Genomic DNA, 56,620 nt, shown 5'->3' with positions numbered 1-56,620 from the left:
TTAAGCCGCCAACGGAGGTATAGATAACAGCAATAGCTCCCATAATGATCAATGCCCATTGCAGATCCAACCCTTCAATTGTAGCAGAAGCCAATTTGGCTCCGGCTAAAACCTGTGAACTGGTAAAACCAACATAGCCGATAGCGGAAATAATGCCGGCTAACAAGCCTACTCTGGCATTGTAAAAATGGCTGAAGATTTGAGGGAATGTAAAAAATTTATGCAAATGTCCTAGTCGGCTGACTTTAGGAATGAGTAAAACGGCACTTAGCCAAGCGCCTATAAGTCCGGTGAAAAGCATCCAGGATCCGGAAAGACCCATTGTGAAACCCAATCCGCCTAACCCTATTGAAAAACCGCCACCTACGTCTGTAGCGACAACGGATAGACCTATGTGCCAGCTACTCATACTGCGACCGCTTACATAAAAGTCTTCTGAGGATGTATTTTTTCTGTAAAAGTAAAAGCCAACGCCGAGCATAGCCAGCATGTAAATAACAAAGATTAAATAATCTATTGCGTGCATTTCAATATAATTTCAAATTTTGTCGACCTGAACTGAGATTTTCTCAAGGTCCGGACGCAGTTGACTGCAAATCGAATGATTTAGAAAGAAAGCAGCCATTAAAAATGTTGCTTAAAAGACTTTTGTCTGTGACAAAAACAAAACTACGAGCGGCAAATGTACAAAATATATGAAAAATATCAAAAATCCCCCTTTTTTGAAGGAATATTTAATGAAAAATTAAAATTAAAACGGTTTTTTGATTAAAAATGCTAACTTTATTAAGTTAGTCGTTCTCTTCCAATTCAAAAATTTCTTCTACCGGCTTGGCAAAGTAGCGGGCTAATTTTAAGGCTAGTAGGGTAGAAGGTACATATTTTCCTTTTTCCATAGCATTGATGGTTTGGCGACTCACTCCGATCTGATTGGCTAACTCTTCCTGCGAAATGTTTTTTATAGCTCGTAAAACTTTTAGATTATTCCTCATGATTAGTTTTATTAAGTTTATAGATCATATAATGAAAGCGAATGATAAAGAAGAATAACAAGGTAAAAGTGTTGTAAAAAAGTACATTCAGAAAGGAGATACCATACATGAAAGCTGTAAACAAAAGGATTAGTCCGTAGTTAACATAAGTTGCCCAAACTAAACTTTCATATCTGATCTTGGCAATGTATTCATCTTCATTTTTCAGTTTGGAAAAGCCAACCAGTAATCCGCCGATGATCAGGCAAAAAGTTAAAATTTCATCAGTTATACTGTTTTTAATGATCTGGAAAAAGTGATGGGAATCCTGATCAAAAATTTCATCATTGTAAATAGCAAAAACACTGACATTAAGGTATTCATCTATTTTCCATTCAAAAACAGAACTTAGAATAGCAAAAATAAAACCGGGTACAAATAAAATCCAGCCTAAGGTTTTGAACCGATTCGGAAAAAGGAAATATGTTTTCATAATAGCGAAAGATTAAAATTAATATATCAAATGTAAAGTTTATTTTACATATAGACAAATAAATTTTACATAAAGTAATTTTTGTTTTACTTATTTAATTTCTTCAATTTGATTATCTCTTAAATCAATTAAGTAAATTCAAAAACCGGCTTTCTATCTATTATATTTGACTTAACTAAATCAGTAAAAAATTTAAATTGAATTTCATTTATTAGAATAGCAAACTTAGTTTTTGAAACGTGAAAATATCTTATTTTTCAATATTGAGTCTAAATGCTGATTAAGTAGCTGTTATAGAATAGGTGTTTCAGGTGTTTCAGCAACTTTAATTTGTGTAAGTGTGTGCAAATTAATATTAGCGATAAAAAAGAAAGAATCGTTTTTGGGATTATTGTCTATATTGATGGTTGGAATAATAGTGACCTATAAATGGTTCTTATACGTGGGGATATTTAGGAATAAAAAAAGCGGTTCATAAGGAACCGCCGGTAAGTGGGAAGCGATGTTTATTTTTTAAAGAAGCCTGCAATCAATAAAATAATAACAGCTCCAATAAATCCTGTTAAAACATCTCCAATGATACCACTGGATAAAGAAATTCCTAAGATTCCAAAGGCCCAGTTTCCTACAAAACCTCCAATAATACCAAGAATAATATTGAACAGAGCTCCAAATCCGCCCCTTTCATAAGTTTTCCAGCTAGCCAACCAGCAATAGCTCCTATTAATAATGCATAAAGTAAACTCATAATTAAAAATATTTTAAAGGTAATAAGTTTAAAGGTAATTAATTTATAATTGAAGTGAAGCGATTTAATCTTTTATTGTTGTTGTTTTTTTAAATTTTTTAAGAGTAATTACATAGAGAGTCAGATAATTAACCCCTTCCTGCTTTCTATAGTCGTTGTTAAACCGTTTAACAATGATCGAAAGCTATTCATCTCATCAATGCATTGTTGCGTTCCTGTATACATAATAGGTCGTTTTAAAATATTTACACTTTGTATGCAAATATCGATACCTTTTTTTATTTAATTTAAAAGTTCACATCACTTCAATAATATAAATAGTTGTTTGAAAATAGATTTTTATAAAATAGTATTTTTCTTAAATAATTATATATATTTGTATCATTATAAGCCATTTAAAAAAGTATTCGCCATGTTAGTAAAAGTATTCGGAAGCGCCGTTTTCGGCGTTGATGCCACAACCATTACCGTTGAGGTAAACATTGATAAAGGAATCGGCTACCACTTGGTAGGTTTACCGGATTCCGCTATAAAAGAAAGTAGTTATCGCATTGCTGCCGCTTTAAAAAACAACAACTATCATTTTCCTGGAAAAAAGATCATCATCAATATGGCTCCTGCCGATCTGCGCAAAGAAGGTTCTGCCTATGATTTGACTATTGCTGTGGGTATTTTAGCGGCTTCTTCCCAAATTAATTCTGATGAAATAGGAAATTATATCATTATGGGCGAATTATCGCTTGACGGTAGTTTGCAACCTATAAAGGGAGCTTTGTCTATTGCGATAAAAGCTAAAGAAGAAGGTTTTAAAGGGGTCTTGTTGCCTATTCAGAATGTTAAAGAAGCTGCTATTGTAGAAGAGATAGAGGTTTATGGTATACAAAATGTAACGGATGTTATTGATTTTTTTGAAGGTAACGGGGAATTACAACCCACTGTGATTGATTCGCAGGAAGAATTTTCTAAAACCTTGGATTTTCCGGAGTTTGATTTTGCAGATGTTAAAGGACAAGAATCCATTAAAAGATGTATGGAGATTGCCGCTGCCGGAGGGCATAATATCATTTTAATAGGTCCGCCCGGAGCCGGAAAAACAATGTTAGCGAAAAGATTGCCGAGTATATTACCTCCGATGACCGTACAGGAAGCGTTAGAAACAACAAAGATACATTCGGTAGCCGGGAAGATCAAAGAAGCCGGACTACTTACTCAGCGTCCCTTCCGGAATCCACACCACACATCAAGTTCGGTTTCCTTAGTCGGTGGCGGAAGTTATCCGCAGCCCGGAGAAATTTCTTTGGCTCATAACGGTGTTTTGTTTTTGGATGAATTACCCGAATTTAAACGGGAAGTATTAGAAGTGATGCGTCAGCCTTTGGAAGATAGAGAAGTTACCATTTCGAGAGCTAAATTTACGATTACTTATCCATCGAGTTTTATGTTAGTTGCCAGTATGAATCCTAGCCCGGGTGGATATTTTAATAATCCGGATTCACCGGGAAATACTTCGTCACAGGAAATGCAACGCTATATGAATAAGATATCAGGACCTTTATTAGATCGGATAGACATTCATATTGAAGTGACACCTGTTCCTTTTGAAAAATTGTCAGACACCCGAAAAGCAGAAGGCAGTACCGTAATTCGGGAAAGAGTAACCAGAGCAAGACTTATTCAGTCGAAGCGTTTTGAATGTATGAGAAATGTACATTATAATGCACAAATGAGTAGCAAGTTAATTCGGGAATATTGTGTTTTAGACGAGGTTTCTTTGGGATTAATTAAAACAGCTATGGAACGTTTGAATTTATCAGCCAGAGCGTATGACCGTATTTTGAAAGTTTCCAGAACTATTGCAGATTTAGAAGCGTCTGATTCTATTGAATCACATCATATTGCAGAGGCGATACAATACAGAAGTCTGGACAGAGAAGGTTGGTTACGTTAAAAAAGAAAAAGCTGGTTGTGTAACCAGCTTTAACTAAACCAAAAACTAAATAAAACTGTGAACATTACTTCCTTAAGTAATATCGTGCTCCTAATAAATTAGGATTTTCTTTTTCTATATAATCGATCGAAAATTCATTTGAAGCTTCGACCACTGAACTTTTTAATTCTTTTTTGTGTAACTTTTCATAGGTATCAAAATCAATGGCTATACGTTGTTCCAAAACCTCAAACAGATTTGTTTTGGCTACTTCTGCTTGCCATTGCGGAGCGATCTCTGCTTCCATAACTTTTGATTTAGAACCGCTTCCATAAGCGATAAAACCTACTTTTTTTCCTTCAAGTGCTTTGTTTTCCTTAGCACTGAAATATAAGGCTGATAGTAAACCTAAGAAAATAGAACCTGTATAAATGTTTCCTACTTTCCCGGAGGCAATTTCAGCCGGATATAATTTTTCGTTTACCAAAGCTAAATATTCAGGTGATTTGGTTAACGCTTTTGTTTTTTCTTTTACGGTTTCTCCTTCTTGTTTTGCCAATAATTCAGGATTTTCAGCCGCAAATATATCGATGAACGTTCTCCTGCCTTGAAAACAATAGGGAAGATGCATTAGGATCAAATCCCAGCTTTCATAAATCTTACCTTTTTTTCCGGTTTCCGATTTGAAATTTTCATAGGCCTCAGAAACTCGGTTGATGTAACATTCATTAGAATATTGTCCGTCAAAAACGGGTTGTTCTTTCGCGATACTTACTTCTGTTTCTGAAACTCCGAACCAATTTTCATTGGAATCATCTCCGAAAATAGCCGCTTTACTAACTGTTCTTTTGGGCTTAAAGAAGTCAAAGACTCCCTCTGTAGCTACTCCCACAGCACTTTCAAATGAAAGAATTCTAGGATTAGCTGTTATTAACATTGCGATAGCACCGGCACCTTGTGTATATTCACCGGTAGAATCCAGATCATATTTGGCATTATCGGTAGTAATCACAATTGCTTTCTTGTTCGGATTCAGTCTTACAAAATCCAGACAATTTTGTAAAGCATCCACTCCGCCTATACAAGCAAAAGTTAAATCAACTACATCGCAGTTTTTTAAAGCTCTTTCACCTAATTCTTTTTCAATGAGCTGAACTAAGTAAGAGCCAATGGGCTTTGAATTGTCTACAGCACTTTCAGTACCTACATATATTCGGGAAATACTGCTTAGAGCAATATTTTCCTGTCGGATCAGTTTGTAAAGAGCGTTTGCAGCTAAGGTTACAGTATCCTGATGTACATCCAGAAAACTCATTTGTTGTAACCCGAGACCTTTTATTAATTTTGCCGGTTCGATATTTCTCTTTTCGGCTAGTATTTCAATTGGTAAAAATATTTTAGGAATATCAAACTGTATAGCGTCAATACCTACTTTCATTTTGGTTTGTTTTACACAAAAATAAAAAGCATACTCAATTTTTACGTGAATATGCTTTAAAATATTAGGCTTAGAAAAACGATTTACGAATATGGTAAATAAAAACCCTTATTTTTTTGGTATGTAAATTTTTTGAATCAAATTCTGAGGAAATAACAACTACAATTCCTCAGCAAATGTATCTCCATTTCTGATTTCACCGGTTTTATATCCTTTCATGAACCATTTCATACGTTGTTCAGAGGTTCCGTGTGTGAATGAGTCGGGTACAACACTACCTTGCATTTTCTTTTGAATTTCATCATCACCAACGGCATGAGCAGCACTTAAGGCTTCTTCAATATCACCTTCTTCTAAGTACTTTTGATTGTAGTGAGCCCAAAGACCTGCGTAGAAATCGGCCTGAAGCTCTAAACAAACGCTTAATTTATTTGCTTCTGCCTGGCTTTTGCCTTGCTGTAGCTGGCGAACTTTGCCTGATGTTCCTAAAAGGGTTTGTATATGGTGACCGACCTCATGAGCAATTACATAAGCAGTAGCAAAATCTCCTCCTTTAGCGCCGAAACGCGTGCGGAGTTCTTCAAAAAAAGTCAGATCCATATATACTTTATGGTCGCCAGGACAATAAAACGGACCGGAAGCTGAACTGGCTCCTCCGCATGCGGTTTCAACACTTCCGGAGAAAAGAACCATTTTTGGTTTTTCATATTCTCCTAAATTATTTTCAGCAAAGATTTGAGACCAAATATCTTCTGTATCAGCTAAAACAGTGGCTGCAAATTCGCCCATTTCTTTTTCTTCAGCAGTAAGTTCTTTGCTCTGAACTTGCTCTGTTGAGGCTCCTTGGTTTAATTGTTCCAGAACAGGAGCTATAGCTTGTCCTGTTTCACCGCCGAACAATTGGAGTAATAGTACGATTATTCCGATTACACCACCACCCACGATTGCTTTACCACCGCCGGACATTCCTCTGCGATCTTCAACGTTGCCACTTTGTCTTCTACCTTGCCATTTCATGTTTTATAATTTTATAGTTTTGAAAATATTAAAATCCGAATCGAACTCCTAAATATAGATCTGCTTGTTTACCACTATTTGTTAAAGCTGTTATAACACTGTTGGAACCTATAAAAAAAGCAGATAGTCTAAAGCCCATACCAGTTGTAAAACCGGAAATTTCATTTGAACCGATCGGAACATAAGCTTCAAACCATTTATAGGAATAACGTGGAATCAGAGTGTAAGAATTTTGAGTCGTTACAATGTCATTATCAGAGTCATCATTTATTTTTTGATTCATACTGGCTGTAACATACCATTTTTTTGCTAATTGATAATCTACGTAAGCATTTAATGTTGTAGGCAGTTTAATAGTATAATTGTCTGTAGAGGTTGTTGCCTGAAAGTAATTAGCGTTTGCCGGATCTGCTATAATTTGATTCAATTCTTCTAAGCTTTCAACATTTTCAAACTGATTTAGGTTCAGACTTTCAAGGTTGTCAACATTTAAAACGTAATTCTGACTTAAGTTTTGATCTGATTTAAAGGTCATGCTTCCTAAATTGCGGACAGAGATTCCGGCCTTTAATTTGTAGTTTTCATTGTCTGTTTCATCTTTCCAAATATAATTAAAACCAAGATCAACAGCCAAACCGTTAATTCCCTGAGAAAAAAAATCGTTGTAATTACCTTGGTCATTGTAGGCACCAGCCAGACTTCCGGCGTATGCCAGATTGATTTCTGCAGAGGCATTGACTAATTCTACATCTCCTAAAGTGTTTACAATAGTTCCGTTTAAGTTGGTCGCAGAGAAGTTTCCATAAGCTCCGGGAAAGAGAAAACGGATTGAAGCTCCTGCATTTAAAGCATGCTTAGGCAGGTCAATGATATTGCGTCCGACAATCAGGTCGATCTCACCCCAAGTTACTCCATTAATCCTCTGGTTGTCACTGGAAGATAAGGTGGTTTGTGAAATAAGATCACTAAATCGTCCGTTTTGAATAGCATCACCTAATTTGGCATCTACATTTATGACATTAGCTTTAATGTGTGCCATTGAAGTTAATCCGAACCCCCATTGTTTTATTTTGAAAGCAAAGGCAGGTCCGAGAATCAATCCGTCTAAACGGAGGTTGACATTCTCATTTCCTTCAAAGATCTTGTCTTCAAGGTCAGTACCTTTGATCAGGTCATTAAAAGTTAATTTGTTATTGGAGAGTCCTAATGACGCATTAAATACATTTACTTCATACTTGGTTGAAAGGTTGACAATCTCAGACGGATTGTATACTGTATTGACGATTCCCACACGTTTTGAAGTTGAGATTCCTGTAAAGTGCTCTTGAGCGATTCCGCTTATCAAACAAAAGCCTAAAAAAGTTAAAGAGAGAATTTTTTTTAGCATATTGTTTTATTTTATAGTTTATTCTGTTCCGATTTCTTCAATCTCTGATTTCTCTTCAAAACCTATTGCCTGCTCGTAAATACTGTAATATGTACTGTATAAAAAAGGAATTGTAAAAATGATCCCTATACAAAAAGCGATAAAGCCTAGCATTGAAAAGAAAAAGGCAACCAATAATGCTACAAAAATATAAAGAGGTTGCTTGCCGAATAGTGTAATACTTTTAGAAAGTGCTTCAGAGTAACTGATGTCATCATAAATAATTAAAGGTATGGTAAAAATGGTAACCATAGAGATCAGTCCTTGTGTGATGAAGCTTAAAAAATTTAATCCTACAAAAGCCAGCATCACATTTGTTATGGACATGGTAAAACCGATGATTGCATAAGCAGTCATAAGAGGTATTACATATTTTCCTTTGTAAAATTCAAAATAGGTGCTTAAACTGAATTCACGGTTTCTTTTGGCTAAATAATTGACATGAATGAATCCGGCTGTTACCGGAGCCATAATAGCGCTTGCAATAGTAGAAAAAACACCTGTACTAATGAGATAAGTAGGTTTTCTGGACATAATGCTAATTTGACTTATTAGTTCTGAAAAGTTGCCTAATCCGTAGAAAGCAGCGATTAGTCCTAAATAGAGTATAATGAAAACGATGCTTAAAAGTATTAATGCAAGCCCGCTGATTAAAAAAGTTTTTTTATAAACAGCAAAACCTTCTTCGATTACGACTCCTAAATCAAGAGAGTACCCATACATTAATTTGTCTTCAATTTTTTTTTTCATTTTGGTCAGAATTATTAAGAAATAGTATTCCAGATTACATCATCGGGAGTGGGTGCTGTAAATGTAATAATTTCTTTTGTAACAGGATGTTGCAGGTTTAATTTTCGGGCATGTAAATGAATTCCTCCGTCAGGATTGCTACGGTCAAATCCGTATTTCAAGTCTCCTTTGATCGGACATCCTATAGCTGCCAACTGGCAACGGATCTGATGATGTCGACCGGTATGTAAATCAATTTCTAAAGCATAATAATTGTTTAGTTTTTGAAAAACAGAGTAGGAGAGACTAGCTTTTTTACTGTCTTTGACTTCTTTCAGATGTGCTTTAGAAGTATTGTTTTTCGGGTTTCGGGTTAGAAAATGAATTAAAGTATCTTTTTCTTTCGGAGGTTGTTTTTTTACTATTGCCCAATAGGTCTTTTGAGTTTCCCTATTTTTAAAGGTTTCGTTTAATCGGGATAAAGCTTTAGATGTTCTGGCAAATACAACAATCCCGGAAGTAGGTCGGTCTAAACGATGAATTACACCTAAAAAGACTTCGCCGGGTTTGTTGTATTTCTCTTTTATATATTCTTTTACGACATCCGATAACGGTTTGTCTCCTGTTTTATCGCCCTGAACAATATCGCCTACACGTTTGTTGACTACAATAATATGATTGTCTTCGTGTAGTACTTGCAGATTATCCTTGGTAGAGAGAATTTTCATTTCTGAATCGGTCAAATGATCGAATTAATAAAACAATGAATACGAATTAGTATTGCTCATTTTCATTAGGAAAATCTACACTCTTTACATCATCTACATATTGACTGATGGCTGTGCTCATCTCTTCGTATAAATTCATATAGCGACGTAAAAACCTTGGGTTGAACTCATGTGTCATTCCTAACATATCATGAACAACTAAAACCTGACCGTCAACACCGTTTCCGGCACCAATGCCAATAACCGGAATGCTGATGCTTTCAGCAACTTTTTTTGCTAATTTGGCAGGGATTTTTTCCAAGACAACGGCAAAACAACCTAATTTCTCAAGAGTTTTAGCATCTTCAATTAGTTTTTCTGCTTCTTCTTCCTCTTTGGCTCTAACGGTATAAGTTCCGAATTTATAAATAGACTGAGGAGTTAGTCCTAAGTGTCCCATAACCGGAATACCTGCTTGAAGGATTCTTTTAATGGATTCTTTGATCTCTTTACCTCCTTCTAATTTTACGGCATGCCCGCCACTTTCTTTCATTACACGTATTGCTGAGCGTAAAGCTTCTTTAGGGTCTGATTGGTAAGTACCAAAAGGCAGATCAACCACCACCAGCGCACGTTCTGCTGCTCTTACTACAGAGGAAGCGTGATATATCATTTGATCCAGAGTGATCGGAAGAGTTGTTTCGTGTCCGGCCATTACATTACTGGCTGAGTCACCGACTAAAATAACATCGATACCTGCAGCATCAACAATTTTAGCCATAGTATAATCATAAGCAGTTAACATGGAGATTTTTTCTCCGTGTTGTTTCATTTCCACTAATGATTTTGTTGTAATTCTTTTATAATCTTTTTTTGCAACTGACATTTTTTGGTTTTTTAATTGTGTAAAAGTAGTAAAATCATTTTTTTTACTTTGAATTGTAACAATTTTTCTTTTCTCCAACTAATGAGTAAAAAGGATAATATGAATAAAGTCAGATGTTTAATAGGTTTCTTGTTTTTTAATCTGGTGGCAATAGCCCAAAATGAGCCTAAAGAGGTTGTTGAGGATTTTTTTAAAGCCTTTCATGCTCAGGATACGACAGGCTTACAGCAAGTGTGTCATGACAATATTAGTATGCAGACTGTAACAAATGCAGTAGAAGGAACTCGCCTAAAAGTAGAAACAGCTGAAGAGTTCTACAAGTCGATAGCAAACATACCGGATACGGTTTCATTTTTAGAAAAGATTATCGATTATAAAGTTAAAACAGATGGTAATATGGCTCACGTTTGGACGCCTTACGAATTCTATGTCAATAATCAGTTAAGCCATGTCGGAGTTAATTCTTTTACCATGATAAAGGAACCGGATGGCACGTGGAAAATCGTTCACATCATTGATACCAGAAGAAAGAATTAATTTTTATTCCTAAGGTAGTGATCCGAAAAGAGAGCAAAAAAGGTTCCGAATAAATAACACATCAAATCAGTCCAAAGAAAACCTTGTCCCAGTATGTAATGGCCTAAGGTTGTTTTTCGGATAACGATTAGCCATTCCCATTGAATTAATTGAAATGTTTCAATGGAGAAACAGAATAACAGACTCAGTATGAACGTGATTTTTGGTTTCAAAAAGAATATTGCTCTAAAACCAAAATAAATCATTACGGCATATAAGATATCGCCTGTATAAAGCGGAACAAAACTGATCTTACGGGATAGAATACCTAAAAAAATGACCAGTAAGGTTAGTACGGAATAAAAAAGCCGGTTTTTCTTTATGGTTCCCACTAACAATCGGTTAGGTTAACACCAACGGCTAATCCGCCTTCACTGGTTTCTTTGTATTTAGAGTTCATGTCTTTGGCAGTTTCCCACATGGTGTTCACGACTTTGTCTAACGGAACTTTAGCATTCTTAGCATCGGTTTCCAAAGCGAGTTCGGCTGCATTGATCGCTTTAATGGCTCCCATAGTGTTTCGCTCAATACATGGTACCTGAACTAATCCTCCGATCGGATCACAAGTTAATCCTAAGTGATGTTCCATGGCAATTTCAGCGGCCACTAAAACCTGCTCAGGAGTTCCGCCCATTACTTCACAAAGTGCTCCGGCAGCCATAGCGCTTGAAACTCCGATTTCAGCTTGACAACCTCCCATAGCAGCAGAAATGGTAGCTCCTTTTTTAAAGATAGAACCGATCTCTCCGGCTACAAGCAAGAATTGTTTGATTTGCTCTTCATTTGCTTCGTGATTTTCAATGACCATATAGTACATTAAAACAGCGGGAATAACACCTGCACTTCCGTTGGTAGGAGCGGTAACAACACGTCCTAAAGAAGCATTAACCTCGTTAACGGCTAAGGCAAAGCAACTTACCCATTTCAGGATTTGTCTGAACTTTACTTCCGTTTGACGAATAATCTGTAACCAAGAATACGGGTTATCATAAGGTAAAACTCCGATTAAATTTTTGTGCATATCGTAAGCTCTTCGCCTTACGTTTAACCCTCCGGGTAAAATACCTTCAGTATGACAACCAATGTACATACATTCCAGCATTGTATCCCAAATTCGAAGCAGTTCACTATGAATAAATGCTTCATTTCTCATAGACTTTTCATTAGCATAAACCACTTCAGATATTTTCATGTTTTCTTGCTGGCAGTAAGCCAAAAGTTCACTGGCTTTATCTATAGGAAATGGAAAAGCACATTTTATTTCTTCATTTCTGTTATTTTCATCTTCGGTTACCACAAATCCACCGCCTATGGAATAGTAGGTTTCACTATATTCTTCATTTTCAAAATAGGCTGTAAAGGTTAAACCGTTAGCATGAAAAGGTAAAAAGTTACGGTTAAATATAATATCTGTTTCCGGATTAAACGGGATGATAATTTCGTTAGCTAAGAAAATTTCATGCTTATTTTTAATCGCTGAAATAATGACATCTATACTCTCAACAGGAATATATTCCGGATCAGCGCCACTTAAACCGAGCATTATTGACAGGTCAGTAGCATGCCCTTTTCCGGTTAAAGAAAGTGAGCCGTATAGATCAACCTGAACTCTGTTGATAAAATCAATGTTCTTTTTTTGACGTAATTCTTGTAGAAAACGTTCGGCAGCTCTCCAGGGACCGAGAGTATGAGAACTAGACGGACCAATACCGATCTTAAGCATATCAAAAACAGAAATACACTCCATATCTTATTCAAAAAATAGTTTCTGTAGCAAAGATAATCAAATGCAAATCATATAAAATAGAGTATTATTTTTTAACAAATAAATAATTAATACCAGCGTTTTTTGTTTTTCTTTGAATTATCTGATTTTCTGGAATTTGATTTCTTGGATTTGTTTTTATTGGCTTGAGATTTATTGTTGTTTCTGAAATCCTTTTTGGGAGGAGCAGAAGTGTTTGTGTCTGAACTTTCTTTCCATGGGAAAGGATGATCAGTTATTTCTTTTATTTTGGCTTGCGTCAGTTTTACAATATCCTGCCAGTAGGTTTTCTCATCTTTACCACAAAAAGAAATGGATCTACCTTCATTTTCTGCCCTTCCTGTTCTTCCGATTCTATGGATATAGGTTTCCGGAATATTTGGCAGATCATAATTGATTACAATAGGCAATTGTTCAATATCCAGACCTCGAGCGGCAATGTCTGTCGCTATTAAAAAGTTAACTTCTTTGTTTTTAAATCGTTCTAAAGCTTTGATACGAGCCGATTGCGATTTGTCACCGTGTATGGCTACTGCAGAAATGTTTTGTTTTTCTAAGGATTTAACAACATTGTCAGCTCCGTGTTTCGTTCGAACAAAAACAATAGCTTGTTCAATAGCATCTTCCTTTATAATATGTGCCAGTAACTTTTTCTTGTCTTCTTTTTCAACAAAATAAATAGATTGCTTGATGTTTTTTGAAGTACTAGAAACCGGGTCTACAATAATATATTTGGGATTCTTTAAAAGAGAATCGGCTAGCACACGAATTTCAAATGGCATGGTAGCTGAAAACAAAAGTGTTTGCCTGTTTTCGGGTGATAGCTTAACGATTTTCTTCACATCATTAATAAAACCCATATCCAGCATCAGGTCGGCTTCATCAATCACCAGATGGTGCATTTGATCCAGACTGATGAATTCTTGTTTGTACAGGTCTAAAAAGCGTCCCGGAGTTGTAATAACAATATCTACTCCTTCTTTTAAAGCTTGAACCTGCGGGTTTTGATTAACACCGCCATATAATACTAAAGTACGGGTATTCATGTACTTTCCATATTCATCGAAATTAGCCTGAATTTGCATAGCCAATTCCCGGGTAGGTGTAACGACCACAGTACGGATGAATTTTCTTTTTTTAGCAGAACCTACAATAGGATGTAGTATCTCTAAAATAGGAATAGCAAAAGCAGCCGTTTTACCGGTACCGGTTTGTGCGCATCCTACAATGTCGTTTCCGTTTAATATTTCCGGAATGGCCTGTTGCTGGATCAGTGTCGGAGCAGTATACCCTTTGTCTTTAATAGCTTCAAGTAAACTTCTGTGTAGGTTTAAATCTGAAAATTGCATCTTAAGTGTTTTCTTAAGGCAAAGATAATGATATATTCAGAATGACATTCAATAGAAAAGAATTGTCAGCAAAAATGTCATGTTGTCATATAAAAAATGGTATTTCTGACAAAATGAGAACCAAAACATAACATTTTTGTATTGGCACAAAACTTGACTAATAGAAAGCGTGTTTATCACTGTTCACTCGTAGAGGAACAATCAAATTGAACTAAAAAGGAGAATATATTATGAGTAAAATTATTGGTATCGATTTAGGTACAACCAACTCTTGTGTGGCAGTTATGGAAGGTGGAGAACCAGTAGTAATTGCTAATGCAGAGGGGAAAAGAACAACGCCTTCAGTAATCGCTTTTGTTGAAGGAGGAGAAATTAAAGTAGGGGATCCGGCTAAACGTCAGGCGGTAACAAACCCGACTAAGACCATTGCTTCTATTAAGCGTTTTATGGGGAACAAATTTACCGAAAGCCAAAAAGAAGCAGGAAATGTAGCGTATAAAGTGGTAAAAGGAGATAACGATACGCCAAGAGTTGATATTGACGGTCGTTTGTATACACCACAAGAATTATCGGCTATGATTCTTCAAAAAATGAAAAAAACAGCCGAAGATTATTTAGGTACAACTGTAGATAAAGCAGTTATTACCGTTCCGGCTTATTTTAATGATGCACAACGTCAGGCTACTAAAGAAGCAGGTCAGATTGCAGGTTTAGAAGTGATGCGTATCATTAATGAACCGACAGCTGCTGCCTTAGCGTATGGTTTGGATAAAGCAGGAAAAGATCAAAAAATTGCAGTATATGACTTAGGTGGGGGTACATTTGATATTTCTATCCTTGAATTAGGAGACGGAGTTTTTGAAGTATTGTCAACTAACGGGGATACTCACTTAGGAGGGGATGACTTTGACCAAGTAATCATCGATTGGCTGGCAAATGAATTCAACGCTGCCGAAGGAGTTGATTTACGTAAAGATCCAATGGCTTTACAACGTTTAAAAGAAGCTGCTGAAAAAGCTAAAATCGAATTGTCGTCTTCTGCTCAAACAGAGATCAATTTGCCTTATGTTACTGCAACAGCTTCAGGACCTAAACACTTGGTGCAAACTTTAACACGTTCTAAATTTGAGCAATTGGCTCACGATTTGGTAAAACGTTCTATGTTGCCATGTGAAAAAGCATTAAAAGATGCAGGATTGTCAAAATCTGATATTGATGAGGTAATCTTAGTTGGTGGTTCTACACGTATCCCTGTGATTCAGGAAGAAGTAGAGAAATTCTTCGGTAAAAAACCATCAAAAGGAGTTAATCCGGATGAGGTTGTAGCCATTGGTGCAGCTATTCAAGGTGGTGTATTAACAGGAGATGTAAAAGATGTATTATTGTTAGATGTTACTCCGCTTTCATTAGGTATTGAAACTATGGGAGGAGTAATGACTAAATTGATCGAAGCCAATACAACTATCCCGACAAAAAAATCGCAAGTGTTCTCTACAGCGGCAGATAATCAGCCATCGGTAGAAATCCACGTGTTGCAAGGGGAAAGACCTATGGCAACAGATAATAAAACAATCGGACGTTTCCATTTAGACGGAATTCCGCCTGCACCAAGAGGAGTACCTCAAATTGAAGTAACTTTTGATATTGATGCTAATGGTATCATTAAAGTTTCTGCAACAGATAAAGGAACAGGTAAATCTCACGATATTCGTATCGAAGCTTCTTCCGGATTGACTCAGGAAGAGATCGAAAAAATGAAAAAAGAAGCAGAGATGAATGCCGAAGCAGATAAAGCAGCTATGGAAAAAGTAGCAAAATTAAATGAAGCTGATAGCATGATTTTCCAAACAGAGAAACAATTGAGTGACTTTGGTGATAAATTATCAGAAGGAAATAAAACAGCTATTAATGCCGCTTTAGAAGATTTGAAAAAAGCTTACGAGACTAAAGATGTAGATACTATTCAACCTGCTTTAGATAAGATCAACGAGGCTTGGAAAAATGCTTCTGAAGAAATGTACAAAGCTCAGGCTGAACAAGGCGGAGCTCAGGAAGCACAACCACAAGGAGGTGATACTGATTCAGGAGATCAAACGCAAGATGTTGATTTTGAAGAGGTGAAATAGTTTACATAAAAATAGATTGAATAAAAAGCTGTCATTTTTGACGGCTTTTTGTTTTTTTACGCAACCTTTTCTTAATTTTATTATCTTATTTAATAAAAAAACGTCTTATGAAAAAAATTACATTAAGTTTCCTTATGGTTTTTAGTTTCGCGTATTCATTTTCACAAATTGTCAGTTGTTTTAATGCAACACCTATTTGTGGTAATAATGTTGTGATTTCAAATTCAACCAACATTGCTTCTCCCGGAGCGGTTTCTTGTTTAAGTACAACACCGAATCCAACTTGGTTTATTTTTAAAACAGGTACAGCCGGAGATTATGAATTTCAATTGAGTCAAGGGGATAATGCACCTACGTACAATAATCAAGATCTCGATTATGCTTTGTGGGAACCCTTCACCGATTTACCTGATTGTTCCGTTGAATTGTATGATTATCCTACAGGTAATACAGCTATCAATAATAATTTAATTTCATGTAGTTATTCGGCATCGCCAACCGAAAATTTCAGCTTAAGTAATGCCCAAGCGGGTAAGTTTTATGTTGTTTTGTCAACAAATTATTCTAATATGGCTGGAAGTATTCTTTTGCAACAGACAAATTTAGGGACAACAGGGGCAGGTACTTTAATATGTGATTATGTGATTGTAAATCTTCAACCGGAGAATTCTACTTTCACAACTAATGGAAATGTAAGTTTTTCTGTAGCTTCAACAAACGCCTTAACTTATAAATGGGAGATGAGTACAGATTTAACAGATTGGACAATCTTAAATGACGGGGAACAATTCCTCAAATTTCAGGATCAGACACAAATACGTTAAGCTTAAATAATATTCCTTCAAGTTTTTCAGGTAATTATTTTAGAGTATTGATTTCTAATACTAATGATAATATTTATTCAAAAGTAGCCCAGTTGTCCCAGACACTTTCAAACAGTAATTTTTCATTAGATTTTGCAGATGCTTTTTATGATAGAAACGGAAGTATTATTATTGAGAAAAATGCAACTGCTGGAGATATTAAATTTCGTTTGATAGATATAAACGGAAGAGTTTTAAAAAGTTCTCAATTCTCTAATGATAAATTTATTGTATCAGTTGGAAGTTTAGATAATGGAGTTTATTTTTTAGAATTAAAATCTGAAGACAAAAGTGGAATTAAAAAGCTTTTAATTGATTAAAAGAGTTTTTTAATAAGTGAAGAATAATAAAAAATCCAACTAATAAGTTGGATTTTTTATTATCCAAGCTTTTCTAAGCAACGAAATCAATATTTTAAGAAGACTTCTTTATATTTTTTAAAGCTTCTGAAACGTTAATTAATATGCGTGCATACTATTTTTTTATATATTTGGGTAAAATAAATAAAAAATGAGCAAACAATCACTAACCGATATTTTAAACATTAAACATCCGGTCTTAATGGCACCTATGTTTTTGGTATCCAATACTAAAATGGTCATTGAAGGGATGAAATGTGGCATTGCAGGTTGTATACCGGCATTAAATTACAGGACTTTGGAGGAGCTTAAAACAGCAATTCAAGAGTTGAAAGCCGCAAAAACAGAAGGAGGAAGTTTTGGCTTTAACCTAATTGTCAATAAATCAAATGTAAAGTATAAAGAACAACTCCGAATGCTATGTGATGAAAAAGTTGATTTCATTGTTACGTCATTAGGAAGTCCAGAAGAAACGATCAGAGAAGCACATAAAGCTGGGGTGAAAGTGTTTTGCGATGTAACGGACTTGGCTTATGCCAAAAAAGTAGAAAGCTTAGGAGCAGACGCTATTATTGCGGTAAATAATCAAGCCGGAGGACATCGCGGAAATATTGATCCGGAGGCATTGATTAAGTTACTGAATGATAATACAGCGATCCCGGTTATTTCAGCAGGAGGAGTGTCTACGAAAGCGGATCTTGATAAAATGCTAAGTTACGGAGCAGTAGGCGTTTCTGTTGGAAGTCCGTTTATTGCTTCTGAAGAATCAGGAGTATCTCAGGAATATAAACAAGCTTGTGTGGATTACGGAGCCGGAGATATTGTGATGACTGAAAGGATATCAGGAACACCTTGTACCGTGATCAATACACCTTATGTTCAAAAAGTAGGAACAAAACAGCCTTGGATCGAGCGTATATTGAACAAGAATAAAAAGCTAAAAAAATGGGTGAAGATGTTCCGTTTTTATATCGGAATGAAAGCAACCGAAAAAGCAGCTAAAGAAGTAACCTATAAAACCGTTTGGGTAGCGGGACCAAGTATTGAAGAAACAAGAGCGATACTTCCGGTACAGCAAATTGTTCAAAAGCTCATTCAGTAAAATGTACGATTCAATTTTTGGCGTATTAAAGAAATACGTTAAACTGGCTACTCTGTTTCGGGTAATGTTTAACGTATCTCCTATGTACAGAAGAAGTTGCGGAAAGTTATATTTTGTATCGGAAGATCTGCATTTGGTAAAAATCAGAATTCCGTTAACCTATCGCAATAAGAATTATGTTGGATCTATGTTTGGTGGCAGCTTGTTTTCGGCAACAGATCCAATTTATATGATCCAACTCATGCAGATTTTAGGGAAAGATTATGTGGTTTGGGATAAAGCCACTCAAATACGCTTCAGAAAACCTGCTTATTCAAATGCTTTTGTGGATTTTGAATTTTCCATTGACGAAATTAATGAGATAAAGAGACAGGTTCAGGAAAATAAAGAGATAGATTTTGTAAAAAAACTGAACATAACTGACGGTAAAGAGACTGTTTTTACGGAGTTAGAAAAAACATTATATATCAGTTCAAAAGAGCATTACAGACAGAAAAGAGCAAAGGTTAGTTCTAAATAAAAAAAGCGGTTTTTAAACCGCTTTTTTTATTCTTCAATCAATAGTTCAAAGGTTTTATCCCAATTTTTTCCGGTGACAAAAATAGTTTTTGTTTTCGGGTTATAAGCAATACCATTTAAAACATCAATGTCGGGATGCTGGGTAACTTTATTACGAAGGTCTCCTAAATTTAAAATAGCTTCTACTTCACCATCAGTATTGATAACGCCAATAGCATCTTTTCCGTAAATATTAGCCCAAATTTTGCCGTCAATCCATTCCAGTTCATTCAAAGATTCAATTTTTGCATGTTGGGTATAAACATTAATATAATCTACTTCTTGCATGGTTTCCGGATCTAAAACATAAATTTTCTCAGAACCGTCACTCATGTACAATTTTTTCCCGTCATTAGTCAATCCCCAGCCTTCAATATCCTTAAAGTATTTAAAAGTCTTTATTTTTTTAAAAGTGTCGGCATCGTATACATATCCTTCTTTATTAAGCCAGGTAAGTTGGTATACTTTATTGTTCAAAACGGTAATTCCTTCACCGAAATATTGATCTTCTAATGTTATTTTTTTAAATACTTCACCGGTTCTGTAGTCGGTTTTACGCAAACTGGAAACATCCCTTGTTCCTGTTCCGGATCCTCTTCCGTTACCGGTTCCTTCAAATAAAGTATCGCGGTAAAATTCAAAACCTTGTGTATAAGCTTTAATATCGTGAGGATAAGTATTTACAATTTTATAGTTTAATAATTTAGGCTGAATGCTCGATGCCAATGTAATTTTAGTCTCTTCATCAACAGTCGTACCTTCAGTATAAACTGTGGCTTTAATTGTATGACTCCCTAATTTGGTTTCTCTTAAAGCAAAAGGGAAAAGGGAATTTCCGGTAGCGGATCCTATTTTTGTATCTCCCAGGAAATATTGAATCGAGTCTACAGGTAGATTTTTAGCGTTTTTAACCTGTAAATTGATGCTTTCATTAAGGCTGTAAACCTGTTTTAAGTGGGAAGTATCTATAGAAAAATTATTTTTTAGCTCATTTTTGTCTTTTTCGCAACTCAGAACTGCAACACTTAATGCAGTGAAAGCGAATAGCTTAAAGTGTATCATGATTGTAATTTTTTGTCATGACAATATACAACGAAATTTTAAAGAAACAATCGCCTTGTAAAAATACAAAAAGATTGTATATTTGCACCGGCAAGTCCTACACGACCAGCTCCTGCAGAATCCCCCAGGGTGGGAACGCAGCAAGGGTATGCGGTTGTAGCGGTGCGATGTAGGTCGCTTGCCGTTTTTTAGAGCTCCTTAAGGGAGTTTTTCTTTTTTATATCCCTCTCTTTTTTACTTATTCCAATATGTTTACCTTTGTGGGCAAACAACAAAACTAACCTATAGATTAAGATGGACTTTATAAACTCAAGAGAATTTGCAAAGCAATTAGATTCTCAGGACGAATTGAATCAATACCGTGACGAATTTATTTTTCCTAAAGTAAATGGAAAAGAAGTTATTTACTTTACGGGAAACTCATTAGGCTTGCAGCCTAAAAGTGCTAAGATTTATGTAGATGAAGTAATGGACGATTGGGCAAATTTAGCCGTAGAAGGACATTTTTATTCAGAAAAGCCTTGGTGGGATTATCATGAACGTTTTTGCCAGCCGTTAAGTGAAATTGTAGGGGCTAAACCAACAGAAGTAGGGGTAATGAATACCTTAACGGTAAACTTGCATTTGCTAATGGTTTCATTTTATCAGCCTACAGCTAAGAAATATAAGATCATTTGTGAGGAAAAAGCATTTCCGAGCGATCAGTATATGTTTCAGAGCCAAGTGCATTTTCATGCGAAATCAGTCGGTTTTAACCCTGAAGAAGCTATTGTAGAAGTTAAGAAAAGAGAAGGGGAGAACACGCTGCGTTTGGACGATATTCTTCAGAAAATAGAAGAGGTCGGAGACGAATTAGCTTTAGTACTTTTCGGAGGGGTCAATTATTATACCGGGCAAGTATTAGATATGAAAGCAATTACTGAAGCCGGACAAAAACAAGGTGCGTATGTAGGTTGGGATTTAGCTCATGCTGCAGGAAATATAGCCCTTAAATTACACGAATGGAATGTCGATTTTGCTGCCTGGTGTAGTTATAAGTACATGAATTCAGGTCCGGGAAATGTGTCAGGTTACTTTGTTCATGAAAAGCATCATAATGATAATGATCTTCCAAGATTCGCCGGCTGGTATGGACACAATAAAGAACGCCGCTTTTTAATGGAACCGAAGTTTGACCCGGTTCACGGAGCAAATGGTTGGCAGATTAGTAATTTGCCTATTTTGTCAATGGCACCGTATTTAGCATCTGTAGAGATGTTTGCAAAAGTAGGGATGGAAAAATTGATCAAAAAGAGAAACCTTCTGACAGCCTATCTGGAATTTATTCTTAGCGAGATAGATGCGGAAGTGGAAGGGACAACATTCGAGATTCTTACACCTGAAAATCAGACTGAAAGAGGTTGCCAACTTTCAGTCTACTTACACGGACAAGGAAGAGAATTGTTTAATTATTTAATGGAGAATGGAGTAATAACCGATTGGCGAGAACCGAATGTTATCCGATTGGCTCCGGTACCTTTTTATTCTTCTTTCGAGGATATGTACGATTTCGGACAGATTTTAAGAAAAGGGATTCTGAAATAAAATAAAGTCGGAAAAATATTTAGAAAAATAATTTAAAAAGAGATAATAAAAGTAAAAAATTCGTACATTAGCTAATACAATTTGCTATTAACCAAACATATAAATGTATGAATCACTTTATTGTAGAAGAGTGGAAAGAATTTGTACCCGATTTTGAACTTAAAAAACGTTACTTAGTATCAAATTTAGGTAGAATCAAAAGTTGCGATAAAGATCTTGGAAATTGCTTGCTATTAAAAGGTTCTTTAACCGATGGCTATAATTTTTTGAATTTTTCAAGAAGTATAGATGGTAAGAAAAAATACATTCATTATTCCTATCATTTTTTGGTCGCTTCATTGTTTATTGAAAAAAAGAAGGAAGATCATACTCATGTTATTCATTTAGATTATGACAGACAGAATAATCATGTCAATAATTTGAAGTGGGTTACGTATGAAGAAATGTTAGAACATGGACAGAGAAGCCCTTATGTAAAGGAAGCTAAAAGAAAGCTCATTGAGTTCAATAAAAAAAGAGACGGACAAAAGCTGACAGTCAATGATGTTATACGCCTGAAAAAGAAATTATTGGATCCCAACAGAAAAACCAGACACAAGATCTTAGCGAAACAATTCGGCATTACAGAGATGCAGGTCTACCGGATCAAGTCAGGAGAGAATTGGGGACATATACAAGTAGATATAAAAGGAGCTGAGAATTAAGCTCCTTTTTTTATACGGTAAAAAAAGAGACTTATAAAGCTTGTTTCTCAATAATATCTGTAACTTTGTTCATTATACATTTTTAAGTCTTTTTCTTAAATGAAAGAACAAAAAAAGATAGCGGTAGTCGGTGCCGGATTAGTAGGTACTTTATTAGCTATATATTTAAAAAGAGCCGGGCATACCGTTCACGTTTTCGACAGAAGTAAAGATATAAGAACTGTTGAATTTTCAGGTCGTTCTATTAACTTAGTCATGTCAGATAGAGGTTGGAAAGCCTTAGAAAAGTTAGGACTGGATACTGAAATTAAAAAAATAGGGATTCCGGTTTATAAAAGAGCCATCCATTTGGAAGATTCGTCTCTTAATTTTCAAAATTACGGTAAAGAAGATCAGGCAATTTTTTCGCTTTCCAGAGGTATTTTAAATAGAAAGATGGTTGATTTGGCAGAAGCTGAAGGTGTTCAGTTTTTCTTTGAAAGCAAAATCTGGGATATTACTCTCTCTACAGCAACACTTCATGAAGGACTTACAGAAAGAGGAGAATGGCACGATTTGGATTATGATATTGTATTCGGAGCTGATGGCGCTTTTTCAAGAATCCGTCACCGTATGCAACGACAAAGCATGTTCAACTATTCACAGGAGTTTCTGAAATTGGGCTATAAAGAGCTTCATATTCCGGCAAATCCGGACGGTAGTCATAAAATAGATCCGAACTCTCTGCATATTTGGCCCAGAGGTGAGTTTATGTTGATGGCATTAGCCAATACAAACGGAAGCTTTACCTGTACGTTATTTATGCCTCATGAAGGAGAAAACTCATTCGAACAATTAAAAGATAAAGCCACTTTAGAAGCATTTTTTGCCAAGTATTTCCCGGATACTAAAGAAGTGATCCCGAACTTGGTTGAAGATTTCTTTAGAAACCCTACCAGTTATCTGGTAACAATGAAATGTTATCCTTGGACTTATAAGGATAAAGTAGCTTTGATAGGCGATGCTTGCCATGCTATTGTTCCTTTTTACGGACATGGAATGAATGCCGGATTTGAGGATATAACCATTTTGGCAGAAATGATGGAAAAATATGGTAACGATTGGGAAACTGTTTTTGAACAATACCAGTTGTCAAGAAAACCAAATGCCGATGCCATTGCGGAACTTTCATATAGAAATTTCATGGAAATGAGTTCCAAAACGGCGGATGATAAATTTCATTTGCAGAAAAAAATTGAAAAATGGTTCTCTGAAAAACATCCGGATAAGTGGGTTCCGTTGTACAGTAGAGTCACGTTTAGTCACCAGCCTTATGCTGAGGCATTGGCCGAAGGAGAAAAACAAAATGCAATAATGCAGGAAATCCTGTCTATTGATAAAATTGAAGAGATTTGGGAAACTGAACCCATTGAACATCGAATATTAGACTTATTAGCAAAATAAAAAAGCGGTTTTTAAACCGCTTTTTTATTCTTCTCTGTGAACACTTTCCATATTGAAGGCCGGTAGGCAAATGGCTAAATATTCGCAAGGTTCGTCAAACGGATTGGAATATTGGATTCGGGTGTTCTTTTCTATTTTAATGGACTGACCCGTTTCCAGAACTACAATTTCTTCTTCAATTATAAATTGTTTTTTCCCTTTGATAATATAAGTGTATTCATCAAATTCAGGTGTTTGAAAAGGCTCGCTCCAACCCGGTGGTGCAATCATGTGAGCAATTGAGATGTTCTTATTATCAGTGGTTAGTCCATGATGCTCTTCAATGAGCTTTCCGTCAGTGGTGGGAACTACAAAAGGTGATTTTTGAATGAAATACTTTTTCATAACTTACTTTTTCATAACTTACTTTTTCATCATTTTCATTAAAATACCCATAGCACCTCGTATAAAGGTTGCACTGGTCAATACTTTTACGATCGGATTTTGAGCCGTACTTTTTCTTGCAGAAGAACTTGAGCGCTTCGATTCTTTGGCTTCTTGCTTCTTCTCTTCTTCTTTAGCTGCAATTTCTTGTGCTTGTTCGATCTTTTTGGTTAAAATTTCATAAGCACTTTCACGGTCAATTTCGTCGTTATATTTTTTTACCAATTTAGACTTAGCAATACAATTTGCAATTTCAGCATCTGTCAGAATATCCATTCTGCTCATTGGAGCCCGCATCATTGTAGCGGCTAAAGGAGTCGGAATCCCTTTTTCGTTCAATGCAGTAATGAAAGCTTCTCCGATTCCCAGAGAAGTCAATACTTCATCCGTTTTATAATATTCTGAAATAGGGTAATTTTCGGCAGTCATTTTAATAGCTTTTCTGTCATTAGCTGTAAAAGCTCGTAAAGCGTGCTGAATTTTTAAACCTAACTGTGCTAAAACATCACTAGGAACATCCATAGGATTTTGCGTAATAAAGTATACGCCAATGCCTTTAGAACGGATTAATTTGACGATGGTTTCAATTTGGTCTAAAAGTGCTTTACTAGCCTGATCGAAGATCAAGTGAGCCTCATCAATGAAGATAACCAATTCAGGTTGACCGCTATCACCTTGCTCCGGCATTGTATTGTAAATTTCAGCTAATAAACTCAGCATGAATGTGGAGAAAAGCTTTGGTCTGTCCTGAATATCGGTTAGACGAATGATGTTTACATAACCATTTCCGTTTTCATCAATTCGCATTAAATCGTCAATTTCAAATGATTTTTCACCAAAAAAGAGATCGGCACCTTGTTGCTCCAGTTCAATTGTTTTTCTTAAAATAGCCCCAGTCGAAGCTGCAGAAATTCTGCCATAGTCAGCCGTAAACTCATCTTTACCTTCGTCAGTAGCGTATTGTAACACTTTTTTAAAATCTTTTAAATCTAAAAGCGGAATATTATTATCATCACAATATTTAAAAATGACAGAAACCACACCCGATTGGGTATCGTTTAGATCTAAGATTCGGGAGAATAGAACCGGTCCGAATTCAGAAACGGTTGCTCTTAAACGAACACCGTCTTGTTTAGAAATGGTCATTAGTTCAACCGGAAAACCTTTGGTTTCATAAGGCAAGGTAATTTTAGCATGACGTTCCGTAATAAATGGCTTTTCTTCGCCCGGCATTGCAATTCCTGAAAAATCTCCTTTGATATCCATCATTAATACCGGAATACCTTTTGCTGACAATTGTTCTGATAGAACCTGAATGGTTTTGGTTTTACCGGTTCCTGTAGCTCCGGCTATCAGCCCGTGTCGGTTTAAAGTTTTTAAAGGAATGTTGATAGGAGCATGTCCGATAGCTTCTCCATCTAAAATGGCTCCCCCAAGGTTATAAAATCACCTTTGCAGGTATATCCGTTTCCTATATGTTCTCTAAAAGTTTCAGTTCTGTCCATTTTCTAACTTTTTTCCAAATTTATAAAATTGGATGGTAAAAATTGAGGAATAAAGGAACTACGTTCTTAAAAATTGTGTTATTTTTTTTATTGTTTGAACTTGTGTACTTTCGCAAAACAAATTTTTAATTATGAGTAAAGTTGTTTTCATAACAGGAGGTTCATCCGGAATTGGTAAAGCTGTTGGTGTTTTTCTTAAAAATAAAGGATTTACAGTATACGGAACCAGTAGAAATCCGGAACGTTTTCCTGATGCGGAAATTAACCTGATCGCTTTAGATGTGAGAGATAAAGGAAGTATCGCAAAAGCCATTGAGGAAGTAGTGAATCAGGAAGGAAAGATAGATGTGTTGATTAATAATGCCGGAGTAGGTATTACAGGGCCATTAGAGGAGATTCCTGCTGAAGAGATTAAAAATAATTTTGAAACCAATTTATTCGGTCCCATAGAAGTTATGAAAGCTGTTTTGCCATATATGCGTGACAAAAAATCAGGTTTGATTATTAATGTAACTTCGATAGCCGGTTATATGGGTTTGCCTTTCAGAGGAGTGTATTCGGCTTCAAAAGGAGCTTTAGAATTGGTAACAGAAGCAATGCGTATGGAGGTAAAGCCTTTTGGTGTTCAGATAACCAATGTGGCGCCCGGTGATTTTTCAACCAATATTGCTGCCGGACGCTATCATGCGCCTTTAGTAAAAGGATCGGCCTACGAAGTAACTTACGGAAGTACTTTGGAAATGATGAACGAACATGTAGATGCCGGAAGTAATCCGATGGAAATGGCAGAGGCTATTTATACGATCATACAAAATCCTAACCCGAAGATTCATTATAAAGTAGGCGCGTTTATGCAAAAATTCTCTATTGTATTAAAACGTATTCTTCCGGATAAAGTATATGAAAAATTATTGATGAATCATTATAAATTGTAATTTTGCGCTCGTAATAACACAACTTAAATTAATACAAAACGAACTATGAAATTTTTTATTGACACGGCTAATTTAGAGCAAATTAAAGAAGCTCAGGAATTAGGAGTTTTAGATGGGGTAACTACAAACCCATCATTAATGGCTAAAGAAGGTATTACAGGAAAAAACAATATCTTGAAACATTATGTGGATATCTGTACTATTGTAGAGGGTGACGTAAGTGCGGAAGTGATCGCTACTGATTTTGAAGGAATGATCAAAGAAGGTGAGGAGTTAGCAGAATTACATGAGCAAATTGTAGTTAAAATCCCTATGACTAAAGACGGAATTAAAGCGTGTAAATATTTTTCTGATAAAGGAATCAGAACCAATGTTACGTTGGTATTTTCTGCCGGTCAGGCTTTGTTAGCTGCTAAAGCGGGAGCTACTTATGTTTCTCCGTTCTTAGGTAGGTTAGATGATATTTCAACTGACGGGTTAAACCTGATCGAAGAGATCCGTGAGATCTATGATAATTATGGATTCGGAACAGAAATCTTAGCAGCGTCAGTTCGTCATACGATGCATATTGTTAACTGTGCTAAAATAGGAGCTGATGTAATGACAGGACCTTTGTCTTCAATTTTAGGATTGTTAAAACATCCGTTAACAGATATCGGTTTGGCTCAGTTCTTAGCTGATTATGCAAAAGGGAATAAATAAAACAAAAATTTAAGATAAAAAAAGCGGCATCCTGAGATGTCGCTTTTTTTATTTATTGTAAGTTTTTATGAAAGTTGATGTCAAACAGATTGGCAAAGCCATTTTTTATCGTACCATCCGAATTCAATACAATTACCCGGTGTACCTTAGTGATCACCCATTTTTTCTTAATATCTGAAAAGTCGGTTGATTTATATTCGTTAATTTGATCCAATTGGAAATTTTTAAGCGCTTTTTTCCAGTTCTCTTCCGAGTCATTAATGTTGATAGCAACAAAATTAACGGCAGGGAATCGTTTTTTAAGTTCAGCGATTTTTCCGTGAGAAGACTTCAGATGCGATTCAGCATTTGTAGTCCAAAAGAAAATAACTGTTTCCTTATTTTGTGTTAATTCTTCTACCGGAACAGTTCGGTTTTGCTGATCGACCAAATGAACATCCGGCAGTCGCTTTCCGATAATTAGTTTTTGAACGGCTTCGGAGATTTCGCGAACTTCTTTTTGTTGTTCTTTATCGGTAGAAAGTTCAAGATAACGATCAATGAATTTTTTATTATTGTACATGTTTTGGTCTTCCAGTAAATACATGTAAGCAATATTGTTTAAGATAACATTTTTAATCTGGTGATCTTTAACTAAAGTGTCAGCAATATTTAGTTTTAAGATATTGTTCTCTAATGAGTTTTCGTTGAATTTCCCACCGTTTTTGGAATAAGTAATATTGCTTAATAAAGCTGAGATGTATTTTATGAATGGCGAAAAATTAGTTAAGTTCTTATTGTTGTAATAAAGTGATTTACGATAGTTGTAATAGTTTTCAGGTAATTTTTCATACACTTGCTCTCCTGTTTTGAACTGGTGAGCAAAAGGATAGATCTCTTTTTTCATGTAATGATTGAAATCTAAACTAGCCTTAGCTATTGAATCAAATCCTGAACCCCAGCCAATTTGAGCTCTTCTTTTTAAGTAAAAAGCTTTTTTACTGCTGTAACTGGAATCGATCAGGTGTTCAAAATCGTTTAGGTTGTAATCAATTGCTTCAAATAACTTGTCCTTATCTCTATCGTTCCTGAGGTATAGGTCAATTAAGAAATTGTTTTTTTCCTCACCTCTTCCGCAAAAAGCCAATGAATTGTCAAAATCAAAAGCGTTTAAACGGATCATCAAACTATCATTCTTTTCAAAATAAATGTATTGATACTCCGGTTCGCACTTAAAAGTATACAAGCCAGGAGTTAAAGAGTCAAATTTTTTATAGAAACGGTTTTTTTTGTCAAGAAAAAGAGTGTCCAGTACTTTTCCGTCTTTCATAAAAAGTACAAAAGTACTTTGCGGATTAATGATTTCCCCACCAAAATATGCTACATAATTATCCGGCTCAAATACTTTTTCACAGGAAGTAAAAAAAGTTGAAAGTAGAACAGATGGGGTTAATAGATATAGTAGGTATTTCTTAATCATTAAATTACATTCATAATGGTTGTAGACAAATGTATAAGTTATTCATTAATGCCCTTGTTAATAGACAGTTAAAATAAACCTATATTTATTCTAAATAATCACTCCAAAACTGCACTATTTTTTCTACTTTTGCAACAATTTTAATAAAAAAAGAAAAAATGTTAACAGTTTCTAATTTATCGGTTCAGTTTGGAAAGCGTATTTTGTTTGATGAGGTTAATGTGACTTTCACTCAGGGCAATTGTTATGGAATTATCGGAGCTAATGGTGCAGGAAAATCTACATTTTTAAAGATTTTATCAGGAGAAATAGAGCCCACATCCGGTCACGTTATCTTAGAGCCAGGAAAAAGAATGTCTGTTTTAAACCAGAACCATAACTTGTTTGATGAGCATACAGTTTTAGAAACTGTAATGATGGGGAATAAAGTGTTGTATAAGGTAAAAACTGAAATGGATGCATTGTATTTGGATTACTCCGATGAGAATGCCGACAGAATAGGGGAGTTGCAAATGCAATTTGATGAAATGAACGGATGGAATGCAGAAAGTGATGCTGCAACATTATTGTCGAATTTAGGGATAGGTGACGAGTTTCATTATACTTTAATGGGTGAGATGGATGCCAAATTAAAAGTCCGTGTGTTATTAGCACAGGCTTTATTTGGAAATCCTGATGTGTTGATTATGGATGAGCCTACGAATGACCTGGATTTTGAAACGATCGGATGGTTAGAGAACTTTTTAGCAAACTACGAGAATACCGTATTGGTTGTATCACATGACCGTCACTTTTTAGATGCGGTTTGTACTCATATTTCCGATATTGATTTCGGAAAGATCACTCATTATTCCGGTAATTATACCTTTTGGTACGAAAGTAGCCAGTTAGCAGCTCGTCAAAGAGCGCAACAAAACAAAAAAGCGGAAGAGAAAAAGGCAGAATTGGAAGAGTTTATCCGTCGTTTCAGTGCTAACGTGGCAAAATCAAAACAAGCGACCTCTCGTAAAAAAATGTTGGAAAAATTAAAAGTTGACGATATTAAGCCATCAAGCAGAAGATATCCGGCAATTATTTTTGAACAAGAACGTGAGGCAGGAGATCAGATCTTAAATATTGAAAACCTGAGTGCTTCTACTGAAGGCGAAGTTTTGTTTAAGAATGTCGATCTTAATGTAGCCAAAGGTGATAAGATCGTAGTATTCTCTAAAGATTCAAGAGCAACAACGGCTTTCTATGAAATTATCAACGGAAACCAGCAAGCGGATTCCGGAAAATTTGAATGGGGAATTACAACGACTCAATCGTATTTACCGGTTGAAAATCATGACTTCTTTAAATCGGATCTGAATTTGGTTGACTGGTTGCGTCAATGGGCAAAAACGGAAGAAGAGCGCGACGAGGTTTACGTTCGCGGTTTCCTTGGGAAAATGATTTTTTCCGGAGAAGAGGCCTTGAAAAAGTGTAATGTGTTGTCAGGAGGAGAAAAAGTACGTTGTATGTTATCCAGAATGATGATGATCAGAGCCAATGTATTAATGCTGGATGAACCGACCAATCACTTGGATTTGGAATCTATTACAGCTTTCAATAATTCGCTTAAGAATTTTAAAGGAACTGTTTTATTTACTACTCATGACCACGAGTTTGCACAAACGGTTGCCAACAGGGTACTGGAGATCACTCCGAACGGAACAATCGATCGTTACATGACATTTGACGATTATTTAGACGACCCGAAAATCAAAGAATTACGAAAAACAATGTATTCATAAAATAAAAAACTCCCGCAATTGCGGGAGTTTTTTTATTTCTTTGTACTCAAAGCGCCACTTGGACATTTAGCTACTTGATCGATCAATTCTTGTGAACTTGCATGTTCTGGTTTTACCCATGGTTTTTCTTTTGGGTTATATACTTCGGGTAATGTTTTAACACAAATCCCTGAATGGATACATTTTTTCGGTTGCCATATTATGGTTACCTCTCCGTTTGTATATTCTTTGGTTTCCATAGATTTACAATTAATGGATTAATGATTAAAGTTACTTAAATTTTAAGGTTAAAACAAAACATCACTAAGACTATTGTCTTTCTCAAAAACGGCTTTAGCAAACGGACAAAGAGGTAAAATTTTTAAATTGTTTTTACGCGCATAATCGACAGCAGCCAAAACCATTTTTTTTCCTACACCTTGCCCTTTAAAGTCGGGAGAAACCTCGGTGTGATCAATTATAAATTTTTCAGGTCCTGCCCAAGTGTAAGTCATTAATCCTGCTGTTTTGCCATCAGAAAGAGCTTTGAAATTCCCTGCTTTTTCAGTGTTATGTTGAATGATTTCCATAGTTTTTTATTTAATATGAGTATTAATCGTAATCTCCCCGGTTAAGGCTTTGTGAACCGGGCAGGCTTCTGCAATTTGATGCAATCTTTTAATCTGTTCTTCGGTTAGATCGGTACCTTCAAAATGAAGAGTTCTGGTAAAAGTAGTCGTTCTGGTTTCACGGTTATTATCTAAGTGAATTTCCACATCTATTTTTTGAGCAGTCCAGTTTTTTCTATCCATATACATTTTTAGTGTAGCTAAAGTACAAGCTGAAAGTGCAGCGGCCAATAACTCCATAGGGTCAAAACCTTTGTCTTTTCCGCCCAGATCTAAAGGTTCGTCAGCAATGATAGTGTGGGCTCCTGTTGTAATTTCAGTATAATAATTTTCTTGTTCTATAAAGGCTTTTACGTTTGCTTCCATGATTTTTAAGTGTTAAGTGTTTTTTCGATCCTTGTGTCGGGAATAAGCCAAAGCAATGCTACACCGGCGTATAACAGCATACTCATTATGGGAATAAAATAGGAGAGTATGACTCCGGCAAAGTAAAGCAGTAATGACAGGCTTTCTTTATTGTAATTTTTAAGAGCTATTTTTAATTTAGAGTTCTCTCCTTCATAATGAATGGAAGACTTTTCTAAAAGAATAAAGGCTAAAGCACACAGAAATAAATTGACGCCATACAGCGCAACCGGATTTTTGTCAAAATGATTTTCTCCCATCCAACCGGTTGAAAACGGAATTAATGATAAACAAAACAGTAAAAAAAGATTAGCCCAGAGCAGTTTTCCGTTTACTTTTTGAATAACATGAAATAAATGATGGTGATTGTTCCAATAAATTCCGATATAGATAAAACTCAGGATATAAGAGATGAATTTAGGAATTATAGGCTTCAAAGCTGTAAAATCGGCCCCTTCAGGTACTTTCATTTCTAAAACCATAATGGTAATGATTATAGCCAGAACACCGTCACTGAATGCTTCTAATCGCTTTGTTGTCATTATTGTACGTTTTGCTTAAAGTCTGCTATTTTAGCATTTAGTTCATTAAGAAGTTCAGGATTGATCACACCATTTTCTTCGTCAAAATTTTCATAGAATTTCGGCAACGAAAAACTTTCAATAATATCAGCGCCAAAAGCCGGAAAGTTCTTTTGTGCCAAAGCCATCGAATTTCCTCCGCCATAGCCGCCCGGTGAAGTACTCATCAGGAACATTTTTTTATCCTGAAAGACTTTTACATTGATTCGTGAACACCAGTCAAAGATATTTTTAAAAGCAGCTGTGAAATTTTTGTTGTGTTCGCTCATAGAACAGATAATAACATCACTTTCGGCAATAGCTGCTAAAAACTGATGAGCTTGCTCAGGGAATCCCTTTTTTTCTCTATCGACTGAAAAAACGGGCATTTCAAAATCATTAAGATCCAGTAAATTAACAGTATCGTCAGGAAAAGATCGCAATACAAATTTGACTAATTCACGGTTAATGGATGTGGAAGAGGTGCTTCCTGCAAAAGCTACTATTTTCATATTTTTCAATTTTATTTTTTATGGAATGGATTAACCGGTAACGGGACATATTCCTTATCGTCTCCGGGAACTTTAGGAAAGGCTTCGTGATTTTGGTCGCGCCAGTTTTCTTTAGCCCGTTCAATCACTTCCTTATCAGAATTGACAAAATTCCAGTAAATAAAATGCTCTTCAGCAAAAGGCGTTCCGCCAAAAAGATAAACGGTTGTGTTTTCGCTCATGCTAAATTGACAAAGTTTTGAATTTTTAGCAATTAATAACTGTTTTGTGCCATAATCATTGTCTTCAATGTTAACATTTCCTTCCATAACGTACATGGCCACTTCACCATACAAATGTTCGCCAATATTTAAAGTGACAGCCTCAGAACTTTTAATTTCTATAAAATACAATTCAGAGTGGACATTGACAGGCGATTGTTTGCCAAAAGCTTTTCCGGCGATTAATTTAAAATGAGTAGTGTCTTCTTGCCAAGCAGGAATTTCACTAGCTTCAATATGCTGAAATGTAGGTTCACATTGTTCTAAGTGCTTGGGTAAAGCCACCCAGATTTGCAAGCCATGAAGCTTTTTATCCGTATGGCGTAAATATTCAGGAGTTCGTTCCGAATGAACTACGCCTTTTCCTGCAGTCATCCAGTTGACAGCTCCGGGGGTGATCTCAATGGCACTTCCCAGACTATCGCGATGAAAAATAGATCCTTCTAACAAATAGGTCAGAGTAGAAAGCCCGATGTGCGGGTGCGGCGCTACATCCAAATTTTGAAAGTCTTTTAAATCTGCCGGTCCCATGTGGTCAATGAAAACGAATGGGCCTACTTGTCTTTTTTCACGGAAAGGCAATAATCTTCCCACTAAAAAATTGCCGATATCAGCGGCTTTTTCTTCTAAAATTAATCCGATATTTGACATTTTTATTCAAATTTTAAGTAGGCATGAGCCTGGAATGTTTATTTTGATTACTTAGTTACCGTTTTTATGCCAATAGATACCAACGGATAATCAAGTAGTATTCTTTTTATAGCTGTTTTTGCATTTGTTTCAACAATTAACCACAGTTCTATATTTATTTCAAATTACCGGTAACCATTAATCCGCCAATAGTACAAAAAGTAAGACTAAAGATTAAAAAAAATAACGACCAGCTCCATTTGGTAAAAAAGGTGTCTAAAATAGCTTTATTCGGATTCCATTTCAGGTATAAAATATCTCTTTGTTCATTTTCTGAAATTTTTTCAGTTGTCTGAACCCTATCGGAATTAATGAAATAGCGTTTACCGTCATTAGCCTCAAAGACAAATTTATAGCTGTAAACAATATCTTTTTCTTCAATGAACATATCGTGTATGGGATTTTCCGTTCCTCTGTAAACTTCCGAGAGTTTTTTAAATGAAGCTATACTTTCTTTAACAGCTGTTATTGTAGCCGTAGTTTTAATAGAAAAAATGAGAAAAAATACTCTCGATATAAATGATAAAATGAAGCCAATAACAGCGGCTAACCCAATTCCTAAAAATAATGAGCCGTACCAATCTTCTTGTGGTTCATACTTTTCAAGTATACTATGATTTCCTATTGTCAATAAGAGAATCAAAACGAGTACTCCAAACAGAACTCCATAATAATTTATATTTTCTTTATTTAACTTCATTATGTTTGAAATTTAAACCCACAAGCTAAAAAAAAGTAAACGTTATTCCTAATTTCCAATAAAAAAGAGGCAAAATGTTTTTTATTCTAAATAACCGAATTTTCCTTCGTTATAATCGTTAAAAGCCTCTACAAGTTGTTGTTGCGTATTCATCACAAACGGTCCGTAAGCGGCAATAGGCTCTTTAAGCGGTTCACCGCTAATGACTAATACAATACTATTTTCTAAGGCTTCAAAAGTGAATTGTTCACCTTCATTTTCAAATAATATAAAATGATCGGTAGCTACTTTTTCCGTTCCGTTAACGATGATACTTCCTTCAATAACAATAGCTGCGGTATTGTAATGTGCCGGAAATTCAAATTCGGCTTTTCCACCTTTTTGGAGTTTAGCATTCATCATATTAACCGAACTAAAAGTGGTAGCCGGTCCTTTTTGGTCTTTATAGTTCCCGGCAATGATCTCAACCAATCCGTTTGTACCTAGATCTACTCGTGTCATTTCACTATTTTGAATCGCCTGATATTTAGGTTGACTCATTTTGTCTTTTGCCGGCAGATTTACCCAAAGTTGAACCATTTGAAAAATTCCTCCGTCTTTAGCCCATTCTGTTTCGTGAAATTCTTTGTGCAAAACACCGCTGGCAGCAGTCATCCATTGTACATCGCCCTGACCGATAATTCCGCCACCTCCGGCACTGTCATGATGTTCCACTTTTCCCTCATAAGCAATAGTTACTGTTTCAAATCCCCTGTGCGGATGTACACCAACGCCACGGGGTGTATCAGTAGCGGAGAAGAAGTGTTTAGAGTTATAATCGAGCATGATGAAAGGATCCATTCGTTCCATGTCTAGGTGATAGGCACTCGGGATAAAGTTGTGAACTCGGAAACCATCGCCGACAAAATGAGGAGTGGGGGGCGCTAATACTAATTCTATATTTTTTGTTTTCATACTATCTTTTTTTGTTTGATACAAAGTTACAACAGCTAAAAAAGAATGAAGTTAATGTAGGATAAGAAATCAGAGATATCGAAGTTTTTTATAATTTGTTTTTCAATTTCTCATTTGAGAACATTTCCTCTAAAGTTAATGATTTTTGTTGTAAATTTACACACCAAACACAACTCCACACTCTATGAGTCAAAAAGTTCTGCTTTCAGCAAAGGAAATTTCTATTATTTTGCATCGTTTGGCTTGCCAGTTAATTGAAAATCATCAGGATTTTAAAGATACTGTTCTTATCGGAATTCAACCGCGCGGTAAATTTCTTGCCGAGCGTTTGGTAAAGATTTTAACAGAAGAATATCACATTCAAAATATTTCATTAGGTTTTTTAGATATTACATTTTTCAGGGATGATTTCAGGAGAAATGAAAAACCTCTGGAAGCGAATAAAACGGAGATCGATTTTGTTGTCGACGATAAAAAAATCGTTTTTATAGACGATGTTTTATATACCGGCAGGAGTATTCGGGCAGCATTAACCGCAATACAGTCGTTCGGAAGACCTTCAGAAATAGAATTATTAACGTTAATTGACAGAAGGTTTAGTCGCCATTTACCTATTCAACCGGATTACAGAGGAAGGCAGGTAGATGCCATTAACAATGAAAAAGTAGTGGTTAAGTGGAAAGAATATGACGGAGAAGATGAAGTTTTATTGGAATTGAAAAAATAAACAACAACAACACAACGATACAATTTGAATGAAAACACTTTCGGTAAATCATTTAATAGGAATTAAATACATCACCAAAGAAGATATTGAATTAATTTTTGAAACGGCAGACCATTTTAAAGAAGTGATCAACCGTCCCATTAAAAAAGTACCTTCTTTACGGGATATAACTATTGCGAATATCTTTTTTGAGAACAGTACCCGTACTAAACTTTCCTTTGAATTGGCTCAAAAACGTCTTTCTGCTGACGTGATTAGCTTTTCGGCAGCGCAATCATCGGTAAAAAAAGGAGAGACATTGATTGATACGGTAAATAATATTTTATCGATGAAGGTTGATATGGTTGTTATGCGCCATAGTTCGCCGGGAGCAGCACATTTTTTATCTCAGAACGTTAAAGCCAGTATAGTAAATGCCGGAGACGGAGCACATGAGCATCCCACACAGGCATTATTGGATAGTTTTACTATTCGTGAAAAATTAGGAGAAGTAAGAGGAAAGAAAGTAGTCATTGTGGGTGATATTTTACACTCAAGGGTAGCGCTTTCCAATATTTTTGCACTGCAAATGCAAGGAGCCGAAGTTAAAGTTTGCGGACCTAAAACATTACTACCTAAATATATTGAGCAATTAGGTGTAAAAGTGGAACCCGATTTAAGAAAAGCTTTAGAATGGGCTGATGTGGCTAATATGCTTCGCGTACAGAATGAACGTCTGGACTTTAGTTATTTCCCGACAACCCGCGAATATTCACAGCAATTCGGGGTAACAAAAGAGTTACTGGATTCCTTAGATAAAGAGATTACGATCATGCATCCGGGACCGATTAACAGAGGTGTTGAAATTACATCGGATGTAGCCGATTCTAAACAATCTGTTATTCTGAATCAGGTTGAGAACGGAGTGGCAATACGAATGGCTGTAATTTATCTTTTGGCGAGTAAAATTCAATAATAAATTTTATATCTTAGCTTATATTTTAAAAAGATGAAGATCGATAAAAGAGAAAATACAACGATTGTAAGACAAACTAAGAACGAAATTGATACGTTTTTGGATAATTTAGAGAAGAGTTTTCATGAGTATGAAGACTTAAATCTGATTGTTGATATTACTGTTTCTGATGACTTAAGTGTAGAGGATTTGAACAAATTTAAACAATTAAGCAAAGTACAACAGAAACAAAAAAAGTCATTAGTAGTAGTAGCTAAGGATATTGATTTTCATACTGTTCCGGATTTTCTGACTGTAGTGCCCTCAGTTTTAGAGGCTCATGATATTATTGAAATGGAGGAAATAGAAAGAGATCTGGGCTTTTAATCTTTTTTGAATTAATACACTGGCTTTTGTTTGTACCAAAAGTAATCAAGTAATTTTCGATTCTTCTTCAAAAAGAAAATTAAATCACATATTGTATGTTTGATGATTTATTGGTGTTATTAAAAAATCAAGAATTGTTTGAGGGATTTTTACATTATTTCTTACTAATAGCGTTGTTAATATTATTCTTGTTTAGATTTCTGATACGATCAAAAGAAGGAATCAGATTTTTAAAGATTTCAGCATATTTAATACTAATCATTTATGTAAGTTTGATTTCAGGAAGTGCTTTTATAAGTGGTGATTATAGTAGAATATGGGGATTAGGGGGATATTTCATATTTTTTTACGGAATTAGTACTGTTCCCAAATTTCTAAAATGGTATGATGGAAAAATAGATAAATGGAATCAGAAATAGGAAGATATAGTGTAGTGTTAAAATGATAATTAAAACTGTTTAGTAGTAAACACGGAATATAAAAATAATGAAATTAACCGTTTTAGGCTGTTATGCAGCAACTCCGAGAACTTTAACGAATCCTACTTCCCAACTTTTTGAAATCAAAAACCAGATGTTTTTGATTGATTGCGGAGAGGGAACTCAGGTGCAACTTCGTAAACATAAGATCAAGTTTTCCCGGATTAACCATATTTTTATTTCGCATTTACATGGTGACCACCTTTATGGACTGATCGGATTGATCTCTACTTTTACACTACTTAACAGAGTTAACGATCTGCACGTTTACGGTCCAAAAGGGATTAAGGAAATTATACTTTTACAACTGAAAGCTTCAGCTTCCTATACAAGTTATAATCTTTATTTTCATGAATTAGAATCTAAAGAAAGTGAGTTGATCTATGAAGACGATCATGTAACGGTGAGAACGATTCCTCTGGCACATCGTATATATACAAATGGTTATCTTTTCCGGGAAAAGAATAGCCAGCGAAAGATCAATATAGATGAGGTTAAAAAATACGATATTGATGTATGTTATTATCAAAAGATCAAGAACGGAGGAGATGTAGTTTTAGAGGATGGAACTGTTGTAGATAATAAGTTGTTGACTTTTAACCCAGAACCGGAGAAAAGTTACGCTTTTTGTAGTGATACGGTTTTTAATCCCGGAATGGTTCCTTTAATCAAAAATGTAGATGTATTGTATCATGAATCTACTTTTTTAGAATCAGAAGCTCATTTAGCGGAAAGAACTATGCATTCTACGGCTATACAAGCGGCAACAATAGCAAAAGAAGCTGAGGTTAAACATTTGGTTTTGGGGCATTATTCTACACGTTATGCTTCTATTGATGCCTTTAAGGAAGAGGCTGAGGCTATTTTTCCGAATGTGTTATTAGCGGATGACGGTATTTCGTTTGATTTCTAAAGACTATCGCTAGTTGTTACTATTTCAGTCTGGTCAGAAGTATTGTTTTGTACGGAGTCCTGCAGTGATACCACCGGAATATGCTTACGTTTAACAGGAAAGTAGTATTCAATTGTTTCAGAGACCGTTCCTTTTGAGTTTATTTCTTCTTTATGAATTTCCAGCCATTTAAATTCCTTTTCATCAAAAGTATACTGGTTTTTCTCTAAATATTCTTTTGCTTTAGTAAAAACTTCGTTTTTAAAAGAAGGGTTTCCTTTAAAGGTTACTTTGAGTGCTTGAAATTCATTTAGTTTGGCAGCATCTATTTTACTGTTTGTGGTTGTAATAATCTCTTCGGTTACCGGATAACAAGTGGCAAATCGGTTATATTTTGAATTTTGGTACACTAAAACAAAAGGTTGACCATTTGTTTCAATATTATTTTGTTTTACAAAAAGAGAAACTTCAACTTTGCTCTTTGAAAAGGCTTTTTGAAAATCTGATAGTGCTACGGAATCTTTTTTAAACACATAATTCGTTTCATGTTTAGTAATGATCCCGGTAACTGAAACCTGATGAAATAAAATTGCATCAACAATTTGCTTATTAATTTCCTGAAGCGCATTTTGTTGCTTGTTCCTGAAGAAATTTTCAATACCTCCGTTAAGTAAAGCAACTACTTTCCATCGGAAACTTAAATCTCCCGATATGTGCCAGGAAATATCTGTTTTTTGAGAATCAGAATTCGGAGTGAAGTCCCATTTACTTGTACCCTGGATGCCATTGTAATTCATTTTTTGGACAAGGGAGTCATTTTGGTATCTTTTAGCAAGAGAAAAAGAACCTTTTGTATTTTCGTTGATCCATTTGAACGAATCGTTCTCTGTAGTAAAAGTATTTTCTGTATTGGATTCAAAACGGTTAAACCAAGACTTCCATTTGGAGCCGTCAGAAACAAATTGAGAAACCGAATCTTTAGGGTGATTGACTGTAAAGGAAGTGCTGACTGAAAAATGCTTAGGTTGTGTGGTAATGAAAACCACAAAGGCAACACCAAGAAGTGCTAATAATAAAATGATATATTTAGCAATTTTCATTTAGACTAACAAAATAGTAAATTAGGAGGGCATCCAAATATAAAGAAATTATTCTTTAATATAAAACTTAATAAAGAATAAAAAAGCTATAAATAAAAGAAACCCGATCAGAATCCAGTAAATTCCTCTATATTGGTTTTTCATTTCTTTTAAGTCTTTTCTGTAAACGTAGATCATTGTTGCTATGAAGGCAATTACAAAAAATATAGCGAAATAAATTTGGCCGGTTGAAAACATTGGGAAAAATTTTTCACAAAAGTACGCAAAAGCATTAATCAAATCTATATTTTTATCGGAATAAAAAAGTTAAGAACATGAAAAAACAGTTAAGCTCAGTACAGATCTTTCACGAATCGTTCGGATTAGGAATAAGCTCTTTACCAAAAGCAGATTTAGGAGAATCTATTAATCTATTGCGGTATAATTTGATGAAAGAAGAAAATGAAGAATATTTTGAAGCCGTTCAAAACGGAGACTTGATTGAGATAGCAGATGCTCTTGGCGATATGCTTTATATTTTGTGCGGAACCATTTTAGAACATGGTTTACAACATAAGATCGAGGACGTTTTTGAAGAGATTCAGCGTAGCAATATGAGTAAATTAGGAGAGAATGGAAAACCGATCTATAGAGAAGACGGTAAAGTAATGAAAGGTCCTAATTATTTTAAGCCGAATATTAAAGAAGTATTGGACTTATAAAGAAAACAGTCTCGATGTAAAAACGCATTGTCTTGTGTCGAGACTGTTTTCATCGGAAACTAAATTTTTACAGTCCAGTTGAAAGTGTCATCTGCTACTTTATTTTGAATATTGGTAAGCTTTTCTTTTAAATATAAAGCGTACGATTTTTCAACTTTAGGCAATTCAAAATATTCGTCTTTATAAGCAAAACCGGCAATAGGATTCACTACTGCTGCAGTTCCGGCTCCGAAAATTTCTTTTAACGAACCGTCTTTGGCTGCTGCAACTAATTCATCAACCAATACTGATCTTACTTCAACATTGATATTTTCTTTTTTAGCCAGTTCGATCAGACTTTTTCTTGTAACGCCATCCAGAATTCTTTCACTTGTAGGAGCAGTATATAAAGTATCATTAATACGGAAGAAAACATTCATTGTTCCGGCTTCTTCTAATTTAGTATGAGTAGCATCATCAGTCCAGATAATTTGCTGGAATCCTTTTTCGTTAGCTAATTTTGTAGGATAGAACTGTGCGGAATAATTACCGGCAGCTTTTGCAGCACCGATACCACCGTTAGCGGCTCTACTGAAATGATCGGCAATAACTACTTTTACTTCACCGGAATAATATGATTTTGCCGGCGACAGAATGATCATAAATCGGTAGTTGTTAGAAGGAGAAGCAATAACTCCTGAGCTTGTTGCGATCATAAACGGGCGAATATATAAAGATTTTCCGTCACCACGTTTTACCCATTCTTTATCAATTTGGATCAATTTTTTTAATCCGCCTAAAAAAACCTCTTCCGGAACTTCCGGCATAGCCAAGCGAACAGCGCTTTTGTTGAAACGGGCAAAATTTTGCTCCGGTCTGAAAAGCCATACATCTCCGGCTTCATCCTTATACGCTTTCATTCCTTCAAAGATAGCTTGCCCGTAATGGAAAACTCGTGCAGACGGTTCAATAGTGAATGGCGCGTATGGCATAATTTCAGGTTGCTTCCATTGGCCGTTGACAAAGTCACAAACCAACATGTGGTCTGTGAAAACATTACCAAAACTTAAATTTTCAAAATCAATATCATTAATTTTTGAACGCTCAGTTAAGTTGAGTTTGATGTCCTCGAGAGTTTTAATTTCCATTAGTTCTTATATTAAAAATTGTGTGTTTCAAAAATAAACAAAATATCCTTTAATTTTACGTATAAAATTAAGAATTTAATAAAATAAACAATGTTTTTTTATGAATAGTAAAAAATAGGTTTAAATTTATTGGTTTTGAGTGATTTGTTGATATTTTTTTACGAATTCCTTTTGTATATTGTCGTATATAAATAATTTTACAGAAAATCAGAGAATCAATAAATTTTTTGCAAAGATAAGTAATTATGAAGAAAAATGTATTAGCTTTTGGCATTCTTTTGACCTTGTTAAGTTGCGGTAAGGACAAAAAAGAAGAACAAGTAACAGTGGTTGAAGAGCCTAAGGTAGAAGTAGAATATGCTGTTTTCGGCGATTCAATAACGTCTGAAGGAGCAATTTCCGCTCATGAAATGATGGAAAAATTCAGTAATTTAAAAGAAGGAGACACTGTAGATGTTAAATTTCAGTCTTCTATTCATGAAGTATGTCAAAAGAAAGGTTGCTGGATGACATTAGGACTAGAAAATGACAAAGAAGCTTTTGTGAAATTTAAAGATTATGGTTTTTTTGTGCCCAAAAATGCTCAGGATAAAGATGTCGTGGTTAACGGAAAAGCTTTTGTAAGTGTAATCAGTGTGGATGAGTTGAAACATTATGCAAAAGATGAAGGAAAATCACAAGCTGCCATTGACAGCATCACAGAGCCGGAAGTTACCTATTCTTTTATGGCTGATGGTGTTTTAATCCATAAATAGGATGAAGAAAGTAGTTTTTAGTTCTCTTTTAATCGTGGGATTAACTTTTTTTCAGTCTTGTAAAGAAGAAGAAAAAAAAGAAACGGCAGATGCCAAGACAGCAGAGTGTACATCAGATTCTTCTAAAAATGATGATGGATTTGATATGTATGAGATGAGTGAAATGGCTGCTTTAATGGAACAGATGTATGTTGATAACCAACGTTTAAAAGAAAGAATCCTGAAAGGGGATACCATAGGGAGGTTTCCGCAGCATTTTATGCGTATACACGAAGCCGTCTTAACGGATGAAACCGATAAGGATCAGTTTTTCAATGAACAGGCAAAAAAGTTCATAGAAGCACAAGAACTTATTTATAATGATCCTGAGAATGCTAAAGAGCATTTTAATAATGGAATTGACGCATGTATCAAATGTCACGAAGTGAAATGCGGAGGACCTATTCCGAAGATCAAAAAATTATACATTAAATAAGAGTAAAAAGTTTAAGAGTAATTCTTAAACTTTTTTGTTTTTACAGAACATTCTGATTATGAATCGAAAGATTATCACGACTAATGATGGCTCAGTGACCATTCATATTGAAGACTGGAATGAAAGCTACCATTCTAAACATGGGGCAATACAGGAAGCTTATCATGTTTTTATCAAGAACGGTTTGGATCTGTTTTCAGAAGAAGCCGCTATTTTAGAAATAGGCTTTGGTACAGGATTAAATGCTTTTATAACCTATTTAGAGCATAACAAAAGGAAGCTAAAGATCAATTATGTAGGCGTAGAGGCTTACCCGGTTTCAGTTGAAGAAATATCACAGCTTAATTATGTATCCCAGTTGGATGCTGACCAATACAAAACTATTTTTGATCGCATGCACGAATCAGCATGGGATAAGCCGACGACAATTGATGAAACTTTTTCTTTAACGAAAAGACAACAATTTTTTCAAGATATAAAGGATGAAAATACGTTTGATTTGATTTACTTTGATGCTTTCGGATTCAGGGTTCAACCGGAGCTGTGGGATGAAGCTATTTTTGAAAGAATGTTCAAAGCTTTAAAACCTAATGGTGTTTTGGTAACGTATGCATGTCGGACGAGTATTAAAAAAGCCATGCTAGCATCAGGGTTTAAAGTAGAAAAACTGCCCGGGCACCTGGTAAACGAGAAATGTTAAGAGCCTTAAAATAAAAAATTATGTTTTTTTTAAGATTTTTTTAATGAATATAATGGCAAATGTATTCTAAAAATTATTATTTTTGAAATGCGTTCTTACCCCATGTTTAACCAATATATCCTAAAAAAGTATGTCAAGATCAATGTATTCGTACACTAAATCTATACTTGAAAGAGTTAGTTTTGACCCTAGACTTTTTTGTAAAGAACTAGAAAAGGCCGTTAAAGTTTTATTACCGTATGAAATTGAGCAATTAAGAGATTGGTTACTACAATTTACAAAAGAAAAGCCGGAGTTGAGGCAGTGTTTAATATATGTAAACTAATAATATAAAAATATAAGAAAAGAGTGGTGGTATAACCACTCTTTTTTATTTTAGTTTAGGACTTATGATTTCTACATCATGAAAGGCAATAGCTCCTTTGATCACACCCGATATGGTATTGCGGAGTGCTTCTATAATATGTATTTTAAGTTCGTTTTTAGGATAAATCAAACTCACTTCTCTGGCAGGTTTAGGATCTGTAAAATCGCGAAGTTTAGCTTTATTCTTCTCATTAAGGTCAATCGTATGTAGGTATGGCAAAAGTGTAACCCCAAGGCCTTCATCAGCTAATTTGATCAAGGTTTCAAAGCTTCCGCTTTCTAAATGAAATCCGCCTTCTTCTAAAAACTTATTGTTTTTACATAGATTTAAAATTCCGTTTCTAAAACAATGTCCATCTTGCAATAATAAGATATTATCGTCATTGAGATCGTTAATCTCAATTTCTTTTTTGTTGTAGTTCTTATTGCTTTCAGGAATGTAGGCAACAAACGGTTCGTAGTATAAAACGATTTCCTTAATACTCTCTTCTTCCAGAGGAGTGGCGGCTATGGCACAGTCCAGGTGCCCGTTTTTTAACTTGGTAATGATTTCCTCAGTAGTATTTTCTTCAATAATCAAATTGACTTTAGGATACTTGTGGATGAAGTTATTCAGAAACATTGGCAACAAGGTCGGCATGATCGTCGGAATGATCCCTACTTTAAATTCTCCTCCTATGTAACCTTTTTGCTGATCGACAATGTCTTTTATTCTTCCGGCTTCATTGACAATGTTTTTAGCCTGAGTGACAATCTTTTCACCGACTTCGGTTAAGGAGATCGGTTTTTTACTTCGATCAAAGATGATAACATCCAGTTCTTCTTCTAATTTTTGGATTTGCATGCTCAAAGTAGGTTGGGTAACAAAACATTTTTCGGCAGCGAGGGTAAAATTTTTATGTTCGGCAACAGCTAAAACATAGTGAAGTTGAGTTATGGTCATCTTTAATAAATTATTTTGATGCAAATATAATAACTATCAATTCAGATTATGGGAAAAAAGTGTAAAAAATCGTAAATTTGAATGTAATTAAAAAAGGACAAAAAATTATGAAAACAAACACATTAGGCTTACCTATTAAAGAAACGGAAAAATTAATTGAAGATCTAAATACTTTACTTTCTAATTTTCAGGTATATTATCAAAATTTAAGAGGTTTACATTGGAATATCAGAGGAAAGCGCTTTTTTGATTTACACTTAAAGTTTGAGGAATTGTATAATGACTCTCAAGTAAAGATCGATATGATCGCAGAGAGAGTTCTGACACTCGGGGGAACTCCTTTACATACTTTTTCAGATTACTTGGAACATAATCGTTTAAAAATAGGGAAAAACATTTCTAAGGATGTTGAGGCCGTACAATTAGTAATAGAATCGTTAACGGATCTGTTAAAGGTAGAACGTGAAATTTTAAACGCATCCGATGCAATTGATGATGAAGGAACCAACTCTATGATGAGTGATTTTATAAAAGAGCAGGAAAAAACCATCTGGATGCTTAAAGCCTGGATGGAAGAAGAAATTTAAAAGAAGGAACCACGCAATCAGCGTGGTTTTTTTATGTATTTTTATTAGTATTTCTGCTGATAAATTCTATATTTGTGCTATGAAGTGTTTGACCAAAATAGTTCTTCTTTTGTTTTTTATCTTTCTGATGACTCCAACTGTAGTTAGTATTTTAGATAGAAAAGCAGACACTTCTTATTTTTACAATATGGCAGAAGAAGAAGAAAACCACGTTTCTTTTGAAGCGATTAATGTATCTTCTCAATTGTTTATTAATTGCGAATCTGTTTCAGTTAGCTGTTCTAAGAACAACCTTTTTCTGAACAGGAACGAAGTGATCCTTGAATCGTTATCAGCTCTTATATTTTTACCGCCTCCCGAATTATCATAATATCTTTTCAAATTGTGTAAACTTCAACTTATAGTATTTGAAGTAGAGTTTAATTTGTAAAATATATTTATGAACAAAGATTTATTTTCTAATATCAGAGGAGATTTATCCTCCGGATTAGTAGTTTTTTTAGTAGCATTGCCTTTGTGTTTAGGGATTGCGTTAGCTTCGGGAGCACCTCTGTTTTCGGGAATCATATCCGGAATCATAGGAGGCATTGTAGTCGGAATATTTAGCAACTCTAATTTAAGCGTATCCGGTCCGGCAGCCGGTTTAACAGCAATAGTAATGAATGCCATTATGGATTTAGGTTCATTTCAGGTATTTCTTGTAGCTGTTATTTTAGCCGGTTGTATACAAATCCTGTTAGGTTATATCAAAGCGGGAGCGCTATCCAATTATTTTCCGACCAGTGTGATCGAAGGAATGCTGGCTGCCATCGGAATAATTATTATTCTGAAGCAAATTCCGCATGCCTTTGGTCATGATATAGACAATGAAGGTGATTTTTTCTTTATAGAAAAATCAGGGCATAATACATTCGATACTTTAATAGAGTCCATTAACTATATCCATTTAGGCGCTTTATTGATTTCAGTGATCTCTGTAATCATCTTAATAGCATGGGATAAAGTTTCTTTCTTAAAAAGAATCAAATTATTACCCGGGCATTGGTAGTGGTGGTTGTAAGTATTGTTCTGAATGAGATGTTCAAAGGTGCCGGTTCTCCTTTGGCAGTAGTGAATGAAAGCCATTTGGTAAATTTACCGTCATTCACGGAAATTCAAGAGGGACTTTCTTTGCCTAAGTTGTCTGCATTTCTGAATCCTAAAGTTTGGATGGTAGCGGTTACAATTGCTATTGTAGCTTCAATAGAGACCTTGTTGTGTATTGAGGCAACAGATAAACTGGATCCATGGAAACGATTCACAAATACCAATAAAGAACTAAAAGCTCAGGGTATCGGTAATGTTATCAGTGGTTTTTTAGGCGGTTTGCCTATGACCTCAGTAGTGGTTCGATCTTCAGCAAATATCAATTCCGGTGGTAAAACTAAAATGGCAACGATCTTTCACGGAATTTTATTGTTGTTGTGTGTTCTGGTTATTCCTTCTGTTTTAAATCGTATTCCTCTGGCTGCTTTGGCTGCTGTATTACTAATGGTGGGGTATAAGCTGGCAAAACCTTCGGTTTTTATGCATTTATGGAAAAGCGGTAAAACAAGATTTATTCCTTTTTTCGTTACTGTAGTAGCCGTAGTAGGGATCGACCTTTTAAAAGGAGTGGCAATAGGTTTATTTGTCAGTATATTATTCTTATTGTATGAGAACCTGAAAGTAGCCTATTCATTTAACAAAGAAAATTACAAAGAAGGAGATATCATCACGATTAAACTGGCACAGGAAGTTTCTTTTTTGAATAAGGCTGCTATTAAAAAAACATTGAGCCAAATTCCGGAAGAATCAAAGTTAATTATTGATGCTTCTTTGACAACGTATATCGATTTTGATGTTCAGGAGGTTATTAAGGATTTTGTAGAAGCTGCCGAAAATAAAGAAATAGAGTTGACTTTAATAGGTTTTAAAGAGCATTACAATATTAAGAATTCACAGTCCGGAAGAATTGATATTGAAAAAGAAAATAAATGAGTTCTAATCAGAGCAAAACATGACAGAGTTTTATAAAAAAATACTGGAAAATAATAAAGAATGGGTTGAAAGAAAATTGCAGATCAGCCCGGATTATTTTAACAATTTAGCAGATGGACAAAAGCCACCGTTATTGTGGATCGGCTGTTCAGATAGCCGTGTTCCGGCCAATGAGATTATAGGGGCAGAACCGGGAGAGGTTTTTGTACATCGCAACATAGCAAATATGGTTCTGCATACCGACATGAGTATGCTGAGTGTACTGGATTATGCAGTTAATGCACTGAAGATCCAACATATTATTGTATGTGGACACTATGGTTGTGGTGGCGTGAAAGCAGCTATGACCAATAATTCCATCGGGATTATTGATAACTGGATCAGACATATTAAGGATGTTTATCGTTTTAACAGAGCGGAACTTGATGCTATTGCTGATGACAGAGAACGTTTTAATCGTTTTGTAGAGTTGAATGTTAAGGAGCAGGTATTTGATCTGGCCAAAACCTCTATCGTTCAATCTGCATGGAAAAAAGGACAAGATTTAAGTATTCACGGGTGGGTCTACGGATTAAATTCCGGATATGTTACCGACCTAGGATTGAACTTCAGCTCTAATGATGATTTGGATGAAGTGTATAAATTACAATTTTAATCTTCCAGATTTTCATTAAAAGAGGAGGGTAGAAGCTGAGGTATATATTTAATTAGAATTGGTAATAAGATTCCTCCTCCCGGAAGTAAAAAAATGGTCAAAGACGGTATTGTTTTACAAATGTCAAGTAGCTGTTTTTTTACTTTCTTTTTTTCTGTTTCATCCAGTTCGCGAGAGGTGGATTGCAGGAGTAAAATCATAAGTTCTTTGCTTTCACTTATTTCTTTGATCAGTCTGTTTTTATTGCGAATGATAAGCTTAGTAACCGTTTTATTCGTTTGGTCGTAAAAGTGTTTAACCGGATTAGAATAATTGAAATAAGGAATTTCTTCTTTGTATTTTGAGATAAATTGATCAATGTTTTGACAACTGTTATCTAAATTGATATGTTCTAATTGTAAACGGATAATGATCTCATTTAAGAACTGAAGTTCTTTTGATTCTAATTTTTCATCATTCCACAGCGCCATTTCGGTTAGGTCTAAAAGATATAAACGTTCAAGGATGTGCGGATAATCCTGAAAGTTCAGCTTTTCTAAACTGCTTTCTTCAAATTCCGGAGATTTAGTATAGCGAAGCGAGTTTTCAAATAGTTTAATGATCAGTTCATCATATTTGGTTTTGTTTTGCTTTACATTCAGAGCTAATGATACTATTTTGATACAGCAAAGCTCAAAATCTTTGATATATTTCGCTGAAAAATGATTTTTAGCTTTCAGATAGTTAAAGAAAGCTAAAACATCAATAAAAAGCAAAGCATTAGTAATAATATGAGAAAAGTTCTTACTGATAAAGTTTGCATTGGTCTGTATCCTGTCATTAATAATCACTTCCAGTTTGGAACTATTATTAGCAGAGGGGAGAATGTTCTTTAAAAAAATATAATTTTCGTGCTGAACTTCTTTATAGAAGTTTTTGGCCGTTTTGATAAAGTTTTTGCTATCGGTATCACCGGTTACTAAAGTGTAAACATAATACAAAGAAGTTAACAGTCCTACCTTAGTGATTTCGTCCTGAGAAAACTTTTCGATAGGATAGCTTTCTTTTAAGTTGAACGAAATGGTATAGCCATAAATGAAGCCCGACTCTCTGACGGTTTTGTAGAAAGAGGTGAAACTTCCCTTGAAATCGATGAAATTATTCTCGTTTTCATGGAAATATTTATCAATCCAACCTGATATAGAGGGGTTTATCATATTATAAAAATGTTGAAACAAAAATAAAAAAATCTTGCGGGGAACAAATTAAATGTTGAAAACTATTTTTATCTTGCTATAAAATAACGCCCATGAATTTCGCTATTATCATCACTATATGTGTTTTACTTTTATTAGCTTATTTATTTACTATTACTTCTTCAAAGACAAAGATACCTTCGGTTATCTTATTATTGCTTTTAGGTTGGGTAGTAAAACAAGCTACAGAAGTGATCCATTTAGTCACTCCGGATCTGGAGCCGCTTTTAGAATTTTTCGGAACAATCGGTTTGGTGCTGATCGTTCTTGAGGGATCTTTAGAGCTGGATCTGAACAAGCGGAAATTACCTTTTGTAGCGAAAACGGTTGTGACGGCAATATTACCTTTGATCATTACAGCCTTTGTTATCGGACACTTTTTTTATTATTTTTTAGATGCAACTTATAAAGAGGGCTTAATTAATGCAATTCCTTTGTGTATCATCAGTAGTGCAATTGCTATTTCCAGTGTGGGGAATTTAGGTGTATTTAACAAAGAGTTTGCTATTTATGAAAGTAGTTTGTCAGATATTCTCGGTGTTTTATTTTTTAATTTTTTAGCGCTTAATACTGTGATCAACCTTGAAACTCTCGGGAATTTTACCTTAGAGGTTTTCTTAATGTTACTGATCTCATTTATAGCAACAGCATTTTTAGCATTTTTGTTGAGTAGGATAGACCACCATGTGAAATTTGCTCCGATTATTTTATTGATCATATTGATCTTTGCAATTTCTGAAATATACCATTTGCCGGCATTGATTTTTATTATGTTATTCGGTTTATTTCTTGGAAATTTTGACGAGTTAGATCGTTTTAAATTCATTCAGAAGCTAAAACCCAGAACATTGAACCGGGAAGTAGTTAAGTTTAAAGAACTGATAGGAGAGGCCGCTTTTTTAGTTCGTTCACTGTTCTTTTTATTGTTTGGCTTTTTAATGAAAACGGAAGATATATTAAATCCTAATACGCTAGAGTTGGCTCTGGGAATTGTAGCATTGATCTACTTGGTCAGAGCGATTCAGCTAAAAGTGTTTAAAGTAAAATTGATGCCGTTATTATTTATTGCTCCTCGAGGGTTGATCACGATCTTATTGTTCTTGAAAATCCCTTTGGAGAGTAAGATTCCTTTAGTCAATAAAGCATTGATTATTCAGGTTATTGTTTTGTCAGCTCTGGTTATGATGATAGGGTTGATCTTTGACAAAAAAGATAAGGTACAGGTAGAAGAAGAACCCGTAGATGAAGAAAAAAATGAGGTACTTCCTTAATTAACATAAGAAAGGCTGCCTTAGGCAGCCTTTACTTTTAACAAACTAAACCAAAATGTTGCTGTAATTAATAACAGTATTGGTTTTCTGAAATTAATTTAGCAGCAATTTTGTCTCGTAACGCTACCACATTTGGCATGTTTACATATTTTGTAAAACGGCGTAATCCCATTAACATCATGCGTTGTTCATCACCTTCTGCAAAAGAAACGATTCCTTCTTTTCCTCTTTTAGTAATGATATCTACAGCATTGTATAAATACAATTGAGCCATTGCAATTTGTTCCTGAGCTTTCTCTTCGCCTACTTTTTTAACTAATTTTTCAGTTCTTAAAATTGTGCTTTCTGCCATGTAAATTTCAATTAGCATATCAGCAGCAGCCATTAATAACTGTTGGTGTTTGTCTAATTCTTGTCCGAATTTTTGAACTGCCGCACCGGCAACCATTAAGAATGATTTTTTCAATTTTGCGATCATTTCTTTTTCTTCTGCAAAAAGTTCGGTGTAATCCGGAGTATCGAATGAAGGGATTCCCATTAATTCTTCGGCAACAGCCATAGCCGGACCTAGTAAATCAACGTGACCTTTCATTGCTTTTTTGATCAACATACCTACAGAAAGCATACGGTTGATCTCGTTTGTACCTTCATAGATACGAGCAATACGAGCATCTCTCCAAGCACTTTCCATTGGAGTGTCTTCAGAGAATCCCATACCACCGAAGATCTGAATACCTTCGTCAGAACAGTTTTGGATATCTTCAGAAACTGCTACTTTTAAGATAGAACATTCTATAGCAAATTCTTCAACACCCTTTAGTTCAGCTTCCTGATGTGTATTTCCTTCTTCTTGACGAATTTCAATACGTTTCTGAATGTCGGCAGCAGCACGATAGGTTGCACTTTCTCCGGCATAAGCAGAAGTTGCCATTTCAGCTAATTTCGCCTGAATAGCACCAAAACTAGAAATAGGTGTTTTAAACTGAATTCTTTCATTGGCATATTTTACAGATTCTGTAATGTTTCTTCTTTGAGCATCTAAACAAGCCGCTCCAAGTTTAATACGACCAACGTTTAAGGCATTCATAGCAATTTTGAAACCTTCACCGCGACCTGCTAACATGTTTTCAACCGGAACTTTAGTTTCGTTGAAGAAAACCTGACGGGTAGAAGAAGAGCGAATACCTAATTTGTGTTCTTCATCACCCAAAGAAATTCCGTTTGAAGGATCGTTCTCAACAATAAAACCGGTAATGTTCTTATCGTCTTCAATACGTGCAAAAACGATAAATAAATTACAGAACCCGGCATTAGAGATCCACATTTTACCTCCGGTAATTTTGTAATGTGTTCCGTCTTCTGACAAAACAGCTTTAGTTTTTCCGGAATTAGCATCAGAACCGGCACCCGGCTCTGTTAAACAGTAAGCACCAAACCACTCACCGGAAGCTAATTTCGGAACGTATTTTTGTTTTTGTTCTTCTGTACCGTATAAAGTAATCGGCATTGTACCGATACCAGTATGGGCTCCGAAAGCGGTAGAGAATGAACCTGTTGCTCCTGAGATGTAATCACATACTAATACGGTATTTACAAATCCCATTCCCATTCCGCCGTAAGCTTCAGGAACAGCAACGCTTAAGAATCCAAGTTCGCCCGCTTTACGCATACACTCTTCAGTAAAAGCGTAATCTTTTTTCTCAAAACGCTCTTTGTTTGCCCATAGTTCTTTGTCCACGAATTCTTTTACAGAATCGCGCATCATGATTTGCTCTTCCGAGAAATCTTCTGGTGTGAAAATAGCATCACACTTTGTTTCTTTTACTAGGAATTGACCTCCTCTTAGAATATCAGCCATCTTTATTTGTTTTTTTATTATTTTTATTTTAAAAATTCATAGATTGCAGCAGCACCTTGTCCGGTACCTACACACATTGTAACCATTCCGTATTTGTTGTTGCGTAAGCGCATTTCATCAAATAATTGAACTGCAAGTTTTGCTCCTGTACAACCTAGCGGATGGCCTAAAGCAATAGCTCCTCCGTTTACATTGATAATTTCAGGATTCAGATCTAATTCGCGAATTACGGCTAAGGATTGAGAAGCGAATGCCTCGTTCAATTCGATTAATTCAATGTCAGATTGTTTTAATCCGGCTTGTTTTAATGCTTTCGGAATAGCTTTTACCGGTCCGATACCCATAATTCTTGGTTCAACTCCGGCAGCGGCATAGTTTACTAAACGGGCAATTGGTTCAAGGTTCAATTCTTTTACCATTTCCTCACTCATGATCAGTACAAAAGCGGCACCGTCACTCATTTGAGAGGAGTTCCCCGCTGTTACGCTACCGTCAGCAGCAAAAACAGGACGAAGTTTGGCCAATGCTTCAATAGAAGTTCCTGCTCTTGGTCCTTCATCTTTTGAAACGGTATAAGAATTAGTTTCTTTTTTTCCTTTTTCATTTACAAAAGTATGCTCAACGGTAATCGGAACAATTTGTTTGTCAAATTTACCATCAGCCTGTGCTTTTAAGGCTTTCATATGTGAATTATAAGCAAATTCATCTTGGTCTTCACGAGAAACGTTGAATTGATTAGCAACTGCTTCAGCCGTTAACCCCATTCCCCAGTAATAATCTTCGTGTCCCTGAGCCGCTACTTTATAATCCGGGGTAGGTTTGTAACCTCCCATCGGAATGTAACTCATACTTTCAGCTCCTCCGGCAATGATACAATCTGCCATTCCAGATTGGATCTTAGCAGTAGCCATAGCGATAGTTTCAGAACCTGAAGCACAGTATCTGTTAACTGTTACCCCCGGAACGTCTTCAATTTTTAATCCCATTAATGAAATTAAACGACCTACATTCAAGCCTTGTTCTGCTTCCGGCATTGCATTACCTACAATCACGTCATCAATACGAGTTTTATCAAAATTCGGTAACTCGCTCATCATGTGCTCAATAGTTTCAGCAGCCAATTCATCCGGTCTTTTAAAGCGGAAGACTCCTTTTGGGGCTTTTCCCACTGCTGTTCTATATGCTTTTACTATATATGCTGTTTTCATATTGTTTGTTTTTAAGAGAAATAAAGAAAGAAGAAAGAGAAAAGACAAAGCTTGTATCTTGCTTCTTCTGTCTTGTTTCTAAATTTAATTTCTTAATGGTTTACCTTTAGTTAACATGTATTGGATTCTCTCAAGCGTTTTGCGTTCTCCTGTTAAACTTAAGAAAGCTTCACGTTCTAAGTCTAATAAATATTGTTCTGTTACTAATGTTGGTTCTGACAGATCGCCTCCGGCCATTACATAAGCTAATTTGTTAGCGATTTTCCTGTCATGCTCAGAAATGTATTTTCCGGCTTCCATACTGTCAGTTCCTACTAAGAACATACCTAAAGCTTGTTTACCTAATACTTTGATATCTTTGCGATGAACAGGTTGTGTATAACCTTGTTCTGCCATTTGTAAAGCAATCTGTTTAGCTGTAGCAATCTGACGGTCTTTATTAACCACAACTATGTCTCGTCCTTTCAATAAAACTCCGGTATCAAAACCTTCGTAAGCAGAAGTTGCTACTTTGGCCATACCTACGGTTAAGAAATATTCTTGTAAAACATTCAATTCAACATCATTTTTACGGAAAGTATCAGAAGCTCTTAAAGCCATTTCTTTTGAACCACCTCCGCCAGGGATCACACCTACACCAAATTCAACTAAACCGATATAGGTTTCTGCAGCAGCAACAGCTCTGTCAGAATGCATAGTCAGCTCGCAACCGCCACCTAATGTCATACCATGTGGCGCGGCAATAACCGGGATGGCAGAATAACGGCATCGCATCATAGTATCCTGGAACATTTTGATCGCCATATTCAACTCATCATATTCTTGTTCCACTGCCATCATGAAGATCATGGCTAAATTAGCACCTACAGAGAAATTAGCATCCTGGTTACCGATCACTAATCCGTTATAGCCTTTTTCAGCCATATCGATAGCTTTGTTGATGCCTTGAAGTACACCGGCACCAATGGAATTCATTTTGGATGTAAATTCTAAGTTTAAGATTCCGTCTCCTAAGTCCGTAATGATACTTTCACTGTTATTCCAGACTTTTTTACTTTCACGGATGTTATTTAAGATAATGAAAGCATCTTGTCCGGGAACTTTTTCTGCCTTTTTAGAAGAGATAGAGTAGTAGTAAGTAGCTCCGTCTTTAACTGAATAGAAAGAAGTAGTTCCGGTAGCTAACATTTCTGTTACCCAAGCAGCCGGTTCGTATCCTTCAGCTTTCATCATTTCAATTCCTTTCTCTACACCGATAGCATCCCAAATTTCAAATGGTCCGTTTTCCCATCCGAATCCGGCTTTCATAGCATCATCAATTTTGTAGAAATCTTCTGTGATCTCAGGAACTCTATTAGAACAGTAAGTAAATAAACCAGAGAAGTTTTTGCGATAGAATTCTCCTGCTTTATCTTTTCCCCCTACTAAAACTTTAAAACGTTTAATAGGCTTGTCAATTGCTTTAGTTAGATCTAATGTAGCGAAAGAAGCTTTTTTGCTTGGGCGGTATTCTAAAGTATCTAAATCTAATGAAAGGATGTCTTTTCCTTCTTTTTTGTAAAAACCTTGTTTTGTTTTGCTTCCTAACCATTTGTTTTCCATCATGGTATTGATGAAATCAGGAAGTTTAAATAATTCGTGAGCTTCGTCGTTAGGACAGTTGTCATAAATTCCGTTAGCTACATGAACTAATGTGTCTAAACCAACAACATCGACTGTACGGAAAGTAGCTGATTTGGGACGACCGATAACCGGACCTGTTAGTTTATCTACTTCTTCAATGGTTAAGCCCATTTCTTTAACTTGGTGGAAAAGGCTCATAATTCCATAGATACCGATACGGTTTCCGATGAATGCCGGAGTATCTTTAGCTACAACAGAAGTTTTGCCTAAGAATTTTTCACCGTATCCGTTTAAGAAATCCAATACTTCTTGTGACGTTTTCGGTCCCGGAATAATTTCAAATAATTTTAAGTAACGAGCCGGATTAAAGAAGTGTGTTCCGCAGAAGTGCTGTTGGAAATCTTCACTTCTTCCTTCGCTCATAAAGTGAATCGGAATACCGGAAGTATTTGAGGTAATCAATGTGCCCGGTTTTCTATATTTTTCTACTTGTTCAAAAACTAATTTCTTGATATCAAGTCGCTCTACAACAACCTCAATGATCCAATCAACATCAGCTATTTTTGCCATATCATCCGTAGTGTTTCCGGTGGTAATTCTATCGGCAAAACTTTGGTGATAAATAGGAGAAGGTTTTGATTTCAGAGCATTTGTTAAATGCTCGTTGACAATTCTGTTTCTTACGGCTTTACTTTCTAGGGTAAGACCTTTTTTTTGTTCAGCTTCTGTTAGCTCTCTCGGAACAATGTCTAAAAGTAATACTTCGACACCTATGTTGGCAAAATGGCAAGCGATACCGCTCCCCATAATTCCCGAACCTATAACAGCAACTTTTTTGATGTTACGTTTCATATTTTTTGGTTGTTTTTATTATTTGTTATCTTCTTTGTTCTCAAAAATTTTCTTTTCCGAAATTAATTCATTGATTACTTCGGCTACTTCAATAAAATGTTGTAATTGTTCTTCATTGACATGAGCTTTAATAACTTCATTAAATTGTAGAACGGTTGATTTTGACAGTTCTCTTTTTTCCTTGCCTTCTTCTGTTAAGTGTACTAAAACACCTCTTCCGTCACTGGGATTTTTTTTTCTGTAAATCAGTCCTTTTTCTTCCATAGATTTTAAAGTACGAGTTAAGCTGGTAGCTTCCATTCCCATTCGCGGACCTAATGCGGTGGAAGGGGAACCGTTATCTTTATCTATAGTCAACAAAGCAAAACCGGTAGCCATAGAAGCTCCGTATTTGTTAGCTTCTTC

Annotated in this window: 57 protein-coding genes, 1 other RNA gene and 4 pseudogenes (2 of these 62 only partly in view); 29 read left to right on the top strand and 33 right to left on the bottom strand. The window is 35.4% G+C overall.

Translation table 11 applies throughout. From position 1 onward, the window contains the following. The 4 genes and pseudogenes from DI487_RS16425 to DI487_RS00535 all read right to left on the bottom strand — a co-directional run. On the bottom strand, positions 1-526 hold the 5' portion of the coding sequence (locus DI487_RS16425; protein ID WP_262498001.1) for a sodium:solute symporter family protein. The gene continues 329 nt to the left of window position 1, outside the view; only the first 526 of its 855 coding nucleotides appear in the window; its start codon is at positions 524-526; the stop codon falls past the left edge of the window. Between the two features lie 265 nt (positions 527-791). Further along, on the bottom strand, positions 792-992 hold the full coding sequence (locus tag DI487_RS00545) for a helix-turn-helix transcriptional regulator (protein ID WP_109567917.1): 201 nt from the start codon (positions 990-992) through the stop codon (positions 792-794). Then, entirely contained in the window at positions 982-1,464 is a 483-nt protein-coding gene (locus tag DI487_RS00540; RefSeq protein ID WP_218925777.1) for a hypothetical protein, read from the bottom strand. The genes DI487_RS00545 and DI487_RS00540 overlap by 11 nt, the downstream gene beginning before the upstream one ends. Positions 1,465-1,970: 506 nt before the next feature. Then, positions 1,971-2,212: pseudogene (locus DI487_RS00535) on the bottom strand (GlsB/YeaQ/YmgE family stress response membrane protein). Between the two features lie 412 nt (positions 2,213-2,624). Between DI487_RS00535 and DI487_RS00530 the strand changes: the two are divergent. Further along, positions 2,625-4,160 carry a YifB family Mg chelatase-like AAA ATPase gene (locus tag DI487_RS00530; RefSeq protein ID WP_109567916.1) on the top strand — a complete coding sequence of 512 codons (1,536 nt, stop codon included), beginning with the start codon at positions 2,625-2,627 and terminating at the stop codon, positions 4,158-4,160. 64 nt (positions 4,161-4,224) lie between these two features. On the opposite strand, the gene DI487_RS00525 is transcribed toward DI487_RS00530, so the two are convergent. The 6 genes from DI487_RS00525 to panB all read right to left on the bottom strand — a co-directional run bounded on the left by DI487_RS00525 (position 4,225) and on the right by panB (position 10,342). After that, positions 4,225-5,577, bottom strand: coding sequence for a hydroxymethylglutaryl-CoA synthase family protein (locus tag DI487_RS00525; protein WP_109567915.1), 1,353 nt, complete (start codon positions 5,575-5,577; stop codon positions 4,225-4,227). 159 nt (positions 5,578-5,736) lie between these two features. Further along, on the bottom strand, positions 5,737-6,594 hold the full coding sequence (gene ypfJ, locus DI487_RS00520; protein WP_109567914.1) for a KPN_02809 family neutral zinc metallopeptidase: 858 nt from the start codon (positions 6,592-6,594) through the stop codon (positions 5,737-5,739). 28 nt (positions 6,595-6,622) lie between these two features. Further along, positions 6,623-7,981, bottom strand: coding sequence for a hypothetical protein (locus DI487_RS00515; RefSeq protein ID WP_146193343.1), 1,359 nt, complete (start codon positions 7,979-7,981; stop codon positions 6,623-6,625). An 18-nt stretch (positions 7,982-7,999) separates the two neighbouring features. Further along, positions 8,000-8,770 (bottom strand): hypothetical protein, encoded by a 771-nt coding sequence (locus DI487_RS00510; RefSeq protein WP_109567912.1) that lies wholly within the window; start codon positions 8,768-8,770, stop codon positions 8,000-8,002. A gap of 14 nt (positions 8,771-8,784) precedes the next feature. Next, a complete protein-coding gene (locus DI487_RS00505; RefSeq protein ID WP_109570554.1) occupies positions 8,785-9,477 on the bottom strand; it encodes an RluA family pseudouridine synthase in 693 nt (230 codons plus the stop codon). Positions 9,478-9,523: 46 nt separating this feature from the next. Next, entirely contained in the window at positions 9,524-10,342 is an 819-nt protein-coding gene (gene panB, locus DI487_RS00500) for a 3-methyl-2-oxobutanoate hydroxymethyltransferase (protein WP_109570553.1), read from the bottom strand. Positions 10,343-10,441: 99 nt separating this feature from the next. Here panB and DI487_RS00495 point away from each other — a divergent pair, with 99 nt between their 5' ends. Then, complete coding sequence (locus DI487_RS00495; RefSeq protein WP_109570552.1) at positions 10,442-10,879, top strand: YybH family protein; 438 nt, start codon at positions 10,442-10,444, stop codon at positions 10,877-10,879. Here the strand turns inward: DI487_RS00495 and DI487_RS00490 are convergent. The 3 genes from DI487_RS00490 to DI487_RS00480 form a co-directional block, all read right to left on the bottom strand. After that, positions 10,876-11,250, bottom strand: coding sequence for a ribosomal maturation YjgA family protein (locus tag DI487_RS00490; protein WP_262498000.1), 375 nt, complete (start codon positions 11,248-11,250; stop codon positions 10,876-10,878). The two genes, DI487_RS00495 and DI487_RS00490, sit on opposite strands and share 4 nt — an antisense overlap. Beyond that, the gene (locus DI487_RS00485) at positions 11,250-12,665 is read right to left on the bottom strand and encodes an L-serine ammonia-lyase (RefSeq protein ID WP_109567911.1); all 1,416 of its coding nucleotides are present in this window, start codon (positions 12,663-12,665) and stop codon (positions 11,250-11,252) included. Before DI487_RS00485 ends, DI487_RS00490 begins: the two co-directional genes overlap by 1 nt. An 86-nt stretch (positions 12,666-12,751) precedes the next feature. Then, positions 12,752-14,032, bottom strand: coding sequence for a DEAD/DEAH box helicase (locus DI487_RS00480; RefSeq protein ID WP_109567910.1), 1,281 nt, complete (start codon positions 14,030-14,032; stop codon positions 12,752-12,754). A 230-nt stretch (positions 14,033-14,262) separates the two neighbouring features. Between DI487_RS00480 and dnaK the strand changes: the two genes are divergently transcribed. The 5 genes from dnaK to DI487_RS00455 all read left to right on the top strand — a co-directional run bounded on the left by dnaK (position 14,263) and on the right by DI487_RS00455 (position 19,002). Continuing rightward, positions 14,263-16,158 carry a molecular chaperone DnaK gene (gene dnaK / locus DI487_RS00475; RefSeq protein WP_109567909.1) on the top strand — a complete coding sequence of 632 codons (1,896 nt, stop codon included), beginning with the start codon at positions 14,263-14,265 and terminating at the stop codon, positions 16,156-16,158. Between the two features lie 107 nt (positions 16,159-16,265). Next, on the top strand, positions 16,266-16,982 hold the full coding sequence (locus DI487_RS00470; protein WP_109567908.1) for a hypothetical protein: 717 nt from the start codon (positions 16,266-16,268) through the stop codon (positions 16,980-16,982). A 92-nt stretch (positions 16,983-17,074) separates the two neighbouring features. Further along, on the top strand, positions 17,075-17,341 hold the full coding sequence (locus DI487_RS00465; RefSeq protein ID WP_170108150.1) for a T9SS type A sorting domain-containing protein: 267 nt from the start codon (positions 17,075-17,077) through the stop codon (positions 17,339-17,341). 190 nt (positions 17,342-17,531) lie between these two features. Continuing rightward, a complete protein-coding gene (locus DI487_RS00460) occupies positions 17,532-18,482 on the top strand; it encodes an NAD(P)H-dependent flavin oxidoreductase (protein ID WP_109567906.1) in 951 nt (316 codons plus the stop codon). A gap of 1 nt (position 18,483) precedes the next feature. Next, positions 18,484-19,002 carry a DUF4442 domain-containing protein gene (locus tag DI487_RS00455; RefSeq protein ID WP_245896467.1) on the top strand — a complete coding sequence of 173 codons (519 nt, stop codon included), beginning with the start codon at positions 18,484-18,486 and terminating at the stop codon, positions 19,000-19,002. Positions 19,003-19,028: 26 nt separating this feature from the next. Here DI487_RS00455 and DI487_RS00450 read toward each other — a convergent pair whose 3' ends face one another. After that, the gene (locus tag DI487_RS00450; RefSeq protein WP_109567905.1) at positions 19,029-20,102 is read right to left on the bottom strand and encodes a glutaminyl-peptide cyclotransferase; all 1,074 of its coding nucleotides are present in this window, start codon (positions 20,100-20,102) and stop codon (positions 19,029-19,031) included. An 88-nt stretch (positions 20,103-20,190) separates the two neighbouring features. Between DI487_RS00450 and ffs the strand changes: the two genes are divergently transcribed. The 4 genes from ffs to DI487_RS00430 all read left to right on the top strand — a co-directional run bounded on the left by ffs (position 20,191) and on the right by DI487_RS00430 (position 23,833). Further along, positions 20,191-20,289: signal recognition particle sRNA small type (gene ffs / locus DI487_RS00445), an RNA gene on the top strand. A gap of 107 nt (positions 20,290-20,396) precedes the next feature. Next, entirely contained in the window at positions 20,397-21,686 is a 1,290-nt protein-coding gene (kynU, locus tag DI487_RS00440) for a kynureninase (RefSeq protein ID WP_109567904.1), read from the top strand. Between the two features lie 107 nt (positions 21,687-21,793). After that, positions 21,794-22,390 (top strand): NUMOD4 domain-containing protein, encoded by a 597-nt coding sequence (locus DI487_RS00435; protein ID WP_109567903.1) that lies wholly within the window; start codon positions 21,794-21,796, stop codon positions 22,388-22,390. Between the two features lie 99 nt (positions 22,391-22,489). Beyond that, positions 22,490-23,833, top strand: a complete 1,344-nt coding sequence (locus DI487_RS00430; protein ID WP_109567902.1) for an FAD-dependent oxidoreductase — start codon at positions 22,490-22,492, stop codon at positions 23,831-23,833. Positions 23,834-23,857: 24 nt separating this feature from the next. On the opposite strand, the gene DI487_RS00425 is transcribed toward DI487_RS00430, so the two are convergent. Further along, on the bottom strand, positions 23,858-24,217 hold the full coding sequence (locus DI487_RS00425) for a cupin domain-containing protein (protein WP_109567901.1): 360 nt from the start codon (positions 24,215-24,217) through the stop codon (positions 23,858-23,860). An 18-nt stretch (positions 24,218-24,235) separates the two neighbouring features. Further along, positions 24,236-25,761, bottom strand: a pseudogene (locus DI487_RS00420) (helicase HerA-like domain-containing protein). Positions 25,762-25,892: 131 nt separating this feature from the next. Between DI487_RS00420 and DI487_RS00415 the strand changes: the two are divergent. Both DI487_RS00415 and fsa read left to right on the top strand, forming a co-directional pair. Further along, entirely contained in the window at positions 25,893-26,696 is an 804-nt protein-coding gene (locus DI487_RS00415) for an SDR family oxidoreductase (RefSeq protein ID WP_109567900.1), read from the top strand. Positions 26,697-26,741: 45 nt separating this feature from the next. Beyond that, the gene (gene fsa / locus DI487_RS00410) at positions 26,742-27,398 is read left to right on the top strand and encodes a fructose-6-phosphate aldolase (protein ID WP_109567899.1); all 657 of its coding nucleotides are present in this window, start codon (positions 26,742-26,744) and stop codon (positions 27,396-27,398) included. 52 nt (positions 27,399-27,450) lie between these two features. On the opposite strand, the gene DI487_RS00405 is transcribed toward fsa, so the two are convergent. Continuing rightward, entirely contained in the window at positions 27,451-28,857 is a 1,407-nt protein-coding gene (locus DI487_RS00405; RefSeq protein WP_109567898.1) for a TlpA family protein disulfide reductase, read from the bottom strand. 158 nt (positions 28,858-29,015) lie between these two features. Here DI487_RS00405 and DI487_RS00400 point away from each other — a divergent pair, with 158 nt between their 5' ends. Then, positions 29,016-30,632, top strand: coding sequence for an ABC-F family ATP-binding cassette domain-containing protein (locus DI487_RS00400; protein ID WP_109567897.1), 1,617 nt, complete (start codon positions 29,016-29,018; stop codon positions 30,630-30,632). A 32-nt stretch (positions 30,633-30,664) separates the two neighbouring features. Here DI487_RS00400 and DI487_RS00395 read toward each other — a convergent pair whose 3' ends face one another. From DI487_RS00395 to DI487_RS00360, 8 genes are all read right to left on the bottom strand, one after another. Next, positions 30,665-30,871, bottom strand: a complete 207-nt coding sequence (locus tag DI487_RS00395; protein WP_109567896.1) for a (4Fe-4S)-binding protein — start codon at positions 30,869-30,871, stop codon at positions 30,665-30,667. 48 nt (positions 30,872-30,919) lie between these two features. Beyond that, positions 30,920-31,201, bottom strand: coding sequence for a GNAT family N-acetyltransferase (locus DI487_RS00390; protein WP_109567895.1), 282 nt, complete (start codon positions 31,199-31,201; stop codon positions 30,920-30,922). A 6-nt stretch (positions 31,202-31,207) separates the two neighbouring features. Next, on the bottom strand, positions 31,208-31,606 hold the full coding sequence (locus tag DI487_RS00385) for an OsmC family protein (RefSeq protein WP_109567894.1): 399 nt from the start codon (positions 31,604-31,606) through the stop codon (positions 31,208-31,210). A gap of 5 nt (positions 31,607-31,611) precedes the next feature. After that, complete coding sequence (locus DI487_RS00380; protein ID WP_109567893.1) at positions 31,612-32,187, bottom strand: TMEM175 family protein; 576 nt, start codon at positions 32,185-32,187, stop codon at positions 31,612-31,614. Further along, positions 32,187-32,717 (bottom strand): NADPH-dependent FMN reductase, encoded by a 531-nt coding sequence (locus tag DI487_RS00375; RefSeq protein WP_109570549.1) that lies wholly within the window; start codon positions 32,715-32,717, stop codon positions 32,187-32,189. Before DI487_RS00375 ends, DI487_RS00380 begins: the two co-directional genes overlap by 1 nt. Before the next feature lie 11 nt (positions 32,718-32,728). After that, positions 32,729-33,628 (bottom strand): pirin family protein, encoded by a 900-nt coding sequence (locus tag DI487_RS00370; protein ID WP_109567892.1) that lies wholly within the window; start codon positions 33,626-33,628, stop codon positions 32,729-32,731. 154 nt (positions 33,629-33,782) lie between these two features. Beyond that, on the bottom strand, positions 33,783-34,367 hold the full coding sequence (locus DI487_RS00365) for a DUF3592 domain-containing protein (RefSeq protein ID WP_109567891.1): 585 nt from the start codon (positions 34,365-34,367) through the stop codon (positions 33,783-33,785). 81 nt (positions 34,368-34,448) lie between these two features. After that, complete coding sequence (locus DI487_RS00360; protein ID WP_109567890.1) at positions 34,449-35,321, bottom strand: pirin family protein; 873 nt, start codon at positions 35,319-35,321, stop codon at positions 34,449-34,451. Positions 35,322-35,505: 184 nt separating this feature from the next. Between DI487_RS00360 and pyrR the strand changes: the two genes are divergently transcribed. From pyrR to DI487_RS00335, 5 genes are all read left to right on the top strand, one after another. After that, positions 35,506-36,048, top strand: a complete 543-nt coding sequence (gene pyrR / locus DI487_RS00355; RefSeq protein ID WP_109567889.1) for a bifunctional pyr operon transcriptional regulator/uracil phosphoribosyltransferase PyrR — start codon at positions 35,506-35,508, stop codon at positions 36,046-36,048. A gap of 28 nt (positions 36,049-36,076) precedes the next feature. After that, complete coding sequence (locus DI487_RS00350; protein ID WP_109567888.1) at positions 36,077-37,003, top strand: aspartate carbamoyltransferase catalytic subunit; 927 nt, start codon at positions 36,077-36,079, stop codon at positions 37,001-37,003. Between the two features lie 33 nt (positions 37,004-37,036). Further along, positions 37,037-37,369, top strand: a complete 333-nt coding sequence (locus tag DI487_RS00345; protein WP_109567887.1) for a ribonuclease Z — start codon at positions 37,037-37,039, stop codon at positions 37,367-37,369. A gap of 95 nt (positions 37,370-37,464) precedes the next feature. Further along, on the top strand, positions 37,465-37,788 hold the full coding sequence (locus tag DI487_RS00340) for a hypothetical protein (protein WP_109567886.1): 324 nt from the start codon (positions 37,465-37,467) through the stop codon (positions 37,786-37,788). 67 nt (positions 37,789-37,855) lie between these two features. After that, positions 37,856-38,761: a ribonuclease Z gene (locus DI487_RS00335; RefSeq protein WP_109567885.1), complete on the top strand. Its 906-nt coding sequence runs from the start codon at positions 37,856-37,858 to the stop codon at positions 38,759-38,761. Here the strand turns inward: DI487_RS00335 and DI487_RS00330 are convergent. Continuing rightward, a complete protein-coding gene (locus DI487_RS00330) occupies positions 38,758-39,840 on the bottom strand; it encodes an SRPBCC family protein (protein WP_109567884.1) in 1,083 nt (360 codons plus the stop codon). The genes DI487_RS00335 and DI487_RS00330 overlap by 4 nt on opposite strands. 314 nt (positions 39,841-40,154) lie before the next feature. On the opposite strand from DI487_RS00330, the gene DI487_RS00320 reads away from it, so the two are divergent. Then, positions 40,155-40,541, top strand: a complete 387-nt coding sequence (locus DI487_RS00320; RefSeq protein WP_109567882.1) for a pyrophosphohydrolase domain-containing protein — start codon at positions 40,155-40,157, stop codon at positions 40,539-40,541. 59 nt (positions 40,542-40,600) lie between these two features. Here DI487_RS00320 and DI487_RS00315 read toward each other — a convergent pair whose 3' ends face one another. Continuing rightward, positions 40,601-41,668 (bottom strand): branched-chain amino acid aminotransferase, encoded by a 1,068-nt coding sequence (locus DI487_RS00315; RefSeq protein ID WP_109567881.1) that lies wholly within the window; start codon positions 41,666-41,668, stop codon positions 40,601-40,603. Positions 41,669-41,913: 245 nt separating this feature from the next. Between DI487_RS00315 and DI487_RS00310 the strand changes: the two genes are divergently transcribed. The 4 genes and pseudogenes from DI487_RS00310 to DI487_RS16200 all read left to right on the top strand — a co-directional run bounded on the left by DI487_RS00310 (position 41,914) and on the right by DI487_RS16200 (position 43,923). Beyond that, positions 41,914-42,423, top strand: a complete 510-nt coding sequence (locus DI487_RS00310) for a DUF4920 domain-containing protein (RefSeq protein WP_109567880.1) — start codon at positions 41,914-41,916, stop codon at positions 42,421-42,423. Between the two features lies 1 nt (position 42,424). Continuing rightward, entirely contained in the window at positions 42,425-42,898 is a 474-nt protein-coding gene (locus tag DI487_RS00305) for a hypothetical protein (protein ID WP_109567879.1), read from the top strand. A gap of 58 nt (positions 42,899-42,956) precedes the next feature. Beyond that, positions 42,957-43,612, top strand: a pseudogene (gene mnmD, locus DI487_RS00300) (tRNA (5-methylaminomethyl-2-thiouridine)(34)-methyltransferase MnmD). A gap of 116 nt (positions 43,613-43,728) precedes the next feature. Further along, positions 43,729-43,923 (top strand): hypothetical protein, encoded by a 195-nt coding sequence (locus tag DI487_RS16200; RefSeq protein WP_109567878.1) that lies wholly within the window; start codon positions 43,729-43,731, stop codon positions 43,921-43,923. 45 nt (positions 43,924-43,968) lie between these two features. Here the strand turns inward: DI487_RS16200 and DI487_RS00290 are convergent, their stop codons facing one another. Next, positions 43,969-44,907, bottom strand: a complete 939-nt coding sequence (locus DI487_RS00290; RefSeq protein WP_109567877.1) for a LysR substrate-binding domain-containing protein — start codon at positions 44,905-44,907, stop codon at positions 43,969-43,971. A 107-nt stretch (positions 44,908-45,014) separates the two neighbouring features. Between DI487_RS00290 and DI487_RS00285 the strand changes: the two genes are divergently transcribed. The 4 genes and pseudogenes from DI487_RS00285 (at position 45,015) to can (ending at position 48,168) form a co-directional block, all read left to right on the top strand. Further along, on the top strand, positions 45,015-45,494 hold the full coding sequence (locus DI487_RS00285; protein ID WP_109567876.1) for a Dps family protein: 480 nt from the start codon (positions 45,015-45,017) through the stop codon (positions 45,492-45,494). Positions 45,495-45,603: 109 nt separating this feature from the next. After that, positions 45,604-45,864: a hypothetical protein gene (locus DI487_RS00280; RefSeq protein ID WP_146193342.1), complete on the top strand. Its 261-nt coding sequence runs from the start codon at positions 45,604-45,606 to the stop codon at positions 45,862-45,864. Between the two features lie 69 nt (positions 45,865-45,933). Next, positions 45,934-47,513 (top strand): annotated as a pseudogene (locus tag DI487_RS00275) (SulP family inorganic anion transporter). A 19-nt stretch (positions 47,514-47,532) separates the two neighbouring features. After that, positions 47,533-48,168, top strand: a complete 636-nt coding sequence (can, locus tag DI487_RS00270; RefSeq protein WP_109567874.1) for a carbonate dehydratase — start codon at positions 47,533-47,535, stop codon at positions 48,166-48,168. Here the strand turns inward: can and DI487_RS00265 are convergent. Continuing rightward, positions 48,165-49,364: an LETM1-related biofilm-associated protein gene (locus tag DI487_RS00265; RefSeq protein WP_109567873.1), complete on the bottom strand. Its 1,200-nt coding sequence runs from the start codon at positions 49,362-49,364 to the stop codon at positions 48,165-48,167. The two genes, can and DI487_RS00265, sit on opposite strands and share 4 nt — an antisense overlap. Positions 49,365-49,456: 92 nt before the next feature. Between DI487_RS00265 and DI487_RS00260 the strand changes: the two genes are divergently transcribed. Beyond that, positions 49,457-50,674 carry a cation:proton antiporter gene (locus DI487_RS00260; RefSeq protein ID WP_109567872.1) on the top strand — a complete coding sequence of 406 codons (1,218 nt, stop codon included), beginning with the start codon at positions 49,457-49,459 and terminating at the stop codon, positions 50,672-50,674. A gap of 67 nt (positions 50,675-50,741) precedes the next feature. Here DI487_RS00260 and DI487_RS00255 read toward each other — a convergent pair whose 3' ends face one another. From DI487_RS00255 to DI487_RS00240, 4 genes are all read right to left on the bottom strand, one after another. Beyond that, positions 50,742-52,532, bottom strand: a complete 1,791-nt coding sequence (locus DI487_RS00255) for an acyl-CoA dehydrogenase family protein (RefSeq protein ID WP_109567871.1) — start codon at positions 52,530-52,532, stop codon at positions 50,742-50,744. A gap of 23 nt (positions 52,533-52,555) precedes the next feature. Then, entirely contained in the window at positions 52,556-53,740 is a 1,185-nt protein-coding gene (locus DI487_RS00250) for an acetyl-CoA C-acyltransferase (protein WP_109567870.1), read from the bottom strand. 84 nt (positions 53,741-53,824) lie between these two features. Next, positions 53,825-56,215 carry a 3-hydroxyacyl-CoA dehydrogenase/enoyl-CoA hydratase family protein gene (locus DI487_RS00245; protein WP_109567869.1) on the bottom strand — a complete coding sequence of 797 codons (2,391 nt, stop codon included), beginning with the start codon at positions 56,213-56,215 and terminating at the stop codon, positions 53,825-53,827. Between the two features lie 18 nt (positions 56,216-56,233). Next, positions 56,234-56,620 carry the 3' portion of a MarR family winged helix-turn-helix transcriptional regulator gene (locus DI487_RS00240; protein WP_109567868.1) on the bottom strand. The gene runs 66 nt beyond the window's last position, so the window shows 387 of its 453 coding nt (coding positions 67-453); the start codon falls outside the window, past its right edge; its stop codon occupies positions 56,234-56,236.

Source organism: Flavobacterium sediminis (assembly GCF_003148385.1).
Classification (GTDB): domain Bacteria; phylum Bacteroidota; class Bacteroidia; order Flavobacteriales; family Flavobacteriaceae; genus Flavobacterium; species Flavobacterium sediminis.
Note: the sequence above shows the minus strand (reverse complement) of the source record. Positions and strands in the feature narration are given on the sequence as shown.

What these genes read in the sequence shown, in the direction of transcription:
- DI487_RS00335 (WP_109567885.1), top strand. Translation starts at nt 37,856, where the DNA reads ATGAAATTAACCGTTTTAGGCTGTTATGCAGCAACTCCGAGAACTTTA.
- DI487_RS00305 (WP_109567879.1), top strand. Translation starts at nt 42,425, where the DNA reads ATGAAGAAAGTAGTTTTTAGTTCTCTTTTAATCGTGGGATTAACTTTT.
- DI487_RS00400 (WP_109567897.1), top strand. Translation starts at nt 29,016, where the DNA reads ATGTTAACAGTTTCTAATTTATCGGTTCAGTTTGGAAAGCGTATTTTG.
- DI487_RS00530 (WP_109567916.1), top strand. Translation starts at nt 2,625, where the DNA reads ATGTTAGTAAAAGTATTCGGAAGCGCCGTTTTCGGCGTTGATGCCACA.
- DI487_RS00415 (WP_109567900.1), top strand. Translation starts at nt 25,893, where the DNA reads ATGAGTAAAGTTGTTTTCATAACAGGAGGTTCATCCGGAATTGGTAAA.
- DI487_RS00350 (WP_109567888.1), top strand. Translation starts at nt 36,077, where the DNA reads ATGAAAACACTTTCGGTAAATCATTTAATAGGAATTAAATACATCACC.
- DI487_RS00285 (WP_109567876.1), top strand. Translation starts at nt 45,015, where the DNA reads ATGAAAACAAACACATTAGGCTTACCTATTAAAGAAACGGAAAAATTA.
- DI487_RS00315 (WP_109567881.1), bottom strand. Translation starts at nt 41,668, where the DNA reads ATGGAAATTAAAACTCTCGAGGACATCAAACTCAACTTAACTGAGCGT.
- DI487_RS00365 (WP_109567891.1), bottom strand. Translation starts at nt 34,367, where the DNA reads ATGAAGTTAAATAAAGAAAATATAAATTATTATGGAGTTCTGTTTGGA.
- DI487_RS00320 (WP_109567882.1), top strand. Translation starts at nt 40,155, where the DNA reads ATGAAAAAACAGTTAAGCTCAGTACAGATCTTTCACGAATCGTTCGGA.
- ypfJ (WP_109567914.1), bottom strand. Translation starts at nt 6,594, where the DNA reads ATGAAATGGCAAGGTAGAAGACAAAGTGGCAACGTTGAAGATCGCAGA.
- DI487_RS00370 (WP_109567892.1), bottom strand. Translation starts at nt 33,628, where the DNA reads ATGTCAAATATCGGATTAATTTTAGAAGAAAAAGCCGCTGATATCGGC.
- DI487_RS00435 (WP_109567903.1), top strand. Translation starts at nt 21,794, where the DNA reads ATGAATCACTTTATTGTAGAAGAGTGGAAAGAATTTGTACCCGATTTT.
- DI487_RS00425 (WP_109567901.1), bottom strand. Translation starts at nt 24,217, where the DNA reads ATGAAAAAGTATTTCATTCAAAAATCACCTTTTGTAGTTCCCACCACT.
- DI487_RS00250 (WP_109567870.1), bottom strand. Translation starts at nt 53,740, where the DNA reads ATGAAAACAGCATATATAGTAAAAGCATATAGAACAGCAGTGGGAAAA.
- dnaK (WP_109567909.1), top strand. Translation starts at nt 14,263, where the DNA reads ATGAGTAAAATTATTGGTATCGATTTAGGTACAACCAACTCTTGTGTG.
- DI487_RS00495 (WP_109570552.1), top strand. Translation starts at nt 10,442, where the DNA reads ATGAATAAAGTCAGATGTTTAATAGGTTTCTTGTTTTTTAATCTGGTG.
- DI487_RS00340 (WP_109567886.1), top strand. Translation starts at nt 37,465, where the DNA reads ATGTTTGATGATTTATTGGTGTTATTAAAAAATCAAGAATTGTTTGAG.
- DI487_RS00380 (WP_109567893.1), bottom strand. Translation starts at nt 32,187, where the DNA reads ATGACAACAAAGCGATTAGAAGCATTCAGTGACGGTGTTCTGGCTATA.
- DI487_RS00455 (WP_245896467.1), top strand. Translation starts at nt 18,484, where the DNA reads ATGTACGATTCAATTTTTGGCGTATTAAAGAAATACGTTAAACTGGCT.
- DI487_RS00385 (WP_109567894.1), bottom strand. Translation starts at nt 31,606, where the DNA reads ATGGAAGCAAACGTAAAAGCCTTTATAGAACAAGAAAATTATTATACT.
- DI487_RS00470 (WP_109567908.1), top strand. Translation starts at nt 16,266, where the DNA reads ATGAAAAAAATTACATTAAGTTTCCTTATGGTTTTTAGTTTCGCGTAT.
- DI487_RS00480 (WP_109567910.1), bottom strand. Translation starts at nt 14,032, where the DNA reads ATGCAATTTTCAGATTTAAACCTACACAGAAGTTTACTTGAAGCTATT.
- DI487_RS00510 (WP_109567912.1), bottom strand. Translation starts at nt 8,770, where the DNA reads ATGAAAAAAAAAATTGAAGACAAATTAATGTATGGGTACTCTCTTGAT.
- DI487_RS00525 (WP_109567915.1), bottom strand. Translation starts at nt 5,577, where the DNA reads ATGAAAGTAGGTATTGACGCTATACAGTTTGATATTCCTAAAATATTT.
- panB (WP_109570553.1), bottom strand. Translation starts at nt 10,342, where the DNA reads ATGTCAGTTGCAAAAAAAGATTATAAAAGAATTACAACAAAATCATTA.
- pyrR (WP_109567889.1), top strand. Translation starts at nt 35,506, where the DNA reads ATGAGTCAAAAAGTTCTGCTTTCAGCAAAGGAAATTTCTATTATTTTG.
- DI487_RS00405 (WP_109567898.1), bottom strand. Translation starts at nt 28,857, where the DNA reads ATGATTAAGAAATACCTACTATATCTATTAACCCCATCTGTTCTACTT.
- DI487_RS00485 (WP_109567911.1), bottom strand. Translation starts at nt 12,665, where the DNA reads ATGGAGTGTATTTCTGTTTTTGATATGCTTAAGATCGGTATTGGTCCG.
- DI487_RS00265 (WP_109567873.1), bottom strand. Translation starts at nt 49,364, where the DNA reads ATGATAAACCCCTCTATATCAGGTTGGATTGATAAATATTTCCATGAA.
- fsa (WP_109567899.1), top strand. Translation starts at nt 26,742, where the DNA reads ATGAAATTTTTTATTGACACGGCTAATTTAGAGCAAATTAAAGAAGCT.
- DI487_RS00375 (WP_109570549.1), bottom strand. Translation starts at nt 32,717, where the DNA reads ATGAAAATAGTAGCTTTTGCAGGAAGCACCTCTTCCACATCCATTAAC.
- DI487_RS00330 (WP_109567884.1), bottom strand. Translation starts at nt 39,840, where the DNA reads ATGAAAATTGCTAAATATATCATTTTATTATTAGCACTTCTTGGTGTT.
- DI487_RS00255 (WP_109567871.1), bottom strand. Translation starts at nt 52,532, where the DNA reads ATGGCTGATATTCTAAGAGGAGGTCAATTCCTAGTAAAAGAAACAAAG.
- DI487_RS00505 (WP_109570554.1), bottom strand. Translation starts at nt 9,477, where the DNA reads ATGAAAATTCTCTCTACCAAGGATAATCTGCAAGTACTACACGAAGAC.
- DI487_RS00360 (WP_109567890.1), bottom strand. Translation starts at nt 35,321, where the DNA reads ATGAAAACAAAAAATATAGAATTAGTATTAGCGCCCCCCACTCCTCAT.
- DI487_RS00290 (WP_109567877.1), bottom strand. Translation starts at nt 44,907, where the DNA reads ATGACCATAACTCAACTTCACTATGTTTTAGCTGTTGCCGAACATAAA.
- can (WP_109567874.1), top strand. Translation starts at nt 47,533, where the DNA reads ATGACAGAGTTTTATAAAAAAATACTGGAAAATAATAAAGAATGGGTT.
- DI487_RS00515 (WP_146193343.1), bottom strand. Translation starts at nt 7,981, where the DNA reads ATGCTAAAAAAAATTCTCTCTTTAACTTTTTTAGGCTTTTGTTTGATA.
- DI487_RS00390 (WP_109567895.1), bottom strand. Translation starts at nt 31,201, where the DNA reads ATGGAAATCATTCAACATAACACTGAAAAAGCAGGGAATTTCAAAGCT.
- DI487_RS00310 (WP_109567880.1), top strand. Translation starts at nt 41,914, where the DNA reads ATGAAGAAAAATGTATTAGCTTTTGGCATTCTTTTGACCTTGTTAAGT.
- DI487_RS00345 (WP_109567887.1), top strand. Translation starts at nt 37,037, where the DNA reads ATGAAGATCGATAAAAGAGAAAATACAACGATTGTAAGACAAACTAAG.
- DI487_RS00245 (WP_109567869.1), bottom strand. Translation starts at nt 56,215, where the DNA reads ATGAAACGTAACATCAAAAAAGTTGCTGTTATAGGTTCGGGAATTATG.
- DI487_RS00430 (WP_109567902.1), top strand. Translation starts at nt 22,490, where the DNA reads ATGAAAGAACAAAAAAAGATAGCGGTAGTCGGTGCCGGATTAGTAGGT.
- DI487_RS00260 (WP_109567872.1), top strand. Translation starts at nt 49,457, where the DNA reads ATGAATTTCGCTATTATCATCACTATATGTGTTTTACTTTTATTAGCT.
- kynU (WP_109567904.1), top strand. Translation starts at nt 20,397, where the DNA reads ATGGACTTTATAAACTCAAGAGAATTTGCAAAGCAATTAGATTCTCAG.
- DI487_RS00545 (WP_109567917.1), bottom strand. Translation starts at nt 992, where the DNA reads ATGAGGAATAATCTAAAAGTTTTACGAGCTATAAAAAACATTTCGCAG.
- DI487_RS00460 (WP_109567906.1), top strand. Translation starts at nt 17,532, where the DNA reads ATGAGCAAACAATCACTAACCGATATTTTAAACATTAAACATCCGGTC.
- DI487_RS00450 (WP_109567905.1), bottom strand. Translation starts at nt 20,102, where the DNA reads ATGATACACTTTAAGCTATTCGCTTTCACTGCATTAAGTGTTGCAGTT.
- DI487_RS16200 (WP_109567878.1), top strand. Translation starts at nt 43,729, where the DNA reads ATGTCAAGATCAATGTATTCGTACACTAAATCTATACTTGAAAGAGTT.
- DI487_RS00395 (WP_109567896.1), bottom strand. Translation starts at nt 30,871, where the DNA reads ATGGAAACCAAAGAATATACAAACGGAGAGGTAACCATAATATGGCAA.
- DI487_RS00540 (WP_218925777.1), bottom strand. Translation starts at nt 1,464, where the DNA reads ATGAAAACATATTTCCTTTTTCCGAATCGGTTCAAAACCTTAGGCTGG.